Source organism: Streptomyces rubellomurinus, from assembly GCF_000961885.1.
GTDB lineage: Bacteria > Actinomycetota > Actinomycetes > Streptomycetales > Streptomycetaceae > Kitasatospora > Kitasatospora rubellomurina.
The window spans coordinates 56,566-113,119 of sequence record NZ_JZKH01000011.1 but is presented as its reverse complement, the minus strand read 5'-3'; the positions used below and the strand labels follow the sequence as shown (position 1 = coordinate 113,119).

Below are 56,554 nucleotides of genomic sequence, written 5' to 3'. Positions count from 1 at the left end.
TGGGGCACGGCGCGCCGGTGCTGCGCGGTCGGGCGGACGCCCCGCTGTCGGTCACTCCGCTGCTGCTCGGCGTGCTGGCGGTGGTGCGGCTGTACCGGGCGGGCGCGGGCCTGGAACGGCGGCGCGGGCTGCGCTCCCGGTGGGGCGGCCCGGTGGCGCTGTGGTCGGGGTACTGCGCGGTGGCGGTCGCGGTGGCGGTGCACTGCGCGGGGGCCGGGCTGTTCCGCAGCCGGGTGCTGCTGGACGTGCTGGTGGTGGCCGTGGTCGCCGGGCTGGCGACGGCCGCCGGCGTCCGGGCGGTGGGTCCGCCGCTGGTGGACGGCCGCCCGGCCCGCTCGCTGCTCGACCGCCTGCCGTCGCCGTGCCGGCCGTCCGGCGGTGCGGCGGCGGTGCGGGGCGCGGCGCTGGCGGCCGGGGCGGGGCTGGTGGCGGCGGGCGGGGTGTTGGTGGCGGGGGCGGCGGTGTCGGCCGCGGTGGCCGGGGGCGGCCGCGGGGCGGCGGTGCTCGGTGCCGGGCCGGCCGCGGTGGCGGGGCTGCTGCTGCTCGCCGTGGTGCTGCTGCCGAACGCGGTGCTGTGGGGCGCGGCGTACGCGCTGGGGCCGGGGTTCGCGGTGGGCGTGGGGACGGCGGTGTGGCCGGGGGGCGCGGTGCTGGGCCCGCTGCCGGAGTTCCCGCTGTTCGCCCTGCTGCCGGCCGAGGGCGCGGGCGGCTGGCGGTGGGCGGCGCTGCTGCTGCCGGTGCTGGCCGGGGTGGTGCCGGCCGTCCTGCTCGGCCGGGCGGCGGCGGCCGGCGGTGGCACCCCCGCCCCGGCCCCCGTCGATCCCGCCGCCGATCCCGCGACCGACCCAGCGGCCGACCACCCCGGCCCCTGGCCGTCCGCCGCGACGGCGGTGGCGGCCCTTGCGGCGGCGCTGCTGACCGGGGCGGGCGCGGCGGCGCTGGGCTGGCTCTCCGGCGGCGCGCTGGCGGCGGAGCGGATGGCCCGGCTGGGGCCGGTGCCGTGGTGGACGGGCCTGGCGGCGGCCGGCTGGGTCGCGCTGGTGGCCGTCCCGGGCGCGCTGCTGGTCCGGTACCGGGCTCTGGCGGCGGCGCCCGGCGGACACTGGCGCTCGGCGCTCACCGGTCGCGCGCGCCGGAGCGCGCTGATGGTGCGCGCCCGCGCGTACGCCGCCGTGCTGCGCCTGGCCGGCGGCTGAGCGACCCCCTCGGGCGCCCCCGCGTCTCCGCTGCCCCGGTGTCGTGCCTACTCGGCGTCGCCGGTGAAGTCCACGTACCACTGCGGCGCGTAGCGGTCGCAGTTCTCGGCGCCGACCGAGGTCAGCGAGTCCTGCACGCAGGTGACGTAGTCGTGGTAGTAGACCCCGAGGCCGATCACCGAGGTCGCGACCAGGACGGTCATCGCGCCGGTGAGGATGCCGGCCAGCGCGGCCGGGGTGAGCGGGTTGGGCACCGGAGCCCCGGGCACCGTCCCGGCGGGTGCCCCGGCGGTGGCCCCGGCACCCGTCGCGGCCGGCTTGGGTGCGCGCAGCGCGCTGACGCCCCACACGATCCCCAGCACCCCGACGAGCAGCGCGATCCAGTGGAAGCCCGCGAACAGGCTGACCAGCGCGAGCGGCCCGGCGAGCGCGGCGTTGCGCGCCCGGCGGTGGGCCGGGTCGGTGGGGTCGAGCCGCGGCGGCTGCGGGGCCGGCGGCCGCTGGCCGGTGCGGCCGTCGCCGAGGCCGGCGCCCCACGGCGGCGGGGACGGCGGGCGCTCGCCGTCCCCCTGGCCGCCGCCGTCCGGGCCCTCGCCGGGCCAGGGTCCGCGCGGCTGCCACGGCTGGTCCGGGGCGTCCGGCGGCGGCGGTGCGAAGGGGTTGCGCTCGCCGGTGTCGTCACCGCTGCTCATGGTTCGGCCATTCCTTCTCGGTCGGTGGCTCGGGCGGAGGTCTCGCTCCAGCGCCCCCTATGATCCCGCAGCCGTTCGTCGGCCCACCGGCGGCCTGCCCAGCAGTCCTGCGGGCCACCCGGTGCGGCCGTCCGCAACTCCCGTACGGAGTGCGCGGGGAGGTCGTGGGGAGATCCCGGTCTCAACTACGCGCGTAGCGCCGCCCGGAGGGTTCGGAGGCCGTCCGACCAGCCGTTATCGTGGTGACGGTCAGCAGCTCGGACAGGTTTCCCCGGGGCCCGCGTCGCGGCGGGTTCTCCTGGTGTTCCCCTTCGCTCGACCTGCCGTTCGTAGTGGCCCCACCGCCGGTGGACGTACCAGCGGACGGCGCCCGACCTACGGAGAATCGCGCAGTGGCCGCCGCCCCCGCTCAGCTCTTCCCGCCCCGCACGCCCGGACCGGCCCGACTGGTGGTGCTGGTCTCCGGCTCCGGCACCAACCTGCAGGCGCTGCTCGACGCCGTCGCCGATCCGGCCTACGGCGCCGAGATCCTCGCCGTGGGCGCCGACCGGGACGGCATCGCCGGCCTGGAGCGCGCCGAGAAGGCGGGTCTGCCGACCTTCGTCCACCGGGTGAAGGACTTCCCGGACCGGGCCGACTGGGACGGCGCGCTGACCGCCTCCGTCGCCGCGTACCAGCCGGACCTGGTGGTCACGGCCGGCTTCATGAAGATCCTCGGCCCCGCGTTCGTCGCGGCCTTCGCCGGCCGGATCGTCAACACCCACCCCGCACTGCTGCCCGCCTTCCCCGGCGCCCACGGCGTCACCGACGCGCTCGCGTACGGCGTGAAGGTCACCGGCTGCACCGTCCACCTGGTCGACGCCGGGGTGGACACCGGGCCGATCATCGCGCAGGGCGTCGTCGAGGTCGTCGACGCCGACCACGCCGATGGCGGCGAAGCGCTGCACGAGCGCATCAAGACTGTCGAGCGCAAGCTGCTCGTCGACGTCGTGGGCCGGCTGGCCCGCGAAGGTCACCGCATCGAGGACCGAAAGGTATGGATTCCGGCATGAGCGCCGCCTCCACCACGCCCCCTGTCTCCGAGAACGTCCGGCCGATCCGCCGCGCCCTGATCAGCGTGTACGACAAGACCGGTCTGGAGGAGCTGGCCCAGGGCCTGCACGCCGCCGGGGTCGCCATCGTCTCCACCGGCTCCACCGCCGGCCGGATCGCCGCCGCCGGCGTCCCGGTGACCGAGGTCTCCGAGCTGACCGGCTTCCCGGAGTGCCTGGACGGGCGCGTGAAGACGCTGCACCCCCGCGTGCACGCCGGCGTGCTCGCCGACCTCCGGCTGGAGTCGCACCGCGCGCAGCTGGCCGAGCTGGGCGTCGAGCCCTTCGACCTGGTGGTGGTGAACCTCTACCCGTTCAAGGCCACCGTCGCCTCCGGCGCCACCCCGGACGAGTGCGTCGAGCAGATCGACATCGGCGGCCCGAGCATGGTCCGCGCCGCCGCCAAGAACCACCCCTCGGTGGCCGTGGTGGTCGACCCGGCCCGCTACGAGGACGTGCTGACGGCCGTGCGCGAGGGCGGGTTCGACCTGGCCACCCGCAAGCGTCTGGCCGGTGCCGCGTTCGCCCACACCGCCGCCTACGACGTGGCCGTCGCCTCCTGGTTCGAGGCCGGCTACGCGCCGAGCGACGAGCGATTCCCGGAGTTCCTGGGCTCGACCTGGGAGCGCCAGAACGTGCTGCGCTACGGCGAGAACCCGCACCAGGGCGCCGCGCTGTACAGCGACACTGGGCTGATCAGCGGCTTCGCCGCGGGCAGCGGCCTGGCCGGCGCGCAGCAGCTGCACGGCAAGGAGATGTCGTACAACAACTACGTCGACACCGACGCCGCCCGCCGCGCCGCCTACGACCACGCCGAGCCGGCCGTCGCGATCATCAAGCACGCCAACCCGTGCGGCATCGGGACCGGCGCCGACGTCGCCGAGGCGCACCGCAAGGCGCACGAGTGCGACCCGGTCTCCGCGTACGGCGGCGTCATCGCGGTGAACCGCCCGGTCACCGTCGAGCTGGCCGAGCAGATCGCCCCGATCTTCACCGAGGTCGTGGTGGCCCCCGGTTACGAGGACGGCGCCCTGGAGGTGCTGACCCGCAAGAAGAACCTGCGCGTGCTGCTCGCCCCCGAGGCCCCGGCCAACCGCCAGGAGGTGCGCCCGATCTCCGGCGGCGTGCTGCTGCAGGACGCCGACCGGGTGCACGCCGAGGGCGACGACCCGGCGAACTGGACCCTGGCCACCGGCGAGGCGCTGTCCGCGGCCGAGCTGGCCGAGCTGGCCTTCGCCTGGCGGGCCTGCCGGGCCGTCAAGTCCAACGCGATCCTGCTGGCCAAGGACGGCGCCTCGGTCGGCGTCGGCATGGGCCAGGTCAACCGGGTCGACTCCTGCAAGCTCGCGGTCGAGCGGGCCGGCGAGCGGGCCAAGGGCTCGTACGCGGCCTCGGACGCCTTCTTCCCGTTCCCGGACGGCCCGGAGATCCTGATCGCCGCCGGCGTGAAGGCGATCGTCCAGCCCGGCGGTTCGATCCGTGACGAGGAGGTCGTCGAGGCGGCCGCCAAGGCCGGCGTGACGATGTACTTCACCGGCGCGCGGCACTTCTTCCACTGATGAGGTGACGGCACGGCAGAGCGGCCCGGTCCCCTCCGAGGAGGGAGCCGGGCCGCTCTGCCGTGCCGCTACGGGCCGTCAGTAGCGCGGCCGGTCGAACCAGGCCACGCCGTCCCGGGTGCTCATCGAGACGATCCAGGTGACGCAGATCGCGATCCACAGCCCGGCGAAGACCTGGAAGAACACGGCGGCCTCGTCGAGCTCGCTGCGCTCGACGATCGAGAAGACCATGATGCCCGCGCCGAGCAGCAGGGCGATCGAGCCGTACACCAGGGTGGTGATCCGGGTGGCCGGGCCGCCGCGGCCGAGCTTCACCCCGAGCGTCATGGAGAGCACCGAGGCGAGCAGGAAGACGATCCCGAGGACGAGCGCGATGCTCGACGCCATGTTGTTGATGATCGCGACGTCGCTGGTCTCGCTGTGCCTGTTGGCGTTGCTCTTGGCGCCCAGGGCGCCGAGCAGGAAGAGCGCCGTCAGGAGGATCTGCGAGCTGCCCACGATGAACAGCAGCACCCGGGTGGTGATCACCATGCCCGGCATGGACATCTTCGGCGCGGCCGGCGGGAAGGCGTAGCCCGGCGCGGCCTGCGGGTAGCCGTACCCCGCCGGCGCCGCCTGCTGCGGGTAGCCGTACCCGGCCGGCTGCGCCTGCGGAGGCTGCTGCGGGTACCCGTAGCCCGGGGCCTCCTGCGGCGGGCCGTACGGGTTGTTCGGGGTGGGCGGGTAACTCATGGATGCCTCCGGGCAGTTGCGGGGACGCGGGGACAGGACGGCGGAGGTCCCGGGTGCGGCCCGGCGGCGGTGACGGGCGGCGGCCGCGGTTCAGTGGTTCAGCGGCGAGGTGAGCGGGTGGCGGGCCCGGTCGTCGGCAGGCGCACGGCGGACGGGCCGGCGCCCCGGCGATCGCGCTGCGCGGTGTGCTGTGGTCGGCTCACTTCTTCCCCCGGGTACGCCCCGCCGCGGAGTCCGGCGGCCCGTCAAGGGGCCGGTCGCGGCAGGGAATGCCCGCTTATCGTCATCCGGACGGTACGGCCGTGTCCAGCCGGTTCGCCGGGCCCGGCCGAGACTGTGGCGCAACCGCAACGTGGTCCGGACCGGACAGGTGCCGGGTGGCCTGCGCGATCCGGGAGAATGGGGTCATGACTGCCCAGATTCTCGATGGCAAGGCCACCGCTGCCGCGATCAAGTCCGAACTCGCCGTCCGCGTGGCGGCCCTCAAGGCGAAGGGCGTCACGCCCGGCCTCGGCACCGTCCTGGTCGGCGACGACCCGGGCAGCCGCTGGTACGTCAACGGGAAGCACAAGGACTGCGCGGAGATCGGCCTCGCCTCGATCCAGCGCGAACTGCCCGCCACCGCCACCCAGGAGGACGTCGAGAACGTCGTCCGCGAGCTCAACGCCGACCCGGCCTGCACCGGCTACATCGTCCAGCTGCCGCTGCCCAAGGGCCTGGACCAGAACCCGGTGCTGGAGCTGATGGACCCGGACAAGGACGCGGACGGCCTGCACCCGACCTCGCTCGGCCGGCTCGCCCTGGGCATCGAGGGCCCGCTGCCCTGCACCCCGCTCGGCATCGTCGAGCTGCTGCGCCGCCACGACGTCGAGATCGACGGCGCCGAGGTGGTCGTGGTCGGCCGCGGCATCACCGTCGGCCGCTCGATCGGCCTGCTGCTGACCCGCCGCAGCGAGAACGCCACCGTCACCCTGTGCCACACCGGCACCCGGGACCTCTCCGCCCACCTGCGCAAGGCCGACATCATCGTGGCCGCCGCCGGCGTTCCGCACCTGGTCAAGCCGGAGGACGTCAAGCCGGGCGCGGCGGTGCTCGACGTGGGCGTCAGCCGCAGCGAGGGCAAGATCGTCGGCGACGTCCACCCGGGCGTGGCCGAGGTGGCCGGCTGGATCTCCCCGAACCCGGGCGGCGTGGGCCCGATGACCCGCGCGATGCTGCTCAACAACATCGTCGAGGCGGCCGAGCGCCGCGCCGGCGTCTGACACCACCACGAGGGACGGCGACCATGACGGAACCGCGGCCGGCGCGGACCCGGCGCAGGCCGGTCAAGACCACCGGCACCCTGCCGCCCGAGGGCTCGCGCGCGGCCCTCGGCGGCGAGCACGCCCTGCCGGTGCGGCAGTGGCCGATAACGCTGGTCCTCTCGGTGGTCGGGGCCGGTCTCGCGGTCACCTGGTTCGCCGACTTCAAGGACGGCTTCAAGTACGGGCTGCTGATCCTCGGCTGCGGCGTGCTGCTGGGGGCCGTGCTGCGCCTGGTGCTGCCCGAGGTCGGCATGCTGGCGGTGCGCAGCCGGTTCACCGACGTGATCGTGCTGACCTTCCTGGGCGCCTCGATCGTGCTGCTGACCCTGGTCGCGCAGCCGAATCCGTGGCTGGAGTTCCCGCTGCTCGACAACATCGGCCAGCTCATCGGCAGGCCCAAGCACTGATCCGCAGGCCCGTGACGGCCCCCGCCTAGGAACCACTGGGCGGGGGTCGGCTTTTTTCTGTGACGTATCAGCCACGCCCGGACACCAGGCGTACGCTTCCCTTTGCGATAACCTGACGCCGGTTTCTCGACGTCGAGAGATCATCCTGGCTCCAGCGCCGGTGTGCCTGGGGCGCCTGGCGATTTGCTGGAGAAGGTAGAAATGACTCGCACCCCCGTCAACGTCACCATCACCGGCGCGGCCGGCCAGATCGGCTACGCGCTGCTCTTCCGCATCGCCTCGGGCCACCTGCTCGGTGCCGACGTGCCGGTGAACCTGCGCCTCCTGGAGATCCCGCAGGGCCTCAAGGCCGCCGAGGGCACCGCCATGGAGCTCGTCGACTGCGCCTTCCCGCTGCTGCGCGACATCACCATCACCGACAACCCGAACCAGGCCTTCGACGGCGCCAACGTCGCCCTGCTGGTCGGCGCCCGCCCGCGCACCGCCGGCATGGAGCGCGGCGACCTGCTGCAGGCCAACGGCGGCATCTTCGGCCCGCAGGGCAAGGCCATCAACGACAACGCCGCGGACGACATCAAGGTCCTGGTCGTCGGCAACCCGGCCAACACCAACGCCCTGATCGCCCAGCGCAACGCCCCGGACGTCCCGGCCGAGCGCTTCACCGCGATGACCCGCCTGGACCACAACCGCGCGGTCGGCCAGCTCTCCGCCAAGACCGGCGCCCTGGTCTCCGACGTCAAGCGCGTCACCATCTGGGGCAACCACTCCGCGACCCAGTACCCGGACATCTTCCACGCCGAGGTCGCCGGCAAGCCGGCCTTCGAGGCCGTGGGCAGCGACCAGGCCTGGCTGGAGAACGACTTCATCCCGACCGTCGCCAAGCGCGGCGCCGCCATCATCGAGGCCCGCGGCGCCTCCTCGGCCGCCTCGGCCGCCAACGCCGCCCTCGACCACGTGTACACCTGGGTCAACGGCACCGCCGAGGGCGACTGGACCTCGATGGGTGTCGTCTCGGACGGCTCCTACGGCGTCCCGGCCGGCCTGATCTCCTCCTTCCCGGTCACCACCAAGGACGGCAAGTTCGAGATCGTCCAGGGCCTGGAGATCTCCGACTTCTCGCGCGCCCGCATCGACGCCTCGGTCAACGAGCTGGTCGAGGAGCGCGACGCGGTCCAGGAGCTGGGCCTCATCTGAGCCCCCCGCGACCGGACGACGGCCCGCCGCCCCACCGAGGGGCGGCGGGCCGTCGCCGTCGGGCGGCCGCCCCGCACCGGCCGTCCTACACTGGCCCGCTGTGAACGAAACCCTCGGGGACGCCGCGCTCGTCCTCGTCTTCATCCTGCTGGGCGGACTGTTCAACGTCGCCGAGATCTCGCTGATCTCGCTGCGCGAGGGCCAGATCCGGACGCTGGAGGCGCGCGGCACCCGGCGCTCGGCCCGGGCCGCGCACCTGGCCGCCGACCCCAACCGCTTCCTGGCCGCCGTGCAGGTCGGGGTGACCTGCATGGGCTTCCTGTCCGCGGCCTTCGGCGCCGACACCCTGTCCGGCAAGGTCGCGCCGCTGTTCGTCCGGGCCGGGCTCGCCGAGGGCGTCGCGGACGCCCTCGCGCTGGTCGGCCTGACCCTGGTGATCAGCTACGTCTCGCTGGTGCTCGGCGAGCTCACCCCGAAGCGGATCGGCCTGCAGCGCGCCGAGTCCATCGCGGTGGCCGCGGCGCCGGTGGTGGACGTGATGTCGGTGGTGCTGCGCCCGGTGATCTGGCTGCTCGGCCACTCCACCAACCTGATGGTGCGCCTGCTCGGCGGCGACCCGGCCGCCGGCCGCGGCTCGATGAGCTCCGAGGAGCTCCGCGGCCTGGTCGCCGCCAACACCGAACTGGGCAGCGACGAGCGGGCGTTGATCGCGGACGTGTTCTCCGCCGGGGAGCGCCAGCTGCGCGAGGTGATGGTCCCGCGCACCGAGGTGACCTTCCTGGACGCCGAGCGCCCGCTGGCCGCCGTCCGGCAGCAGGCCGAGACCTCGCCGCACTCGCGCTACCCGGTGGTCGAGGGCAGCGCCGACGCGGTGGTCGGCTTCGTCCACGTCCGCGACCTGTACGGCGCGCGCGGCGAGCAGGCCGTCAAGGTCCGGGACCTGGCCCGCCCGGTGAAGCTGCTGCCCGGCACCAAGCTGGTGCTGGAGGCGATGGGCGAGATGCGCCGCGAGGGCCACCACCTGGCCATCGTGGTGGACGAGTACGGCGGCACCGCCGGCATCGTCACGCTGGAGGACCTGGTCGAGGAGGTGATCGGCGAGATCCGGGACGAGTACGACCGCCCGGAGACCGCCACCACCCGCCGGCTGGCCGGCGGCGGCGTGGAGCTGGACGGCCTGCTCAACCTCGCCGACTTCGCCGAGGAGACCGGCGTCAGCCTGCCCGAGGGCCCGTACGAGACGGTGGCCGGCTGCCTGGTCGCCTCGCTCGGCCGGCTGCCCCGGCAGGGCGACCAGGTGCGGATCACCACCGAGGGGGACGCCGGGGTGCTGCTGACGGTCGCGAAGCTGGAGGGGCGTCGGATCGCCCGGGTCGGGGTGAGTGCGGTCACACTGGCCGAGGCGGCGGGGCCGGAGGTTTCCTGACCGCGCGGGAGAACTGGAACAATGGCCCGCATGGTCAACGCAGCGGTCGTCACTGGTCCGGTCAAGGACCGTCCCCGGGTGCTCTCCGGCATCCAGCCCACCTCCGGCTCGTTCCACCTCGGCAACTACCTGGGCGCGGTGCGCCAGTGGGTCGACCTGCAGAAGGACAACGACGCCTTCTACATGGTCGTCGACCTGCACGCCATCACGGTGCCGCAGGACCCGGCGACGCTGCGCGAGAACACCCGGATCTCCGCCGCCCAGCTGCTCGGCGCGGGCCTCGACCCGGAGCACTGCACGCTGTTCGTCCAGTCGCACGTGCCCGAGCACGCGCAGCTCGCCTGGGTGATGAACTGCCTCACCGGCTTCGGCGAGGCCTCCCGGATGACCCAGTTCAAGGACAAGTCCTCCCGGTACGGCGCCGAGAGCACCACGGTCGGCCTGTTCACCTACCCGATCCTGCAGATCGCCGACATCCTGCTGTACCAGGCGGACGCCGTCCCGGTCGGCGAGGACCAGCGCCAGCACGTGGAGATCACCCGCGACATCGCGGAGCGCTTCAACACCCGCTACACCCCGACCTTCACCGTGCCGAAGCCGTACATCCTCAAGGAGACGGCGAAGATCATGGATCTCCAGGACCCGGGGATCAAGATGAGCAAGTCGGCCTCCTCGGCCAAGGGCCTGGTCAGCCTGCTGGACGAGGCGAAGGCCAGCGCCAAGAAGATCAAGAGCGCCGTCACCGACACCGGCACCGTGGTCTCCTACGACGAGGAGCAGAAGCCGGGCGTCTCCAACCTGCTGCGCATCCACTCCGCGCTCAGCGGCCGGTCGGTGGAGCAGCTGGTCGAGCACTTCGAGGGCAAGATGTACGGCGCCCTGAAGACCGAGCTGGCCGAGCTGTTCACCGAGTGGGTCACCCCCTTCCAGGAGCGCACCCGCACCTTCCTGGACGACCCGGCCGAGCTGGACCGGGTGCTGGCGATCGGCGCCGAGAAGGCCCGCGCGGTGGCCTCCGAGACGCTGGCGACGGTCTACGACCGGATCGGCTTCCTCCCGGCCGCCAAGCGGTGACTCCCCTCACACAGCTGCCCGATGGTGAGGGCAGTGACTCGCCCTTCGCCTCCGAGCGCTCGGACCCGGTGCCGACGTTCGTCGCTCCGGCGCTCCCTCCTTCGTCGGTCGCTGGTCGCTCCTCGCTTTCGGCACCGGCGCGCTCTTCGGCTCAGGGCGGTGAGCTCGTCACCATCGGCGTGTCCGTGAGCGTCCCGGACCCGTACGGCGCGCAGATCCAGGACGCCCGGGCCGGGCACGGCGATCCGCAGGCCCGGTCGATACCGACCCACGTCACCCTGCTGCCGCCGACCGAGGTGCCGGCCGAGGCCCTGCCGAAGATCGAGGAGCACCTGGCGCAGGTGGCGGCCGCGCACCGGCCGTTCCGGATGCTGCTGTGCGGCGGCGGCACCTTCCGCCCGGTCTCCCCGGTGGTGTTCGTCCGGGTCGAGGAGGGCGCGCAGGAGTGCCGGCTGCTGGAGGCGGACGTCCGCTCCGGCCCGCTGGCCCGCGAGCTGGCGTTCCCGTACCACCCGCACGTGACGGTCGCGCACGGCCTGCCGGACGACGTGCTGGACCAGGCGTACGAGCAGGCGCGCGGCTACCGGGCGGCCTTCCCGGTGCCCGGCTTCTCGCTCTCCCGGTTCGACGCGGACGAGGTCTGGCGGCCCTGGCGGGACTACCCGTTCGGGTGAGCCCGAGCGGGGGTCCCGCCCGGGCCGCCTCGTGAACTACCGCTCCTGGCGGCCGAGTTCGAGCATCCGGTCGACCACCCGGGCGGAGGCCCCGCCGTCGTCCAGCGCGCAGTGCTCGGCCCGGAAGCGGCGGTAGCGCTCGGCGTACCCCGGTGGCAGCGCCGCGCCGCTGTCGGCGAGTTCGCGCAGCGCGCCGAGCAGTTCGGCCGAGGTCGGCACCAGCGGGCCGGGGGCGTTCGGCTCGAAGTCGAAGGAGAAGCCGCGCAGGGTGTCGCGGTAGTGCTCCAGGTCGTAGGTGAAGAAGTACATCGGGCGGCCGGTGATCGCGAAGTCGAACATGATCGACGAGTAGTCCGTCACCAGGACGTCCGCGACCAGCAGCAGCTCCTGCGGGTCGGGGTAGTCCCCGCAGTCGTACAGGAAGCCGTCGCCGGCCGAGGGCAGCGGGTCGCGCACGTGCGCGTGCGGGCGGATCAGCAGCACGTGGTCCTCGCCGAGCAGGCGCCGGGCGTGCTCCACGTCCAGCTTCAGGTCGAGCCGGAAGCCGTCGCCGTCGCCGCGCTGCTGGTCCTCCCGCCAGGTCGGCGCGTACAGCACGATCCGCTTGCCGTCCGGGATGCCGAGCTTGCGGCGGACGGCCGCGATGGTGGCCTGGTCGGCCCGGGCGAGCACGTCGCCGCGGGGGTAGCCGGACTCCAGCACCTCGCCGCCGTAGTGGAAGGCGCGCTGGAGCAGGGGGGTGGCGAAGGGGCTGGGGGAGAGCAGCAGGCTCCAGTGCGGGGTCTCCCGGTCGAGCGCCTCCAGGTAGCCGTGGTCGGCCAGCCAGGGGTTGTCGACGTCGTGGGCGATCCGCTTCAGCAGCGAGCCGTGCCAGGTCTGCACGACGACCTGGCCGGGGCGGCGCTCCAGGAAGTCCGGGAAGTGGGTGTTGCCGACCAGGTACCGGCAGGTGGCCAGCGCGCGGTACCACTCCGGGCTCCATATCCGCACCGGGGTGACCCCGGGCGGCAGCTCGGCCTGGGCGTCGTCGACCACCCACAGGTGCTCCAACGGCTCGCCGCGGCGGGCGAGTTCGGCGTGCACCGCGCGCGGTGAGTCGGCGTAGCCGCGGCCGCCGAACACGTCGTACAGCACCGCCTCGCGGACGGGCTCGCGGCGGGCCGCCGGGTAGTGCTCGGTGCGCTGCCGGTGCTGGTTCCAGGCGCTGCGCTCGGCGGCGTCGAGCACCGGGGTGGAGTCCACCAGCAGGGTGTCGTGCCAGCGGCGCTGCAGCACGATCCGCTTGCCGCCCGCGGTGGTGGTGGCGGGCAGCGCGGACAGCGCGGCGGGGGCGGCGAGCAGCGGCCGGGCGGGGCCGCGGCGGTCGGCCGGTTCCAGCGAGGCGTCCCAGACGCCCTTGCGCAGCGGCAGCGCGACGCCGTCCGCGCCGGTGCGGGTGGCGGGTACCCGGGCCAGGAAGCGGCCGTCGCCGGAGGTCTCGATCGGGGTGCGGACCTCGCAGGCCTGCGAGCCGTGCCGCAGCACGAGCTCCAGCCGGTCGGCGGCCGCGCCCGGGCAGTGGCCGGCGAGTTCGAAGCCGCCGGCCCGGGGGGTGATCCGGTCGACGTAGCCGGCCGCGGGCTGGACGCACACCTGGAGCCGGCCGTCCGCGAGGTGCTTGAGGTAGAGCACGCGGTCGGGGGCGTCGGGCAGCGGGTGCTGGCCGGCCACCGGGCCGCCGCGCTCGTCCAGGCAGAGCTGTTCGGTACTGCCGTCCGGGCGCGCCAGTTCGACGTCCCAGTGCTCCAGTTCGCCGGTGCCGCGGCCGTCCTCGGTGAACGGCCGGTACGGCAGGTGGACGGCGAAGGTGTTGCCGGTGCGGGTGACCGGGTGCTCGACCACGGCCTCGCTCTGCCGGTGCCGCAGTCGCAGCACGGTGCCGGCCGGGCAGGCCTCGGCGGTGCCGCTCAGGTCGAGGCCGTCGCCGGCCGGGGCGGCGTGGTCGAGCCGGGCGTTCGGGCGCTCCAGCCGCAGGCCCAGCCGGCCGTCCTCGAAGTACGGCTGCAGGCGGACGTCGCGGTCCACCCAGCGGGCCGGCGGGTACTCGCCGGAGCCGCACCAGTGCGGGGCGAGCGCGCCGTACTGGCGGCGCAGCCGGGTGGGGCGGGGGCGGGTGAAGAGGGTGGTCTCGATCCGCCAGTCGCCGAGCAGCCAGTGGCCTTCGTGGCGCAGTCGGGCGGGCTCGACGACGGCGGTGAAGCCGGACCAGTCGTGGTTGAACTCGGGCTGGGCGCTGTCGTCGGTGACCTCGGGCATCCGGCGGGGTCTGGAGCGCAGGTGCACGGGCGGGCGCTCGTCGTCCTCGTGGCGCAGGGTCAGCCAGGTCCAGGCCGAGCCGGGGCGGCCGGTGTCCTGGTGCTGCGGGCGGGCGAAGCCGGTGAGCTCCAGGCCGCGGGCGTGCCAGCGGGCGCGCAGCAGGCCGAAGGCGACGTCCTCGTCGACGGCGGGCCGGTCGGTGCTCACACGGGGGGAGGCGTGCGGGAGGACGAACCGTGTGAGCACAGGCATGTCGGGAAGACCCTTCGAGCAAACAGGATTCCCGGGCGTGGCGGTGAACCGGGAGCGCCGCCGATCCGTTCGTGTCCGGTCCGGGGCCGACTTCACATCCCATACCGGGGCGATGCCCGGGGTCAACCGTACGGATCTGCGAATTTCCTCAGAAATTCGTCCGGCGCGGCCGGTCCGAGCGACGTGTTCGCGCCGCTCCGAGGGAATAGCACACGTAAAGGACGGAAGTCCGTGCGGGAATTCCTCTTCGGGCATTTCGGCACGGGCGCCGGGGGTGTCCGACACGCCCGTGTCGGACACCCCCGGCGACGGCGGCTACTCCTTGCGGAGCATCGCGTCGACCACCCGGGCCGAGGCCTTGCCGTCGTCCAGGTCGCAGTAGGCCTCGCGGAACGCGGCCGCCTTGTCGGCGTACTCGGCCGCGACCTGCTCCACCCGGCCCAGCGCCGAGACCAGTTCCTCGGAGGTGGCCAGCAGCGGGCCGGGCGCCTCGGCCTCGAAGTCCAGGCTGAACCCGCGCAGGTTGTCGCGGTAGTGCTCCAGGTCGTAGGTGAAGAACAGCATCGGCTTGCCGGTCGACGCGAAGTCGAACACGGAGGCCGAGTAGTCGGTCACCAGGACGTCGGCGATCAGCAGCAGCTCGGCCATGTCGGGGTAGCTGCCGACGTCCCACACGTAGCCGTTGCCGGCGTCCGGGATCTGGCCGCACATCAGGGGGTGCCGGCGCACCAGCAGCACCTGGTCGTCGCCGAGCGCGGCCCGGGCCGCCGCGAGGTCGAGCCGCAGGTCGATCTGGTAGCCGCCGTTCGGCCGCCGCCGGTCCTCGCGCCAGGTCGGCGCGTAGAGCACGACCTTCTTGCCCTCGGGCAGGCCGAGCCGCTCGCGGACCTGCTCGGCGGTCTTCTCCCGGTCGGCCGCGAACAGCAGGTCGTTGCGCGGCGAACCGCTCTCCAGGATCTCGCCCTGGTAGTCGAAGGCGCGCCGCAGCACCGGGGCCGACCAGCTGCTGCCAGCCACCAGCAGGTTCCAGTTCGGGACTTCCCGGGCCAGCGTCTTCAGGTAGTTCGAGTCGGTGAACCAGACCTTCTCGAAGTCGAAGCCGACCTGCTTCAGCGGGCTGCCCTGCCAGGTCTGCACGACCACCTGGCCGGGGCGGCGGACGAAGAAGTCGGGCAGGTGGGTGCTGGTCACGACGTACTTGGCGGTGGCCAGCGCCTCGAACCACTCCGGGCTGTACAGCCGGACGGCGCGGGCCGTGCTCGGCAGGTCCGCCTGCATGTCGTCGGAGCCCCACAGGTGCTCCAGCGGCAGGCCGCGGCGGACCAGCTCCTCGTGGATCGCCCGCGGCGAGTCGCCGTACTGGCTGCCGCCGGCCACGTTGTACAGCACGGCGTCGCGCACCGGCTTGCGCCGGGCGGCCGGGTAGTCGACGGACCGCTGCTGGCGCTGGCGGTAGCCGGAGCGCTCCTCGGGCAGCAGCGCCGCGTGCGACTCCAACGACAGCCCGTCGTAGTGGCGGCGCTCCAGCACGATCCGCTTGCCGCGCGACTCCACCTCCAGCGGCAGCACGCCGAAGCAGTCCGGGCTGATCAGCGCGGCGGAGACCGGCAGGTCCTCGATCGGCGCGCCGACCGGGCGGAAGAAGACGTTCCAGGTGCCGTGGGCGAGCGGCACCTGCCCGGCGAAGGAGGCGGTCGGCACGGTCGGCAGCGCGGTGCGGAACCGGCCGTCCGCGATCTCCACCGGGTAGACGTGCTCCTCCTCGCGCCAGTGGTGGCGGACCACCAGCTCCCAGCGGTGCGCGCCGGGCAGCGGGAACGAGCCGCTGAGCAGGAAGCCGTCCGCGCCGCGGGAGGCGATCTCGTCCACCACCGGCTGCAGCACCTGGTCGGAGAACTGCAGGTAGCCGCCGGGGGAGGGCTTGGCGTAGAGCACCCGGCGCCGGTCGGCCGGGGCGTCCGGGTTCAGCGGCAGGTGCAGCTGCTCGGGCGCGTTGCGCTCGTCCCAGGCCACCGGGACGGTGCTGCCGTCCGCCAGCAGCAGCACGGTGTCCCAGCGGTCGCGGCTGCGCGCGGCGGCCACCGGGTCCAGCTCGGCCCAGGCCTCGCGGACGGCGGTCAGCTCGGCCACCGGGAAGGAGGTGGCGAACGGCTGCAGCGTGCCGACCGGCGCGCCCAGCTCCAGCGGGAAGGACACCGAGCGGTCCGACTCGACGTGGGTCATCCGCAGCCGGGCCCCGGCGAAGCTCGGGCCGGAGCGGGCCGCGCCGGAGACCTCGACCCGGTCGCCGTGGCCGGTCAAGCCGGTCACCCGGGCCTTGACGGTCTCCACCCGGAGGTAGACGAAGTTGTCGCGGACCCACGGCACGATCCGCACGTCCGGCTCGACCCAGGACGACGGGATGTACTGCGCGGTGTCGCTCCAGCCGGCCGAGATCCGGCCCTTGTAGACGCCGCCCTTGCCCGCGCCGGCCACCAGGACGCGCCAGTTGCCGTCCTTCCACTGCCCGCGGTTGCGCAGCTTCCGCGGGTCGACGGAGACGGTGAAGCCCGACCAGTCGCAGCTGTACAGGTCGTGGTTGCAGCTGGCGGTGGCCTCGGGGCTGTACGTGGTCTTCATCGGCACCGCGACGACGCGGCGGCCCTTGGCCTCGCGCAGCACCAGGGTGCGGACCATGTCGTGCTTGCCGGCCGCGCCCAGCTGCTCCGGGAACGCGTGCCCGGCCAGCTGCAGCTTCCCGCCGACCCAGCCGCTGCTGTAGAGCCGGCTGCGCATGACCAGCGAGTTGTCGAGCTTGAGCACCCCGGCCGGCACGCTCTTGCGCCCGCCGCGCAGGAACGGGTAGTCGGCGTACGGGCGCAGCACGCCGCGCGCCTGGACGCCGCCGCCGCTCTCGCCCTCGTACTTGATCTGCTCGACCAGCTCGTCGATCCGGCCCTGCAGGGTCAGGTGGTACTTGAGCCGCAGCGGCGCGCGCAGCTTGCGGACCAGGTCCGGGCCGATCGAGCGGAGCAGCCGGCTGACGTGCTGCTGGTAGGCGGCGCGGTACTCCTGGTCGCCGTCCACGACGGACCAGAAGAACATCGGGATCTCCTCGACGAGGGTGTTCTCGTCGTAGGAGCGCAGGTACTCGGCGAAGCGCGGCTCGGTCCGCTTCTTCAGCCAGCCGCGGACCAGCTCGACCGAGGCGACCCGGTCGACCAGACCCTTCGGGTTGGTGCGCATCTGCGTGATCGACATCTCGCCGACCTCGCGCTCGCGCCAGTGGTAGATCGGCTCGGCGAGCACGTCGACGCTGGCCGCCAGGTAGTGGTGCGGGACGCTGACCGGCGCGTCCTCGTACAGGATGCCCTCGGGGTAGAGCAGGCCGGCCGCGTCGAAGAACGAGCGGCGGTACACCTTGTTCCACGCGGTGCGGTCGGTGACCAGCGCCGGGATCTCGGTGATGTGGGTCTTGAGCCTGGTCTCCTTGAACGGCTTCACGTGCCCGCCGGACTGGTAGTAGCCCACCGCGCGGAACCGCAGCACGTTGCCGGTGCAGAAGTCCGAGCCGGTCTCGTCCAGCGTGTTGATCATCAGCTCGTACGCGCTCGGCGGCATCGAGTCGTCGCTGTCGACGAAGCACAGGAACTCGGAGTCCGGGTCGATGTGCCGGATGCCGGTGTTGCGGGCCGCGCCGAGGCCCTTGTTCACCTGCCGGACCAGCCGGAACCGCGGGTCCTGGACCGCGTACGCCTCGGCGAGGGCCGCGCTGCCGTCCTTCGAACCGTCGTCGACCATGACGCACTCGAAGTCCGTGAAGGTCTGGGCGGCGATCGAGTCGAGGCACTCGACGAGGTACCGCTCGACGTTGTAGATCGGGACGACGATGGAGAGGCGGGGAGCCATCGGCTACGCAGGCCTTTCTCGGGAGGAGCGTGGCCACCCGGGGGGACGGGCCTGGCGCCACTTTGATTCGGTGCGTACGTGCTCCCCGATCCTACCTCCGGGGTTTCGCGCCCTTCGGGCCCACTACTCTGGGGCCCGTGCCCCGCTTCAGCGTGATCGTTCCCGTGTACCAGGTCCAGGACTACCTCGCCGAGTGCCTCGACTCGGTGCTCGGCCAGGGCGGCCCGGACCTCGAACTCATCGCGGTGGACGACCGCTCCCCGGACGGCTGCGGCGCGATGCTGGACGCGGCGGCCGCCGCCGACCCCCGCGTCACCGTGCTGCACCTGCCGGAGAACGTCGGCCTCGGCCGCGCCCGCAACGCCGGCCTGGAGGTCGCCACCGGCGACTACGTGGTCTTCCTCGACAGCGACGACACGCTCACCCCCGGCCTGCTCGAGGCCGTCGACCGGCGGCTCGCCGCCACCGGCGACCCGGACGTCCTGGTCTACGACTACGCCCGCACCTACGCGGACGGCCGGATCACCCGGGCCGCCTCCGCCCACGTCTTCGGCGCCGCCTCCCCGGACGTCTTCGACCTCGCCGCCCGCCCCGACCTGCTCGACCTGCTCCAGGTCGTCTGGAACAAGGCCTACCGCCGCGACTTCGTCACCGGGCAGCGGCTGGTCTTCCCGGCCGGCTACTACGAGGACACCCCCTGGACGTACCCGGCGCTGCTTGCCGCCGAGCGGATCACCCTGCTCGACGAGGTCGGCGTGCACTACCGCCAGCGCCAGGAGGGCGGCAACATCCTGGCCACCGCCAGCCGCAAGCACTTCGACGTCTTCGCCCAGTACGACCTGGTGTTCGCCTTCCTCGACCGCCGCCCCGACCTCGACCGCTGGCGCCCGGTGGTCTACGGCAAGATGCTGCACCACCTCAACACCGTGGTCGCCAAGCCCGGCCGCGTCCCGGCCGGCGACCGCCGCGAGTACTTCCGCCGCGCCGCCGCGCACTGCGCCCGGCTGCGCCCGGCCGGCTACCGCCCGCCCGCCGGCGTGGACGGCATCCGCCTCGAACTGCTCAGCCGCGGCCGCTACGGCGCCTACCAGGCCGTCCGCGCCCTCGCCAAGGCCCGTCGCCTGGTGCGTGGCTGACGGCCGTTCGGGGGAGCGACCGGTATAACCGGTCGGGTGGAATTCCTGACCCGACTCCCGGTCCTCGGCCCGCTCGTCGCCCGGGTGCTGCGCAGCCGCCCGTACCGGGTGTACGAGTACTTCACCGCCGCCCGCGGCAACCGGCTGGCCGGGGCCGTCACCTTCTTCGGCTTCCTCGCCCTGTTCCCGCTGCTCACGGTCGGCCTGGCGATCGCCGTCGCGACGCTCAGCGACAGCCGGGTCGCCGACCTGCAGCACCGCATCTCGGACCAGCTGCCGGGCATCTCGGACGCGCTCGACCTGCCCTCGCTGGTGGCCAACGCGGGCGCCGTCGGGCTGGTCGGCGGGGCGCTGCTGCTGCTCTCCGGCCTCGGCTGGGTGGACACCATGCGCAGCTCGATCCGGGACATCTGGCAGCTGCCCGACGAGGACGGCAACCCGATCCTCGCCAAGGCCTGGGACTGCGTGGTGCTGGCCGGCCTCGGCCTGGTCTCGCTGGCGTCGATGGGCGCCTCGACGGTCGGCACCACGCTGGCCGGGCGGGTCGCCGACGAGATCGGCCTGCACAACGGCTACCTGCTCACCGGCATCGGCCTGGTCATAGCGGCCGCCTGCGACACGCTGCTGTTCGCCTACCTGCTGGGGCCCTTCCCCGGGATCACCGGCCAGCACCGCCGGGACCTGCTGCACGGCGCGCTGATCGGCGCGGTCGGCTTCGAGCTGCTGAAGCTGCTGCTGGCCTCCTACCTCGGCTCGGTCGCCGGGCGGAGCCTGTACGGCGCCTTCGCCACGCCGGTGGCGCTGCTGCTGTGGATCAACTTCGTCAGCCGGCTGCTGATGTACTGCGTGGCCTGGACGGCGACCGCCGACCCGGAGGCCGCCCGGGAGCGCACCCGCGCGCACGGCCGGGCCCTGCTGGCGGCGGCCGACGAGTCCGAGGCGGCGGCCCGGGCCCGGGTCTGAGCCCCGGACCCGTCGGCGACCAGGGGCTCAGTCGGTCCGCGCCGCCCGGCGCCGCCGCAGCACCAGCACGCCGTACCCGGCCGCGCCGCCCGCCGCCGCGACGGCCAGCCAGCCGCCGACGCCCGGGCCGTCGCCGCCCCCGCCCGCCGGGGCCGTCGCGGCGGCCGGCCGGGTGCTGGGGGAGGGGTGCGGAGGCGGCGCGGGCACGCCGTCGGCGCCGCCGGCCTGGCCGGTGGGCGCGGCGCCCGGCGGCAGCTCGTCGACCAGCTTGCCGACCGGCCGGACCTTGTCCGCCGCGGCGAAGCCCCAGTCCAGCAGCGCGGCCGTCTCGTCGTACACCTTCTGGTAGCTGGCCGGGTGCATCACCGTCACCAGCAGGGTGCGGCCGCCGCGCTCGGCGGCGCCGACGAAGGTCGAGCCGGCGTTCGTGGTGGTGCCGTTCTTGACCCCGATCAGGCCGGGGTACTTGCCCAGCAGCCGGTCGGTGTTGGCGATCCCGAAGCTGCCGCGCTGGCCGGTGTTCTTGTCGACGGCGCCGGGGAACTGCGCGTCCCGGGTCGCGCAGTACGCCCGGAAGTCGGGGTTGCGCAGGCCGGAGCGGGCGAACAGCGACAGGTCGTAGGCCGAGGACAGCTGGCCGTCCATGTCGTAGCCGTCCGGGGAGATCACCTTGGTGTCCCTCGCCTGCAGGGCGTCCGCGCGGGCCTGCATCTCGGCGACGGTCTGCGGGACGCCGCCGTTCATGTGCGCCAGGACGTGCACGGCGTCGTTGCCGGAGCTCAGGAACACCCCGCGCCACAGGTCCTCGACCCGGTACTCCAGGTTCTCCTTGATGCCGACCAGGCTGCTGCCGGCGCCGAGCCCGGTGATCTCCTCGTCGGCGACCTTGTGCACGGTGTTGCGGTCGAACTTGGGCAGCACGGTGTCGGCGAAGAGGATCTTCAGGGTGCTGGCCGGGGGCAGCCTGAGATGCGGGTTGTAGGCCGCGAGCACGTCCCCCGTGGTCGCGTCCGAGACTATCCAGGACTGCCCGGTGAGGTCGGCCGGCAGCGCCGGGGCGCCCGCCAGCGGGTCGACCTGGGCCCCGGGCCGGCCGAGCCGGTCGCCGCCGACCACGGCGGCCGGCGGGGGCGGCTCGTGCGGGGCCGCGACGGCCGCCGGAGCGGTGAGCAGGACCGGGAGGGCCGCGGTGACCGCGGCGCACAGGTGCGCGAATGACTGACGGCGTGTTGACACCCGCAGACCGTACCCAGTCGGGGCCCCCGCCGTCCGCCCCCCGGGGCCGGTCCTCCGCAGGAGGGGCCCGCCGTACGCCGATCGGAGCCCCCCGCATACTGGGGACGCACACCCCCTTCACACACCCCCCGCCGAGGACCGCCCCATGAAGCTCAGCCGCCGCGCCTCCTGGTTCCTGACCGCCTTCGGGGTCTGGTCGATGATCATCTGGACCACCTTCGTCAAGAACCTCTGGAAGGACTCCGGCGGCCAGGCCTTCACCAACGGCGACCACTCCCAGCCCACCGCCTTCTTCTGGATCCACCTCCTCCTCGCCGTCACCTCCTTCCTCCTCGGCATCGCCGTCGGCACCCTGGGCCTGCGCGGCCTCCGCGCCACCCGCCGCACCCCGGCCACCGACTGAGAATCACCGTTGCCGCTGTCGGGCCCTCCTGGCAGGATCCTCACCGCTCTCACGCGCGTACTGGACGCGCTGATCACAAGGGGTGGGGAATCTCCATGACACTTTCGCGTGCCCGCGGACTCGGTGCGGTCACCGTGGTCGCGATCGCCGCCGGGCTGCTCACCGCGCCCGCGGCCTCGGCCGTTCCGGGAACGGCTGTCACCGACCCGAAGGCGCTGCCCGCCCCGGGCTTCGCCGCCACGGGCCTGCACACCGACGCCTGCGACGACTCCACCGCCCCCGGCTGGCTGGGCGTCGCCAACCCCGTCCTGGCGGTCGCCGCCACCTCCCCGCAGGTGCGCTTCAAGCTCTGGGACGACTCGACCCCGGCGCACGACAAGATCGTCGACAGCACCGCCGACGTGACCGCCGGCGCCGCGAAGCTCGCCACCAGCGCTCTCGCGGACGGCCACAGCTACACCTGGCAGGCCTGGCCCGAGTACTCCCCGGGCAGCGGCAAGCCCGCTCCGGCCTGCCACTTCAAGGTCGACCTCACCGCGCCCGCACTGTCCGTCTCCTCGACCGACTTCCCGGCGAGCGGCTCCGGCGCCACGCCCGCCAAGTACGCGGGCGAGAACGGCGTCTTCACCCTCACCGGCACCGATGCCGCCTCCGGGGTGGCCTGCTACCAGTACACGCTGAACGGCACGCTCGGCGTCGGCTGGGACTGCGGGTCCGGACACACCGTCAAGGCGGGCGCGGACGGCACCGCCCAGCTCACCCTCAAGCCCAAGGACTGGGGCACCAACGTCCTGACCGTGCAGGCCATGGACAACGCCGGCAACGTCGGCCAGCCGGCCACGTACACCTTCTACGCGCCCTGGGACTCGCGCCCCAAGCCGGCCGTCGCGGGCGATGTGGACGGCGACGGCGTGCCGGACATCCTCGTGCCGGACGCCCAGGGCAACCTGCAGGTCATCAGCGCCAACGCGTCCGACACCACCCCGAGCTCGACCGTCCCGGCCGTGCTCGCGCCGCTGCACGCCGGCTGGCAGGACGACCAGGTGGTGCACCGCGGCTGGGCTCCGGTCCACGCCCCCGGGGACGACCTGCTGGTGCACCCCAAGGGCAACCCGCGCGCCCTGTACGCCTACGCCAACGGGCACCAGGGCGACTTCGGCAACGGGTACCCCACCCTGATCGACAAGCCGTCCCAGTGCGCAGACGCCGGCGGAACGTGGATCGACTGCCCCCAGGGCTACGCGGCGGACTGGTCAGCGTCCACCCAGCTGGTCGCCCTCGGCAACGACGAGCCGCACGAATGGCCGTTCCTGGTCTCCGTCGAGAACGGTGACCTCTGGCTGTACTCGGCGGCCCTGCGGGACTACGGCCTCGCCCAGCAGCTCACCACCGGCGGGGCCTGGGCCGGCTACGACCTGATCGCCCCCGGCAAGGACGCCTCCGGCGCGTTCCAGCTGTGGGCGCGCGAGCGGGCCACCGGCGCGCTGCACGCCTACCGGATCCCGAAGGCAGTCGGCGGCCCGTTCGACTTCTCCGCCCTCGCCGACCCCTCGGCGAACGTGGTCGCCACCGGCTTCACCACCGCCGCCTACCCGACCCTGGGCAGCTCGGGCGACGGTGACGGGGACGGCAAGCCCGACCTGTGGGCCGTCACCGCCAACCGCCACCTGGTGACCTTCAGCGGCTGGACCGCCCCGAAGGACCTCGGCGCCCTGCACTGAGCCCGGTACGAACGAGGCCCCGCCCGATCGGTGATCGGGCGGGGCCTCGGTGCGTCAGGCGGGGGTCAGAAGCGGCGGGTGACCAGGGCCCGCTTCACTTCCTGGATCGCCTTGGTGACCTCGATGCCGCGCGGGCAGGCCTCGGAGCAGTTGAAGGTGGTGCGGCAGCGCCACACGCCCTCGCGGTCGTTGAGGATCTCCAGGCGCTGCTCGGCGCCCTCGTCGCGCGAGTCGAAGATGAAGCGGTGCGCGTTGACGATGGCGGCCGGGCCGAAGTACTGGCCGTCGTTCCAGAACACCGGGCAGGACGACGTGCACGCGGCGCACAGGATGCACTTGGTGGTGTCGTCGAAGCGCTCGCGGTCCTCGGCGGACTGCAGGCGCTCGCGCGTCGGGTCGTTCCCCTTGGTGATGAGGAACGGCATGACGTCCTTGTACGCCTGGAAGAACGGGTCCATGTCCACGACCAGGTCCTTGAGGACCGTCAGGCCCTTGATGGCCTCGATCGTGATCGGCTTCTCCGGGTTGACGTCCTTGATCAGGGTCTTGCACGCCAGCCGGTTGCGGCCGTTGATCCGCATCGCGTCGGAGCCGCAGATGCCGTGCGCGCAGGAACGGCGGTAGGTGAGGGTGCCGTCCTGCTCCCACTTGATCTTGTTGAGCGCGTCCAGGACGCGCTCCTTCGGGTCCATGACCAGCTGGTAGTCGACCCACACCGGCTCCGGGTGCTCCTCCGGGTTGAACCGGCGGATCCGGAAGGTGACGGTGATCAGCTGGGTGCCACCGGCCTCGACCGCGTCCAGAGCGGCCGAGTGCTCCACAGTCGGAGTGCTCATCAGTACTTACGCTCCATCGGCTGGTAGCGGGTCGTGACGACCGGCTTGTAGTCGAGGCGGATGGAGGTGCTGCCGTCGGCGGCGACCTCCTGGTACGCCATGGTGTGCTGCATGAACTTCACGTCGTCACGGGTCGGGAAGTCCTCGCGGTAGTGACCGCCGCGGGACTCCTCGCGGGCCAGCGCGGAGACGGCCAGCACCTCGGCCAGGTCGAGCAGGTTGCCCAGCTCGACGGCCTCCAGCAGGTCCGTGTTGTAGCGGAAGCCCTTGTCCTGGATGGAGACGTTCTTGTAGCGCTCCTTCAGCGCGGCGATGTCCTCGACCGCCTGCTTCAGGGTGGCGCCGGTGCGGTACACCATGGCGTTGGCGTCCATGGTCTCCTGCAGCTCCTTGCGGATCTGCCCCACGGACTCGGTGCCGGTGGACTCGCGCAGGCCGTCGACCAGCGCCTGCACCTTCTCCTCCGGGTTCTCCGGCAGCTCGACGAACTCGTTCGCGTTGGCGAAGTCGGCGGCGGCGATGCCCGCGCGACGGCCGAACACGTTGATGTCGAGCAGCGAGTTGGTGCCCAGGCGGTTGGCGCCGTGCACGGACACGCAGGCGACCTCGCCGGCCGCGTACAGGCCCGGGACGACGTCCGTGTTGTTGCGCAGGACCTCACCCTCGACGTTGGTCGGGATGCCGCCCATGGCGTAGTGCGCGGTGGGCTGGATCGGGATCGGGTCCGTGTAGGGCTCGATGCCGAGGTAGGTGCGCGCGAACTCGGTGATGTCCGGGAGCTTGGCGTCCAGCTGCTCCGGCGGCAGGTGGGTGAGGTCCAGGTAGACGTGGTCGCCGTCCGGACCGCAGCCGCGGCCTTCGCGGATCTCGGTGTAGATCGCGCGGGAGCAGACGTCACGGGACGCGAGGTCCTTCATGACGGGGGCGTAGCGCTCCATGAAGCGCTCGCCGTCCTTGTTGCGCAGGATGCCGCCCTCGCCGCGGGCGCCCTCGGTGAGGAGGATGCCCATGCGCCAGATGCCGGTCGGGTGGAACTGGAAGAACTCCATGTCCTCCAGCGGCAGGCCGCGGCGGTAGACCAGGGCCTGGCCGTCACCGGTGAGGGTGTGGGCGTTGGAGGAGACCTTGAAGAACTTGCCGGTGCCGCCGGAGGCGAACACGACGGACTTGGCCTGGAAGACGTGGATCTCGCCGGTGGCCAGCTCGTAGGCGACGACGCCGGCCGTCTTGCCCTCGTTGAGCAGCAGGTCGAGGACGTAGAACTCGTTGAAGAACTCGACGCCGTGCTTGACGCAGTTCTGGAACAGCGTCTGGAGGATCATGTGGCCGGTGCGGTCGGCCGCGTAGCACGAGCGGCGGACCGGGGCCTCGCCGTGGTTGCGGGAGTGGCCGCCGAAGCGGCGCTGGTCGATCCGGCCCTGCTCGGTGCGGGAGAAGGGCAGGCCCATCTTCTCCAGGTCGAGGACGGCGTCGATGGCCTCCTTGCACATGATCTCGGCGGCGTCCTGGTCGACCAGGTAGTCACCACCCTTGACCGTGTCGAAGGTGTGCCACTCCCAGTTGTCCTCCTCGACGTTGGCGAGGGCGGCGCACATGCCGCCCTGGGCCGCGCCGGTGTGGGACCGGGTGGGGTAGAGCTTGGTCAGGACGGCGGTGCGGCTGCGCTGCGTGGACTCGATGGCCGCGCGCATGCCGGCGCCGCCGGCGCCGACGATGACGGTGTCGTACTGGTGAATCTGCATGGGGGGTTAACTCGCCTCTGGCCTCTGCCGATGGTCGATGGTGCTCGCGGCTCAGATGTTGGGGTCGAAGGTGAAGATCACCAGGGTGCCGAGCAGCACGGTGAAGACCGTGGCGGTACCCATGAGCCCCTTGAGCCAGAGCCGGGTCGAGTCCTTCTCGGCGTAGTCGTTGATGACCTGACGCATGCCGTTGGCGCCGTGCAGCATGGCGAGCCAGAGCATCAGGAGGTCCCAGCCCTGCCAGAACGGGGAGGCCCAGCGGCCGGCCACGAAGGCGAAGCCGATCTTGGACACGCCGCCGTCGAGCACCAGCATGATGATCAGGTGGCCGAGGATCAGCGCGGTCAGGACGACACCGGACAGGCGCATGAAGAGCCAGGCCAGCATCTCGAAGTTGGTGCGGGTGCGGCGCGGGGTCTTCGCGGTGCGCTTGCGCGGCGGCTCGATGACGAACGCGTCGGCCGGGTTGCCGGTGCCGAGGCCCTTGCCGGTGTGCGCCTGCTTGGAGGGGACGACGAGCGCGTCGGAGATTTCCGTGGACATGTGGCTCACTCCCCGAACCAAGAGATCAGCGTGTGCTGCAGGATCGGGTAGAAGGCGCCGGCCATCAGGACGACCCAGACCCCGACGACGGTCCAGAGCATCTGCTTCTGGTACTTCGGGCCCTTCGACCAGAAGTCCACGGCGACGACGCGCAGGCCGTTGAGGGCGTGGAACAGGATGGCGGCGGTGAGGCCGTACTCCAGCAAGTTCACGAGGGGAGTCTTGTACGTCTTGATGACGGTGTCGTAGGACTCCGGCGACACTCGCACCAGGGCGGTGTCCAGGACGTGGGCGAACAGGAAGAAGAAGATGAGGACGCCGGTGACTCGATGAGCCACCCAGCTCCACATGCCTTCCCGGCCGCGGTACAGCGTTCCAGCCGGCACGGAAAAACCCTCCGGAAGCGATTGGGGGCTCGGCCGGCTTCGGTGTCGGTCAGCCCGGCCGGGTACGGTCCACCGGCCGCGAGCATCCTATCGGCGCGTTCTCGCCACCCGCCTCCGGGGGCCTCCGGTGTGATCAAACCGCCACTTCTGGCCTAGTCGGGCGGGAACCATCCCCGGATTCGCGACGCAGGGTGACCGTTCGGGTGCGCTACGGTGGCCGCCCGCCAGCCGCCGACACCCTGCCGAGGCCCCCGTGCCACTGCGCCGCGTCCGACCGTCCGCCGTCGTCCTGCTCCTGTTCCCGCTGCTCAGCTGCGGCTGCGCCACGGTCGGCGGCTCCCCGTCCGCGGACCGCGCCGCGCCGGGCCGGGAACTGTCCGCGTCCGAACTGAGGGCGGCCGCGGTGGCCGATAACGATCTGGGGCCCGGGTACGCGGTGACGGTCATGACGGCCGGGCACGGCGACACCGGGGCGGGCGCCGGGCGGGAGGCCGCGGACGTCCCGGCCTGTCAGCCGCTGCTGGACGTGGTGGCCCCGGGCGCCTCGGTCGGCACCGCCCCCGGGACGGCCTCGACCTCGCCGGGCGTGGACCGCCCGTACGCGGAGACGGACCTGAGCGTGGCCCGGGCGGCCGACCCCAAGGGCGGGGTGTACGGCGGGCTGATCGGGTACCGGGCGGGGCGGGCGGCCGTGCTGCAGGGGGAGCTGGAGCAGCTGTTCGGCCCGTGCGCGTCCTTCGGTTCGGCGGCTCCGGCGCCGCCCGCCGAGAAGCCGGGGAAGAAGGCGCCGATCCGCACCCGGCACCGGCTGAACCGGGAGGACACGCCCACGCCGGAGGGAGCGGACGCGGCGATCGGATTCACCCTCACGAATGAATCGGGCGGTGCGGTGCTCACCCAGCGCGCCGTCCTGGCCCGGGTCGGGACGGCGCTGGCGGTGTTCACCACCTTCGGCGTGGCCGCGGAGCCGGCCGCCGTGCCGGACGAGCGGATCGTCCGGCAGCAGGTGGCCAAGCTCCGCGCCGCGCAAGCGGCGAAGGGCTGACGCGGCGAAGGGCCGGGGCGGGGAAGGGTCGGCGCCGGGAAGCGCCGGCGCGGCGAACGGCTAGCGCGCCCCGGCCTCCGAGTGGGTGGCGACCAGGTGCTCCAGCCGGGTGAGCGCGATCCGGCGCAGTTCGTCCGCCGAGATCAGCCGCTCCTCGTCCGGGTCGTTGGCGAGCCGGGTGCGGATCGACGAGAGCACGGCGTCGAGCATCTCCTCCGGCTCGACGCCGTCCAGGCAGACCACGAAGACGTGGCCGAACCGCGCCTCGTACGCGGCGTGCGCCGCCCGCAGCGCGGTGTGCGCGGCCTGGCTGCCGGGCGCCCGCATGCCGAGCAGGGGCTGCGGCATCCAGCTCTCGTCGGCGAGCGCCTCGGCCAGGTCGGCCGGGCGCAGGTCGTAGGAGGCCTCGCTGGCGGCGGCGAGCAGGGACTCTATGTCGGGGTACGGCCGGTGCGCGGTGAGCCGCAGGGCCCAGCGGTGGCTGCCGCAGCAGGCCAGCAGGGCCTCCTCGGCCGCGCCGGCGTCGGCTTCGTTGAAGCGGTGCAGCCCGAGGAGGGTCGGCTCGGACGTGGGATCGAGCCGCTGTGACGGGATCTCGCTGGGCAGCGGGTCCTCCTCGTGAGGGCGGGAAGGTACCGGTGGTGTGGGGTGGTGGGACAGCTGAAGTATGGGGGGCCGCGGGCGGCGGTCGACGCCGGTCGGGCAGCTCCTCCAAGGTAGTTGAGCGGTCATCAGTTGGGGAGGGCGCGCGCCGAATTCATCCGGACGAGCTATCAAGTCGTGACGTTGACACCGTTTCGTCAGCGCCCTCCCCGTTGTCGCCCGCTACTCGCAGCGGGTCCCCGCGGCCGGCACCGTGCCCTCGGTGAGGTAGGCCGCCATGGCCTTGTCGATGCAGGCGTTGCCCTTGCCGAAGGCGCCGTGGCCCTCGCCGACCCGGGTGAGCAGGGTGGCGTTGGCGAAGCCCTTGGCCAGCGCCTCGGCCGAGGCGTACGGGGTGGCCGGGTCGCCGGTGCTGCCGACCACCAGGATCGGCGCGGAGCCCTCGGCCCGGATGGTGTGCGGCTTCTCCTGGGTCTTGAACGGCCAGTGGGCGCAGCCCGGCTCGGTGTAGTCGTCCACCGTGACGCCCTTGGACAGCAGCGGCGCCTGGGCGAGCAGCCGGTCGACGGCGGCCTTGGCGTGCTCGGGGGTGGGCGCGGGGCGGGCGGCGTCGGCGCAGGAGATCGCGGTGTGGGCCTCGTCCAGCGGGCTGTAGTGGCCCTGCTCGTCGCGGCCGTTGTAGTCGTCGGCGAAGGCCATCAGGAAGTCGCCCTTGTCGCGGACCATCGCCCAGCCGAGGGAGGCCCGCAGGTACTTCCAGGAGGTCTTCTCGTCGCCGTACAGCATCGAGATGACGCCGGTCCACGCCTGGTCGCGGCCGAGCTTGCGGCCGTCCTTGACGGTCAGCGGGTGGTCGTGCAGGCCGTCCAGGAAGTCGGCGGCCTTCTTGGCGGCCTGGTCCTTGTCCTTGCCGAGCGGGCACTCGTCGGCGTGGTTCTCCACGCAGTCGGCGGCGAAGCGCTCGAAGGACTTCTCGAAGCCGACCTGCTGGTCGACGCCGTGGTCCAGGGTGTCCTCGGCCGGGTCGACGGCACCGTCGAGGATCAGCCGGCCGGTGTTCTTCGGGAACTCCTCGGCGTAGAGGGCGCCGAGGTAGGTGCCGTAGGAGATGCCGAGGTAGTTGAGCTTCTTGTCGCCGACGACGGCGCGCAGCACGTCCAGGTCGCGGGCGGTGTTGCGGGTGCCGACGAAGGGCAGCAGCTTGCCGGACTTGGCCTGGCAGGCGGCGGCGTGGTCGGTGCTCTGCTTGACCCGGGCGGCCTTGCGCTCGGCCGGGTCGACCGGCTCGTCCTCCTGGTTGAGGGCGTCGTGCTGCTGGTCGTCGTAGCAGACGACCGGCGCGCTGGCGCCGGTGCCGCGCGGGTCGAAGCCGATCACGTCGAAGCGGTCGTGCAGGGTGCCCTCGAAGTCCTTGGCGCCGAACTCGACCATCTCGACGCCGGAGGCGCCGGGGCCGCCGGGGTTGACCATCAGCGAGCCGACCCGCTGGTCCGGCTTGGCGGCCGGGTGCTTGATCAGGGCGAGGTCGATGGCGTCGGCGGCCGGGTGGGCGTAGTCCAGCGGGACGTGCAGCTTGCCGCACTTCATGCCGGTGGTGTCGACCTTGGCCTTCTCGGCCTTGGGGTCGGCCGGGCAGTCCGCCCAGACGATCTGCTGGCCGTAGAAGGGCTTGAGGGCCGGGTCGGCCTCGCCGGTGGGCGTCGCGGTCGGCGTCGGGGTGGCCGTGGGGCTCGCGGCGCCGGTGGCCGCGGGGGCGGCGGCCTTGTCCTGGGACGACGCGTGGTCGTCGGTGCACGCGGTGGCGAGGAGGAGCGTGCCCGCCGCCACGGCGGTCAGCAGGACGCGTGGGCGGGCGGCCCGAAAGGTTTTCATCGCACGTGTGTACCACTGGTGGGTGACGTGTTCGATCATGACCCCCCGGGCCGCCCGGCTCGGCCCGGCTCAGCCTGGCCCAGGCCGGCTCAGCCGCGGTGGACCTTGTGGTTGGCGGCCTGCGCCCGGGGCCGGACCACCAGCAGGTCGATGTTGACGTGCGCCGGCCGGGTGACCGCCCAGGCGACGGTGTCCGCGACGTCCTCCGAGGTCAGCGGCTCGGCCACACCCGCGTACACGGCCGCGGCCTTGTCCTCGTCGCCCCGGAACCGGGTGATCGCGAAGCCCTCGGACTTCACCATGCCGGGGGCGATCTCGATCACCCGGATCGGCTCCCCGCACAGCTCCAGCCGCAGCGTCGCCGCGATGGTGTGCGCGGCGTGCTTGGCGGCGACGTACCCGCCGCCGCCCTCGTACGCGGCCAGCGCGGCGGTGGAGGAGAGCACCAGCACCGTGCCGTCGCCGGTCGCGCGCAGGGCGGGCAGCAGCGCCTGCGTCACGTGCAGCACGCCGAGCACGTTCACCTCGTACATGGCCCGCCAGTCGGCCGGGTCGCCGTGCTCGACCGTCTCGGCGCCGATCGCCCCGCCGGCGTTGTTCACCAGCACGTCGACCCGGCCCACCTCGGCCGCGAAGGCGTCCACGGCGGCGCGGTCGGTCACGTCCAGCGTGTGGGCCCGCCCCCCGATCTCCTTGGCCAGCGCCTCGATCCGGTCCGTGCGGCGCGCGGTCAGCACCACCTCGAAGCCTTCGGCGGCCAGCCGGCGGGCGGTCGCCGCGCCGATTCCACTGCTGGCACCGGTGACCACGGCCACCTTCTGCTCGGTCATCGCCACTCCCTGGGGCTCGTCGGTCGTTCACCCGATCATCTCAACCGCGTCTGCGCCCGCGCCGCCCGGTGGCGTTCTACATTGCGAGGACCGCCCCCCCGTGCCGTCCTCGCTGGAGGAACCCATGGCAGTCGAACCGCGCCGCGCCGAGTCGGGCTTCGAGATCGCGCCGGTGTACGGCCCCGAGGCGTCGGCCGGCCGCGATCCGGCCGAGCGGCTGGGCCGGCCGGGGGAGTACCCGTACACCCGGGGCGTCCACCCGACCATGTACACCGGACGCCCGTGGACGATGCGCCAGTACGCGGGCTTCGGCACCGCCGCCGAGTCCAACGCCCGCTACCGGCAGCTGATCGCGGGCGGCGGCACCGGGCTCTCGGTGGCCTTCGACCTGCCCACCCAGATGGGCTACGACTCGGACGCGCCGGTGGCCGCCGGGGAGGTCGGCAAGGTGGGCGTGGCCGTGGACAGCGTCGAGGACATGGCGGTGCTGTTCGACGGCATCCCGCTCGGCGGCGTCTCCACCTCGATGACCATCAACGCGCCCGCCGCGCTGCTCCTGCTGCTCTACCAGCTGGTCGGCGAGGCCCAGGGGGTCGCGCCCGCGGCGCTCACCGGCACGGTGCAGAACGACGTGCTGAAGGAGTACATCGCCCGCGGGACGTACATCTTCCCGCCGAAGCCCTCGCTGCGGCTGGTCGCGGACGTGTTCAAGTACTGCCGGGCCGAGATCCCGCGCTGGAACACCATCTCCATCTCCGGCTACCACATGGCCGAGGCCGGGGCCGATCCCGCGCAGGAGATCGCCTTCACCCTGGCCAACGCCGTCGCCTACGTCCGCACCGCGCTGGCCGCCGGGATGGCGGTGGACGACTTCGCCCCCCGGCTCTCCTTCTTCTTCGTGGCCCGCACCACCCTGCTGGAGGAGGTGGCCAAGTTCCGGGCCGCCCGCCGGATCTGGGCCAGGATCATGCGCGAGGAGTTCGGCGCGCGGGACCCGCGCTCGCAGAAGCTGCGCTTCCACACCCAGACCGCCGGGGTGCAGCTCACCGCCCAGCAGCCCGAGGTGAACCTGGCCCGGGTCACCGTGCAGGCGCTCGCCGCGGTGTTCGGCGGCACCCAGTCGCTGCACACCAACAGCTTCGACGAGGCGATCGCGCTGCCCACCGAGAAGGCGGCCCGGCTCGCCCTGCGCACCCAGCAGGTGCTCGCCCACGAGACCGACGTGACCGCCACCGTCGACCCGTTCGCCGGCTCCTACGCCGTCGAGTCGATGACGGACGCCGTGGAGGAGGCCGCGCTGGCGCTGATGGCCCGGGTCGAGGAGCGCGGCGGCGCGGTGGCCGCGATCCAGCAGGGCTTCCAGAAGGCCGAGATCGAGCGCACCGCCTACCGGATCCAGCAGGAGACCGACGCGGGGACGCGGACGGTGGTCGGCGTCAACCGCTACCGGCTGGACGCCGAGGAGCCCTACCGGCCGCTGCGGGTGGACCCGGCGATCGAGCGGCTGCAGGCCGAACGGCTGGCCCGGCTGCGGGCGGAGCGCTCCCGGGCCGCCGTCACCCGGGGGCTGGACGCGCTGCGCCGCACCGCGGCGGGGCCGGAGAACGTGCTGCCCCCGATGAAGGAGGCGCTGGCCGCCCGGGCCACCGTCGGCGAGGTCTGCGACGCGCTGCGCGAGGTGTGGGGCACGTACGCTCCGGTGGACCGCTTCTGAGTTGATGCGCCTGAGGGGGTTGGTGCGCCTGAGTCACCGTCAATCACCCGAGAACGTCAAGAGCGGGGCGTCCGTGACCACCGGCCCGGGTGATCGTTGCACAGGGCAGGCAACCCGGAAAGGCGGCTGAAACGAGATGTCATACCCACCTGTCCGGCCGGTATGCGCCCATCCGGGGAAGAATTTTCCGGAAGTCGGGCCAAATCCCCCCGACAGGCCTACGCTTGGGGAGATGAACCGTCCTGAGCCCGCTCAGTCGGGCGCCACTCTCGCCGTCGCACGCCCCGCCGCCGACCTGCGCGCCCGAGTAGGCGCGCTGGAGCCGGAACTGATCGCCTTCCGCCGTGATCTGCACCGGCACCCGGAGCTGGGGCGCCAGGAGTTCCGCACCACCGGGCTGCTCCGCGACCGGCTGGTGGCCGCGGGCCTGACCCCCCGGGTGCTGCCCGGCGGCACCGGCCTGCTGGTCGACATCGTCCCGCCCGGCACCGCCCCCGGCACCGAACTGCTGGCCTTCCGGGCCGACATCGACGCGCTGCCCATCGACGACGCCAAGACCGACGTCCCGTACCGCTCCACCGTCCCCGGCCGGGCCCACGCCTGCGGCCACGACGTGCACACCTCCGTCGTCCTCGGCACCGGCCTGGTGCTGGCCGAGGCCGCCCGCACCGGCGAACTGCGCCGGCCCGTCCGACTGGTGTTCCAGCCGGCCGAGGAGGTCATGCCGGGCGGCGCGCTGGACGTGATCAAGGCCGGCGGGATGGACGGCGTGGGCCGGATCTTCGCGGTGCACTGCGACCCGAAGGTGGAGGTCGGCCGGATCGCCCTGCGGGTCGGCGCGATCACCTCGGCCTGCGACCGCCTGGTGCTGCACCTGGACGGCCCCGGCGGGCACACCGCCCGCCCGCACCTGACCACCGACCTGGTGACCGCGGTCGCCCGGATGGCCGCGGACCTGCCGGGCGCGCTGGCCCGCCGGATGGACCCGCGCTGGGGCGTCAGCCTGGTCTTCGGCCGGATCGCCGCTGGCTCCGCGCCCAACGTCATCCCGCAGCACGCCGAACTGGAGGGCACCGTCCGCTGCCTGGAGCTGGACGGCTGGCGCGAGGCGCCGGACCTGCTGCACGAGCTGATCGCCAAGCTCGCCGAGACCTACCGGGCCAAGTGGACGCTGGACTACCACCGCGGGGTGCCGCCGGTGGTGAACGAGGCGGTCTCCGTCACCCGCCTGGACGAGGTGATGCACGATCGTTTCGGGCGCGGCGGCGCCCAGGTGGTGGAGGGCACCGAACAGAGCCTGGGCGGCGAGGACTTCTCCTGGTACCTGGAGCACGCCCCGGGCGCGCTGGCCCGGCTGGGCGTCCGCGCCCCCGGCGACACCGCCGTCCGGGACCTGCACCAGGGGCGGTTCGACGTGGACGAACGGGCGATCGGCATCGGGGTCGAACTCTTCGCGGCGCTGGCCCTGGAGGACGACCGGAACTGATCATCCTTCGATCGTTCTCCGATCGTTCTCCACGGATGTGTGACCGACACGTGGTCGGGACGTCGAGATCCGGGGTCCGGTCCGGTTCCGTAAACTGGGCCGGACCAGTCTCGGATCACCGTCCGCGCACGGGGAAAGAGCCTCGGGTCGGCCTTCAGACCACGGTTTGATAACAACCCGAATGCTCTGGCAGCCCGTAACACAACCGTGTTCTACGCGCGTTACGGTGGCGTCCGACCACGCTAAACGGGTGCGTGTGAGAAGGAGAAACTCCCTTGCGCCGTTCAATGAAGCTCGCCGCGGTTGTGCTCTCGGGTTCCCTGGGCATGGCCTCGCTCGCCGCTTGCGGCGCAAAGAGCAATGACAACTCCAGCTCCTCGGGCTCGGCCGCCGCCTCCGGTGGCGCCGGCGGTCTCAAGGTCGGTATGGCCTACGACATCGGCGGCCGTGGTGACCAGTCCTTCAACGACTCCGCCGCGCGCGGCCTGGACAAGGCCAAGGCCGACCTGGGCGTCCAGGTCACCGAGGCCGAGGCCAAGCAGGGCGAGGCCGAGGCCGACAAGGAGACCCGCCTCAAGAACCTGGTCGACGGCGGCTACAAGACGATCGTCGCGGTCGGCTTCGTCTACCAGCAGGCGGTCAACAAGGTCGCGAAGGACAACCCGGACGTCAAGTTCGCGATCATCGACTCGAACGACAAGGACCAGCCGTCCAACGTCACCTCGCTGCTCTTCGCCGAGCAGGAGGGTTCGTACCTGGCCGGTGTCGCCGCGGCGAACAAGTCGAAGGCCCACCACATCGGCTTCATCGGTGGTGTGCAGTCCGAGCTGATCAAGAAGTTCGAGGCCGGTTACAAGGCGGGCGCCAAGTCCGTCGACCCGAACATCGTGATCGAGACCACCTACCTCACCACCCCGCCGGACTTCACCGGCTTCGCCTCGCCCGACAAGGGCAAGGAAGCCGCGCAGGGCCAGCTCGACAAGGGTGCGGACGTCATCTACTCCGCCGCCGGCTCCTCCGGCAACGGCGCCATCGAGGCCGTCGCCAACGCGAAGAAGCTCGCCATCGGTGTCGACTCCGACCAGGCCAGCCAGCCGGCCCTGGCGAAGTACAAGGACGCCATCCTGACCTCGATGGTCAAGAACGTCGACAACGCGGTGTACTCGTACATCCAGTCGGTCAAGCAGGGCCAGAGCCCGACCGGCATCAAGCTGTTCGACCTCAAGGCCGACGGTGTCTCGCTCGCCACCACCGGTGGCAAGATCGACGACATCCAGGACAAGCTGAAGGCCGCCGCCGACGCCATCAAGAGCGGCGCCACCACCATCCCGACCGCCCCGGCCCAGTAAGGCCCGCGCGTCTCGGACGTCACAGCGCCTGCCGCCTGCCCGGCAGCGCGATGATCGACACAGTTCACGGGAGGGGCCCGGCAGGGTGCGCTCAACGCGTACCCCCGGGCCCCGTTCCGTCTCCCCCCGTTTCCCCCCTTGGCCCTCCGAGCGCAACGACGCGCCTCCAGACCACCAGGAGATCGCCATCACCGCATCAGACCCCGTCCCCCTGCGCAAGGACGGCACCCCCAGCGCGGGGACGGCGACAGCGGCCGTCGAACTGCGCGGCATCACCAAGCGCTTCCCCGGCGTCGTGGCCAACCACGACATCAACCTCACCGTCCGCACCGGCACCGTGCACGCCCTGATGGGCGAGAACGGCGCCGGCAAGTCGACGCTGATGAAGATCCTCTACGGCATGCAGAAGCCGGACGAGGGCACCATCGCGATCAACGGCGAGCAGTGCGAGTTCAACACCCCCGGCGACGCCATCGCCCGCGGCATCGGCATGGTGCACCAGCACTTCATGCTCGCCGACAACCTCACGGTGCTGGAGAACGTCGTCCTCGGCGGCGAGAAGCTGTACGGCATCGGCGCCAGGGCGAAGGCGAAGATCAAGGAGATCTCGGACCAGTACGGCCTGGGCGTGCGCCCGGACGCCCTGGTCGAGGACCTCGGCGTCGCCGACCGCCAGCGCGTCGAGATCCTCAAGGTGCTGTACCGCGGCGCCAAGATCCTGATCCTCGACGAGCCCACGGCCGTCCTCGTCCCGCAGGAGGTCGACGCGCTGTTCGACAACCTGCGCGAGCTCAAGTCCGAGGGCGTCACCGTCATCTTCATCTCGCACAAGCTGCACGAGGTGCTGGCGGTCGCCGACGCGATCAGCGTCATCCGCCGCGGCACCACGGTCGGCGACGCCGACCCGAAGGCCGTCACCGCCCGCCAGCTCGCCGAGCTGATGGTCGGCGCCGAGCTGCCCTCCCCGGAGAGCCGCGAGTCGACCGTCACCGAGACCGAGATGCTCACGGTCGAGGGCCTGCGGATCGCCAAGACCGACGCCGAGGGCATCGAGCGCGTCGTCCTCGACGACATCTCGCTGCGCATCCGCAAGGGCGAGATCCTGGGCATCGCCGGCGTCGAGGGCAACGGCCAGGCCGAGCTCGTCGAGGCCATCATGGGCATGCTGCCGCTGGACGGCGGCGCCGTCACCCTGGACGGCAAGGACCTCTCCGGCACCCAGACCCGGGCCCGCCGCGAGGCCGGCATCGGCTACATCCCCGAGGACCGCCACCGGCACGGCCTGCTGCTGGAGGCCCCGCTCTGGGAGAACCGCATCCTCGGCCACGTCACCGAGGAGCCCAACTCCAAGGGCATCCTGCTCGACCCGACCGCGGCCCGGGCGGACACCTGGCGGATCGTCGAGGAGTACGACGTCCGCACCCCCGGCATCGAGGTCACCGCGGCCTCGCTCTCCGGCGGCAACCAGCAGAAGCTGATCATCGGCCGCGAGATGAGCCACCAGCCCAAGCTGCTGATCGCGGCCCACCCGACCCGCGGCGTGGACGTCGGCGCGCAGGCGCAGATCTGGGAGCACATCCGGGTCGCCCAGCGGGCCGGCCTGGCCGTGCTGCTGATCTCGGCCGACCTGGACGAGCTGATCGGCCTCTCCGACACCATCCGGGTCATCTACCGCGGCCGCCTGGTCGCCGACGCCGACCCGGCCACCGTCACCGCCGAGGACCTCGGCACCGCGATGACCGGTGCCGCGAGCGGCCACCTGGAGTCCGAGCCGGAGGCCGTCGAGCAGTTCCACGAGACCCTCGTGGAGGGCACCGAGGCCGCGGGCGACGGCCCGTCCGACGCCGCGCCGTCCGACGCCAACCCGTCCGACACCGCCGACGACCCGAAGGCGGGGGAGTAACCACATGACCAGTCCCAACCCCCCGGCGGCCGCCAAGCCGAGCCTGGCGCAGCGGATCAGCGGTGAGCGGATCGTGCTCGCCCTGGCGGCGCCGGTGCTCGCGATCCTGCTCTCGGTCGCGATCTGCTCCGTGCTGCTGGCCACCTCGGGCAAGAACCCGTTCGACGCGTGGAACGTGATGATCACGTTCGTCAGTGGGTCGGACCACCAGGTGCTGATCCTCAACCGGACCACCACCTACTACCTGGCCGCCGCGGCCGCCGCGTTCGGGTTCCGGATGAACCTGTTCAACATCGGCGTCGAGGGCCAGTACAAGGTCGCGGCGCTGTTCGCGGCCTTCGTCGGCACCCAGGTCGACCTGCCGTCCTTCCTCCAGATCCCGCTGCTGCTGATCACCGCCATGCTGGTCGGTGGCCTGTACGCGAGTATCGCCGGTCTGCTGAAGGTCTACCGCGGCGTCAGCGAGGTCATCTCGACCATCATGCTGAACTCGATCGCGACCGCGATCGTCGGTGTGCTGCTCGTCCCGGGCATCTTCGCGCCCAAGGTCAGCGGCACCAGCAACTCGATCCAGACCAGCCCGGTCTCGGAGTCCAGCCACTTCTTCTCGTTCACTACGAACGGTGGCCAGCTCTGGGGCTTCCTGGTGATCGCCATCGCGGTCGGCGTGATCTTCCAGCTCACGCTGACCCGCACCCGCTTCGGCTTCGACCTGCGCGCCACCGGCCGCTCGGAGACCGCCGCGACCGCCTCCGGCGTGAACGTCAAGAAGATGATCGTCATCTCGATGGTGGTCTCCGGTGCGATCGCCGGTCTGATCGGCCTGCCCGAGCTGCTGCAGAACTCGTTCTACTACGGCCAGACCTTCCAGCAGAACCTGGGCTTCCTGGGCATCTCGATCGCCCTGCTCGGCCGGAACAGCCCGATCGGCATCGCCTTCGCGGCGCTGCTGTTCGCCTTCCTGGACGCGGCCGGCTCGGTCCTGCCGCTGCCCGCGAACGGCGAGTTCCCGTTCGAGATCGTCGACGTCATGAAGGGCACCATCGTCATCTGCGTCGTCGTCGCCTACGAGCTGGTGCGTCGCTACGGCCTGGTGCGCCAGCAGAAGCGGGTCGGCGCCCAGCTCGCCGCCCAGGCCGCCGCGGCCACTGAGACCAAGGAGGTCTCCGCGTGAGCACCGCCACCGCCGCCCGCCCGAAGGCGCCGGGCGCGCCCGCGAAGAAGCGCAAGCTGTCCTGGCCGGTCGTCCTGCTCCTGATCGCGGGCGCCCTGGTCCTGTTCGCCGCCGTGGGCATGGCCACCGGCAACCACTCGCTGACCTCCTCCGGGCAGGTCACCGCCGCGCTCGGCGCCGCCGTGCCGATCGGCATGGCCGGTCTGGGCGGTCTCTGGTCCGAGCGGGCCGGCGTGGTCAACATCGGCCTCGAAGGCATGATGGTCGCCGGCACCTTCTGCGGTGCCTGGGCGGGCTACCTGGTCAACCCGTGGGTCGGCCTGCTGGCCGGCATGGCCGGCGGCGCGGCCGGCGGCCTGCTGCACGCGATCGTCACCGTCACCTTCGGCGTGGACCACATCGTCTCCGGCGTCGGCATCAACCTGCTGATCCCCGGCATCTGCGCGTACGTCAACCGGATCTACTACAAGGACTACGTCGCCTTCGGCGCCGGGCAGAACCAGTCCCCGCCGGCCGATCCGCTGCCGTACATCACCGTCCCCGGGCTGTCATCCGGCCTGAAGGACATCGAGGCCCACCACTGGTTCTTCGTCTCGGACGTGGCCGGCGTGCTCGGCGGCCTGGTCACCAACCTCTCGGTGGTCGTGGTGCTGGCGGCCGTGCTGCTCGTGGCCAGCTACTTCGCGCTCTGGCGCACGGTGTTCGGCCTGCGGCTGCGCTCCTGCGGTGAGAACCCGACCGCGGCCGAGTCGCTGGGCGTCAACGTCTACAAGTACAAGTACATCGCGGTCATCGCCTCCGGCGCCTTCGCCGGCCTCGGCGGTGCGTACCTCTCGCTGGTCGCCGCGCACTTCTACAAGGACGGCCAGACGGTCGGCCGAGGCTTCATCGGCCTCGCCGCGATGATCTTCGGCAACTGGATGCCCGGCGGCCTCGCCATGGGCGCCGGTCTGTTCGGCTTCACCGACAGCCTCCAGCTGCGCGACCCGGACTCGGTGCACGGGCTGATCCTGATCGTCGGCATCGCGATGGCCCTGCTCGCGCTCTGGCAGCTGTACCGCCGCAAGTACACCGCGACGGCGATCACCGCCGTGGCCGCGGTCGGCCTGATCTGCTGGTACGCCTTCACCGACCAGGTGCAGCGCCCGCTGATCGTCGCGACGCCGTACGTGATCACCCTGGTGGTGCTCGCGCTGGCCTCGCAGCGACTGCGGATGCCGAAGGCCGACGGCCAGATCTACCGCAAGGGCCAGGGCAAGTGACCGCCCGGGCGGCCGCCGCGGTCGACTGGGAGCGGCTGCGCGAGGCGGCGCGCGAGGCGATGGGCCACGCGTACGCCCCGTACAGCAAGTTCCCGGTCGGCGCGGCGGCGCTGGTCGACGACGGCCGGCTGGTCAGCGGCTGCAACGTCGAGAACGCCTCGTACGGGCTCGGGCTGTGCGCCGAGTGCGGGCTGGTGTCCGCGCTGCACGCCTCCGGCGGCGGCCGGCTGGTCGCCTTCACCTGCGTCGACGGCGCGGGCGACCTGCTGATGCCCTGCGGGCGCTGCCGCCAGCTGCTCTACGAGCACGGCGGGCCCGAGCTGCTGGTCGACCTGGCCTCCGGCGTGAAGCCGATGCGCGAGGTCCTGCCCGACGCGTTCGGGCCGGAGCGGCTGTAAGGGCCCATCGGGTGACTCGGGCCGGGCGCGCCGATCCACCCGATGGGCCCTAGCCTCTGTTTCTGTTACGCGCGTAGAGTGTCGCGAGTGGGCCGGTACCCGGTCATCTCGCGGCACTCTTCGCATTTGATGCCTTTCTGAACCCCTCTTGGAGCACGCATGGACGCCATCTCCGTCATCCGGACCAAGCGCGACCGCGGCGAGCTGAGCGACGCTCAGATCGACTGGGTCATCGACGCCTACACCCGCGGCGAGGTCGCCGACGAGCAGATGTCCGCGCTGGCCATGGCGATCCTGCTGAACGGCATGAACCCGCGCGAGATCAGCCGCTGGACGAACGCGATGATCCGCTCCGGCGTCCGCATGGACTTCTCCTCGCTGCCGCTGCCCACCAGCGACAAGCACTCCACCGGCGGCGTCGGCGACAAGATCACCCTCCCGCTCGCCCCGCTCGTCGCCGCCTGCGGCGCCGCCGTCCCGCAGCTCTCCGGCCGCGGTCTCGGCCACACCGGTGGCACCCTCGACAAGCTGGAGTCCATCCCCGGCTGGCGCGCCCTGCTCTCCAACGAGGAGATGATGGACGTGCTGCGCGGCGCGGGCGCCGTCATCTGCGCGGCCGGCGACGGCCTCGCGCCCGCCGACAAGAAGCTGTACGCCCTGCGCGACGTCACCGGCACCGTCGAGGCGATCCCGCTGATCGCCTCCTCGATCATGTCCAAGAAGATCGCCGAGGGCACCGGCGCGCTCGTCCTGGACGTCAAGGTCGGCTCCGGCGCCTTCATGAAGAACCTCGACGACGCCCGCGAGCTCGCCCGCACCATGGTCGGCCTCGGCACCACCGCCGGCGTCAACACCGTCGCCCTGCTCACCGACATGTCCACCCCGCTCGGCCTCACCGCGGGCAACGCGCTGGAGGTCCGCGAGTCCGTCGAGGTGCTGGCCGGCGGCGGCCCCGCCGACGTCGTCGAGCTCACCCTCGCGCTCGCCCGCGAGATGCTCGCCGCGGCCGGTGTGCACGGCAAGGACCCGGCCGACGCGCTGCGCGACGGCTCCGCGATGGACCACTGGCGCCGCATGATCGCCGCCCAGGGCGGCGACGTCGACGCCCCGCTGCCCGTCGCCCGCGAGCAGCACGTCATCCCCGCGCCCGCCTCCGGTGTGCTCACCAGGCTGGACGCCTACGCCGTCGGCGTCTGTGCCTGGCGCCTCGGCGCCGGCCGCGCCCGCAAGGAGGACCCGGTCCAGGCCGGCGCCGGCGTCGAGATGCACGCCAAGCCCGGTGACACCGTGGTGGCCGGCCAGCCCCTGCTGACCCTGCACACCGACACCCCGGAGCGCTACGACTACGCCATCGCGGCCCTGGAGGGCGGCATCGAGGTCGCCCCGGCCGGCACGGCGTTCACCCCGAACCCGATCGTGCTCGACCGCATCGCCTGACGGTCGTCGTGAAACGAGCCGCCCGCCGGTACCCCACCGGCGGGCGGCTCGGCGTTTTCACCGGTCCTGTGACTCATACGCCAGCACGGCGCTTGATCTCCCACAGGTCCAGGCCGGCCTCGTCGGCGAGCGACCGAAGGAAGGCCTCCCCGTCCTGGAGCACCTTGCCGCGCTCGCCTGCAGCGATCGCTTCATCGACGTCCTGTTCGTGCCAGGCGCCCGACTCAGGCATAGGTCTGCAGGACGCTGGTGTCGAGCGTCCACGGGCCGATCATGATGGTGTCGCCGAAGGCGAACTTCTCGCGTGACGCGTAGCCGGGCTCCGAGTGCGCGATGCCGGTGCCCGTCCGGGGGTCGATGATCAGATAGAGCGGGATGCCCATGGCGGCGTAGTCGCGGACCTTGTCCTGGTAGTCGTTCTCCGGGTTGGACTTCGAGACGATCTCGACCACCAGCAGGACCTCGTGCGGCAGGAGGGCGGCGTCCTCCTCCTCGAGCGACTTCTCGGCGAACACCATGAGGTCCGGGCGCCGGAGCCTCCCCAGGCCGGCGTCCTCCAGGTCGGCGCCCGGGTGCGCGATGTGGCCGGGGTGGGTGGTCGGCAGTTGGGCGTTGAGCTGTCGGGCGATCCTGACGACGGCCAATTCGTGCCGCTTGACCGGGGACATCATCATGACGATCTCGCCGTCGGCGATCTCGACCTTCCCTATCCCCGGCACCTGCGGCAGCTGATCCGCGATCTGACGCAACCGGGCGTACACAGCAGGATCGACGCTCATGGTCCGGAGTGTATCGGCGGCGGCTGTCAAGCGTCCGCGACCGCCCGCCTCGCCGTGTGGGCCTGGTGGGTGGCGTAGAGGGTGACGGCGGCGGCGAGGGTCGTGGCGGTGAGGCCGACGGTGGCGGAGCCGGGCCAGCCGGTGGCGTGGTAGGCGTCGGCGCCGAGGGTGCCGCCGAGGCTGTTGCCCAGGTAGTAGGCGATCAGGTAGAGGGCGGAGGCCTGGGCGCGGCCCTCGGTGGCGGTGCGGCCGACCGCGGCCGAGGCGGTGGCGTGGCCGGCGAAGAAGCCGGCGGTGATCAGGACCAGGCCGAGCAGGGCGCAGAGCAGGTCGTCGGCGAGGGAGAGCAGCAGGCCGGCGGTGGTGACACCGATGGCGACGTAGAGGGCGCCGCGGCGGCCGAGGCGGGCGGAGAGCCGGCCGGCCGCGGCGGAGGTGCCGGTGCCGACGAGGTAGACCACGAAGATCGAGGCGGCGACCGTCTCCGGCAGGTGGAAGGGGGCGGCGATCAGCCGGTAGCCGGCGGTGTTGTAGACCGCGCCGAAGACGGCCATGAAGAGCAGGCCGAGCGCGTACAGCCGCACCAGCAGCGGGTTGCGCAGGTGCCGGCCGACCGTACGGGCGAGCGCTCGGGCGTCCACCGGGGCCGGGGTGAAGTGCCGGGCGGCGGGGATCAGCAGCCGGAAGGCGAGGGCGGCGAGCAGGGCGAGGGCGGCGGAGGCGGCGAGGCCCCAGCGCCAGCCGAGGGCGGCGGCCGTCCAGCCGGAGAGGAGCCGGCCGCCCATCCCGCCGATGCTGTTGCCGGCCACGTACAGGCCCATCGCGGAGGCGAGGGCGCCGGGGTGGATCTCCTCGGCGAGGTAGGCCATGGCGGTGGCCGGCAGGCCGGCGAGGGCGGCGCCCTGCAGGGCGCGCAGCGCGACGAGGGTGGTGAGGTCGGGCGCGAAGGGCAGGGCGAGGGCGAGGGCGGAGGCGGCGAGGGTGGAGGCGGTCATCACCGCGGTGCGGCCGTACCGGTCGGACAGCGCGCTGGCGGGGAGCAGTCCGAGGGCGAGTCCGAGGGTGGCCGCGGAGGCCGTCCAGCTGGCCTGGCCGGGGGTGAGGTCGAGGTCGGCGGAGAGGACGGGCAGCAGGCCCTGGGTGGAGTAGAGCAGGACGAAGGTGGCGATCCCGGCGGCGAACAGGGCGAGGTTGGCGCGGCGGAAGGCGGGCCGGCCGGGGCGGAGGCGGTCGTCGTGCGGGACGGGGGCGGCGGAGGCATCCGGGGCGGTCACGGATGCCCTGGTATCGGCGGGCTGCATGGCCTCGACGGTAGGACCGTGGCGGTTGATGCGTCCAATGCATCAAGCGGCGATGATCGATGCACTGGCGCATGAGGCGAGGTGGTGGCGGGGATGGCGGCGGAAGCGGTGGACGGCACGGAGCCGCGGGGCCGGGTGGCCGAGTTGGGGCCGGGTGAGCCGGCGCTGCTGCTGGCGCCCCGGCTGGCCCAGTTCGCGGCGGTGGCGCGGCTGGAGCACGTGACGCGGGCGGCGGCGCTGCTCGGGGTGCCGCAGCCGACGCTGTCGCGCGCGGTGGCCCGGCTGGAGGAGGAGCTGGGGGTGGACCTGCTGGCCCGTCAGGGCCGGACGGTCCGGCTGACCAGGGCCGGCCGGCTGCTGCTGGCCTCGGTGGAGCGGGCGCTGGCGGAGGTGGAGCGGGGTGCCGAGGCGGCCCGGGCGGAGGCGGATCCGGCGGCCGGGCGGGTGGCGTTCGGCTTCCTGCACACGATGGGGCCGGACGCGGTGCCGGCGCTGCTGCGCGGCTTCCGGGCGGAGCATCCGCAGGTGCGGTTCCAGCTGGTGCAGGACTACGGCGCGGCGATGCTGGAGCGGCTGCGGGCGGGCGAGTTGGACCTCTGCCTGGTCTCGCCGCTGCCGGACGACCCGGCGTTCACCGGCCGCCCGCTGGACGAGCAGCGGCTGCACCTGGTCGTCCCGGCGGACCACCGGCTGGCGGGCCGGCGGCGGATCCGGCTGGCGGAGGTGGCCGAGGAGCCGTTCGTCGGGCTGGAGCAGGGGTACGGGCTGCGGGTGATCTCGGACGACTTCTGCGCGCAGGCCGGGTTCGTGCCCCGGCTGGCGTTCGAGGGGGAGGAGGCCGAGACGCTGCGCGGGCTGGTGGCGGCCGGGCTGGGGGTGGCGCTGCTGCCGCCGGCGCTGGTGCCCCGGCCGGGGGTGGTGGAGCTGGAGGTGACGGCGCCGCGGGCGCGGCGGGCGATCGGGCTGGCCTGGGCGGCGGGCCGGCCGCTGACGCCGCCGGTGGCGGCGTTCCGGGACTTCGTGCTGTCCCGGCGGGGCCGGCTGCTGGAGCACGACTGATCCGGAGGAGCCGCCGGAGAACCTTTGGCGGATCGTATGGACCGACCGGTGGAATTCGGGGTGGAGTTTGGACCATCCGGCGGTGCGGCCGGTGGTGGGTCTACGCGCGTAGGGGCTATATTTCCGCAATGGAGAAGCAGATCCCCGTCACCACCGCGGGCACCGGCCCGCGCATCCCCACCCCCGAGCAGATCCGCCGCGCGCCCAAGGTCCTGCTGCACGACCACCTGGACGGCGGGCTGCGCCCGGAGACCGTCGTCGAGCTGGCCGCCGCCACCGGCTACGAAGGCCTGCCGACCACCGACGTCAAGGAACTCGGCGAGTGGTTCCGCGAGGCCGCCGACTCCGGCTCGCTGGTCCGCTACCTGGAGACCTTCGCGCACACCTGCGCCGTCATGCAGACCCGCGAGGCCCTGATCAAGGTCGCCGCCGACTGCGCCGAGGACCTGGCCGCGGACGGCGTCGTGTACGCCGAGGTCCGGTACGCCCCCGAGCAGCACCTGGAGGGCGGCCTGACCCTGGACGAGGTCGTCGAGGCCGTCCAGGAGGGCTTCCGGCTCGGCGAGGCCAACGCCCGCGCGGCCGGCAACCGGATCCGCATCGGCACCCTGATCACCGCGATGCGGCACGCCGCCCGTTCGCAGGAGATCGCCGAGCTGGCCAACCGCCACCGGGACGCGGGCGTCGTCGGCTTCGACATCGCGGGCGCCGAGGCCGGCTACCCCCCCACCCGCCACCAGGCCGCCTTCGACTACCTCAAGGGCGAGAACAACCACTTCACCATCCACGCGGGCGAGGCCTTCGGCCTGCCGTCGATCTGGGAGGCCCTGCAGTGCTGCGGCGCCGACCGGCTCGGCCACGGCGTGCGGATCGTCGACGACATCACGGTCAACGAGGACGGCGGCGTCGAGCTCGGCCGGCTGGCCGCGTACGTGCGCGACAAGCGCATCCCGCTGGAGATGTGCCCCACCTCCAACCTGCAGACGGCGGCGGCCACTTCGTACGCCGAGCACCCCATCGGTCTGCTCAGCCGGCTGAAGTTCCGGGTCACCGTGAACACCGACAACCGGCTGATGAGCGGCACCAGCATGAGCCAGGAGTTCGGGCACCTGGTGGAGGCCTTCGGCTACACGCTGGGGGACATGGAGTGGTTCACGGTGAACGCGATGAAGTCGGCGTTCCTGCCGTTCGACGAGCGGCTGGCGATGATCAACGACGTGATCAAGCCGGGCTACGCCGAGCTCAAGGCGGAGTGGCTGTTCAGTGCGGGCACCGGCGGCAACTGAGCCGTTTCGTTCACGCCCTCGGTCGGGTGAACGCCCTTTCTTCACAAGAAAGTTGGCGTTCATCTGACTAATCGCTCGGGTGAGTGAACGCCCTTTGGTCCCGGCGCGAACCTCTCACTACGGTGTGCCAGTCATGCCGAAGACGGCGGTGGCGGCGGTCCTTCCCGACCGCCGGCCCCGCCCGACGCCGGCCACCGACGAGGACCCAAGGGGACGAACCATGAAGCAGGCTCTCAAGGCCGCCGGTACCGCGGCGCTCGGCATCGCCATCGCGGCGGTCGGCACCGGGGTGGCCTCCGCGGCCGACGGCCAGGCGGCCGGCGGTCTCGGGCTGCCCACCGGCGCCGTGACGAACCCCGCGGTGACCGGCGCCGTCACCGACACCGCCAGCAAGCTGCCCGGGGGCGACAAGGTCACCGGCGCGCTGGGCACCCTTGCCCCGACCGCGGGCCACGCCGCGGCCGCCCCGGCTCCGGCCGGTGCCCCGGCCGCCGCCCCGGCCGCGCCGGTCGCCGGCGTCACCCAGACGCGCGGCGCCGTCCCGACCATCCCGGGTGTCGACAAGACCCCGATCGGCGGGCTCACCGGCGCCCTGCCGCTGCCGGGCCTGACCGGCTGATCCGAGCCGCCGGCGCGACGACGGGCCGCTCACCCCGGTGACCCCGGGGCGGGCGGCCCGTCGTCGTGCGTCCCCCGCCGGTGCTCACGGCTCCTGGGGGAGCAGCACCCACAGCGCGAGGTAGACCAGGCACTGCGGGCCGGGCAGCAGACAGGACAGCAGGAAGATCAGCCGGACGGTCCACGGGGTGAGGCCGAAGCGCTCGCCGATCCCGGCGCAGACTCCGGCGATGACGCGGTTGTGACGGGGACGGGCGAGACGTGCGCTCATGACGGCTCCCTGGAGTGGTGGCCCGGTCGGCCGGTCCGGCGGGCGTGATTCCATCCTCGGTGCGGACGGGCCCGGATTCCTCCGCCCGCCAGCCGATTCCTCCCCCCGGCCGGTCACCGAGGAGAGGGACTCCATTCTCGGGGTCCGCCTCAGGGTCCACCCCGAGGGCGGAGGTCCCGTGGCGGCGGGGCGAAAGGCCCCGGCCGCGGCCGGGCCGCGGGCGCGGGAACCCCGTGCCGAAATGGTCGGACCGGCTGGATATGATTTCGCGCGTCGCCGATGTCGGGGGGCTGAACCGGCGGCGCCTATCTCGGGCTCAAAAGCCCCCTCACGTCTGCGATTTCGCACCTTTCTCGGGCCCCGCCCGTAATCTCCCGTGAGGTTCCATTGCGCAACCAGCACCGCAGATTCCTCGCCGTCGCCGCCGCTGCCACGCTGGTCTCCGGCGTCGCCCTGGCGTCGGCCCCGGCCGCCCTCGCGGCCGGCCCGGCCACCCCGGCCCCGGGGCCCACCGCGCCCGGCCCGCAGGGCCAGGCCTCGCCGGTCCTGGCCACCACGAGCGGCTTCCCCACCACGGTCAAGGTGGGCAGCGCGGTCGAGTTCACGACGACCCTGCGGAACACCGCCGACCACCAGGTGGACGTGACGACCGGCTTCACCGTCTCGTCCTCCACCCTCAAGCAGGGGCAGCTCAAGCTGGAGTTCCAGCGGCCCGGCGGCACGCAGTGGCAGGACGCCAAGGTGAACGGCGCGTCCACCGGCGGCGTCTGGGAGCTGGACCGGTTCGCCACCCAGCTGAACCTGGCGGCCGGGGCCGAGGCCACCTACCGGCTGCGGCTGACCTTCGCCGCCGACGCCACCCCCGGCCCGGCCTCCGCGGCGCTCGAAGCGGTGGTCACGGACCCGACCCTGCCCCCGGGGCAGGCCCCCACCCAGGCCTGGGGCGGCACGCCGAACTTCACCGTCGAGGGCGACGGCCCGACCCCCGCGCCGTCCCCGGTCGGGCTGCCGGACGTGACGGTCGAGGACGTACCGGCCGCCTTCACCGCCGGCGGCGAGGCGAAGGCGTTCAAGGTGGTCTACAGCAACCGCACCGGTACGGACCTCCGGGTCGTTCCGGCGATCGTGTTCCAGGGCGAGGGCATGCTCCGCGCGGACATGGTCAGGATCGAGTACCAGACCCAGGCGGGCGCCTGGATCGCCGGCACGCCGGAGTGGCACGACCTCCCCGGAACGCAGCTGGGCGTGCAGCTGCTGAGCGGCTGGAAGGACGGCGACGTCATCGCGCTGCCGAACGGTGAGACCCGTACGGTCAACCTCCGGCTCGCCTGGACCAAGGACGCGCCGGCGGCGGCCGAGTCGGTCTTCGCCAACGGCTACAGCCTGGGCGGCCCGGGCCGGCCCGAGCGGGGCACCTCCAGCTCCCCGGTCGGCTTCCGGATCGAGGCCGCCGGCGCGACCGGCACCCCGACCCCCTCGGCCACCAGCGCGGCGCCGGCCCCCGCGGTCACCGCCGAGGCGCCGTCCGCGCCGGCCACCACGGCCGCGCCGGCCCCGGTCGCCGTCACCACCGTGGTGGCCGCCGCGGCCCCGGCCGTCGCCGACACCCGGCTGGCCTCCACCGGCGGCGGCTCCTCGGCCGCCCCGATGGCGATCACCGGCGCGACCGCGATCGCCCTCGGCCTGGGCATCCTGGTCGTGGCCCGCCGCCGCAAGGGCGCGCCGGGCGCCGGGAACTGACCCGGGCTCCCGAACACGGCGGAAGGCCCGCCCGGCACCACGGTGAGGTGGTGCCGGGCGGGCCTTCCGGTGTCCGTACGGGCGCGGCTCAGGCGACCGGCGGCTGCGGCTGGCCGGGCTGGGCCGGCGGCACGGGCTGCGCGTAGGGGTTGTCCGCGACCGGCTGCGGCGGGACGTTCGGGTTGAACGGCGCCTGCGGGGCGGTGGGGTTGTACGGCGCCTGCGGGGCGTTCGGGTTGAACGGCGCCATCCGCTGGGCCGTCTCCTTCTCCTTGGCCTTGGCGTTGCCGCGCTCCACGATGGCCTTCACCATGTAGACGATCAGCAGGACCGGCAGGACGAACAGCTTGTAGTAGAGGGTGTAGGTGCCGCCCTCGAAGACGTACGCCATGTAGTAGGCGTAGTACAGGAGCCCGATGCCCGCCGCGATGGCGAGGATGCGCGGGAGGAACTTCACGCCGAAGGCGAATGCCCCGAGGCCCAGCAGGAGGATTCCGCTGGCGGCGAGTGCCACGACGTACCAGGAGAACAGCGGTTCGGCGCTGAAGTCGAGATTGTTCAAGGGGGGCTTCCTGTGACAGGAGTGAAAAAACGGCAGCACCGTTCGGGGACGAGAGCGCACAGTACTGGAGGTGGCTGACATTCGTCGTCGCCTTTTCATCACGGTGTCGTTTCGCTCTGCCGGAACGGCCATTGACGAGGTGGGAAATGGTCGACTATGAGGTGCTGCGGGTCTTTTGCGGACCTGACGGCCGCTACGGGAACGCGCTCGGCGTCGTGCGCGCGGGGGCCGCGCTGCCGCGGCGCGCGGACCGCCAGGCGATGGCGCGTGAACTCGGCTTCAGCGAGACGGTGTTCGTCGACGACCCGGCCGCCGGCGCGATCGACATCTACACCCCCGCGGTGCGCCTGCCCTTCGCCGGCCACCCCTGCGTGGGCGCGGCCTGGCTGCTCGGCGTGGACCGGCTGGTCACCGAGGCCGGGGTGGTGGGCGTCCGGCGCGCGGACGGGCTGACGCTGATCGAGGCCCGGCCGGAGTGGGCGCCGGGGCGGACGCTGCGCCGGTACGGGTCGGTGGCGGAGGTGGAGGCGCTGGAGGTGCCGCCGCCGGGGGAGTGGGTCTACGCCTGGGCCTGGCAGGACGAGGCGGCCGGGACGGTCCGGGCGCGGGCCTTCCCGGGGCGGGGCGACGGGATCGACGAGGACGAGGCGACCGGCGCGGCCGCCCTGGTGCTGACCGCGCACCTCGGCCGGGCGCTGACGATCACCCAGGGCCGGGGATCGCGGCTGCTGACCGGGCCGCGCCCGGGCGGACTGATCGAGGTCGGCGGCCGGGTGGTGCCCGCCGCCCAGGACGCGGGCTGGGACGCGGGCTAGGACGCGGGCGGCGTCGCGCCGGCCGCGACGGTCGCCACCGGGGCGACGGCCACCGGGGAGACGACGGCGGGAGCGACCACCGTCATCGGCGGGCCGGCCAGCACGGCCGTCCGGTCCGTCCGCGCGGGCCGCGCCGCCCGGGCTCCCGGCCGCCGTTCCCGCAGCAGCCGCCGCAGGCCGGGCACCAGCGCGAGGTGGGTGACGGCGACGCCGATCACCGCGAGCAGGATGTGGTCGACGTTGAGCACGTGCCCGGGCGTCCAGGAGGAGAGGAACTCCAGGCCGGTCGCCAGCAGGGCGGAGACGCCGGTGGTGCGCAGGAAGGACGGCAGCCAGGGCGCCCGCACCCGCCCGCCGGCCAGCGGGAGCAGGACACCGAGCGGGGCCAGCAGCAGCAGCTCGCCGACCACCTGCCAGCCCGTGGAGGACCGGAGCGAGGCCAGCGGCGTCAGGTTGGCGTCGTACACCCAGGCCACCGGGAGGGGCCGGAGGACGACCAGCCAGAGCACCACCGTCAGATGGCAGACCAGCCCCGCCAGCCCGGTCCGGCGGAGGGATCGGTGGACGACCGCCGCCGGCCTGGTCTCGGTCCGTGCGCCGGAACGCTCCTCGCGGTTCCTGGTGCCATCTCGCTGCACGGGGGGAACGACGCGAGCCGGCGGCGCGGTGGTTCCACGCCGGGCGCGAACATTCCGGAACGCGCCCCGGGTGTCTTCGTAGGACGTCAAGAGAGGACCTAGCGGCAGCCCGCGGTCGGCAGCGCGCTGAACACGTTGTCCGGCGGCGGGCTGCCCGGCGGCACCGGTGTGGGCGACGGGCTCGGCGTGCCCTTGGCGGCCCCGCGGGCCGGGGTGGCGGCCGGCGCCGGGCCGGTCGGGGTGGCCAGCGCGGGCGGCACGTGCGGGGTGGTCGGGCAGGCCGTGCGGCTGGCCGGGGCGCCGGCGTCGACCGGCACGGCGGTCGGCCGGATGCCGCAGCCGGAGGCCAGCGCGAGCAGCAGCAGGACGCCCGCGGCGCGGCGCGCGGTGGTGCGGTCGGGGGAGGTCACGTGGCGTCCTTGGGCTCGTCGGCGTCGCGGGGCGAGCCGTCTGCGGATCCGGCCGGGGAGCCGTCCGCGGGCGGCGCGGTCGGCGGGGCCGGCGGCCGGTTCACCGGCAGGGTGAGGGTGAACACCGCGCCGGTCTCCCCGTTCGCCGCCGTGATCGTCCCCCCGTGGATCTGCGCGTTGGCCATCGCGATCGACAGCCCCAGGCCGCTGCCCTCCGAGCGGGCCCGCCCCCGGTCGGCCTTGTAGAAGCGGTCGAAGACGTGCGGCAGCACGTCCTCCGGGATGCCGGGGCCGCTGTCCGAGACCTCGACCACGACCGTGTCCGCGCTCTGCCGGACCTTCACCCGCACCGGCGAGCCGCCGTGCTTGAGCGCGTTGCCGATCAGGTTGGCGAAGACCACGTCCAGGCGGCGCGGGTCGACGACGGCCAGGATGCCGCGCGGGGCGTCCAGTTCGACCGCGTCGTACCAGGCCCGGCCGTCGATGCAGGACATGATCAGGTCGGAGATGTCCATCTCGTCGGCGACCAGCTTGGCGGTGCCGGCGTCGAAGCGGGTCACCTCCATCAGGTTCTCCACCAGGTCGGACAGCCGCCGGGTCTCGCTGACCACGAGCCGGACGGCCGGCTCGATCATCGGGTCCAGCGACTCGGCCTCGTCCTCCAGGATGTCGGTGACGGCGGTCATCGCGGTCAGCGGGGTGCGCAGCTCGTGCGACATGTCGGCGACGAACCGCCGGCTCTGCGCCTCGCGTGCGCTCAGCTCCTCGACGCGGTCGTGCAGCGCCTCCGCGGTCCGGTTGAACGTCCGGGCCAGGTCGGCGAGTTCGTCGGCGCCGTCGACTTCGAGCCGGGTGTCCAGCTGCCCCTCGCCGAGCTTGCGGGCGGCGTCGCCGAGGCGCTTGACCGGCCGCAGCACGGTGGCCGAGGCCGCCTGGGCGAGCAGGGCCGAGCCGATCAGCGCGAGCAGGGTGGCGATGGACAGCGACCAGCCCAGGGTGTTGAGGTCCGCCCGCTCGTTCTCCAGCGACTTGAACATGTACGCGGTCGGGCCGTTCGACACCACCTTGGTGCCGCCGATCAGGTACGGCCGGCCCTCCAGGTTCTGCCGCTGCCAGTACAGGTGGTACCGGTACGGGTTGGTCTCGGTGATCTCGCGCGGCTTGGCGACGGTGGACTGCAGCGGGGCCGGGACGTCGGCCAGCGTGAAGTGCGTCGGGTCGGAGGAGGCCGAGCAGCCCGGGTCGTCCGGGGAGACCACCACCACGTCGTAACTCAGCCCGGAGCTGGCCACGTTGGTGGCGAGCTGGGTGAGGTCGCCGCAACTCGGCCGCAGCGGGAGGTCGGAGACGTTGCGGCTGAGCGAGACCCGGAAGTCGTTCAGCGCCGTGTCCTGGGCGCGCTTGAGCACCGCGTCGCGGTTCAGCCAGTACGCGATGCCGGAGGCCGAGACGGCGGCGAGCAGGGCGACCGCCGCGAACACCGCGATCAGGCGCACCCGCAGCGAGCGCAGCTGGCGCCACGAAACGGCCGGGATGCGCCGGGCTGTCGTCTGATGGTCAGTCACAGGAGCCTGTCGTCGTACGGGAGTTCAGGAAGCGGGCGGCCGGGCCGGGCCGGGCCGCGGGCGGTCGGCCCGGTGGCCGGTCAGCCCGTGGGCGGGTCCAGCCGGTAGCCCACGCCGCGCACGGTGCGGATCAGCGTCGGCGCGGACGGCACGTCCTCGACCTTGGCCCGTAGCCGCTGCACGCAGGCGTCCACCAGCCGGGAGTCGCCGAGGTAGTCGTGCTCCCAGACCAGCCGCAGCAGCTGCTGGCGGGAGAGCGCCTGCCCGGGCCGGCGGCTCAGCTCCAGCAGCAGCCGCAGCTCGGTCGGGGTGAGCTGGAGGTCCTGCCCGTCCTTGGTGACGGTCATCGCCGCGCGGTCGATGACCACGCTGCCGTACGCGGAGGAGTCCGAGCTCTCCCGCTCGCCGCGGCGCAGCACGGCCCGGATCCGCGCGTCCAGGACGCGCGGCTGCACGGGCTTCACCACGTAGTCGTCCGCGCCGGACTCCAGGCCGACCACCACGTCGATGTCGTCGGAGCGCGCGGTCAGCAGGATGATCGGCAGCTGGTCGGTGCGGCGGATCCGGCGGCACACCTCGAAGCCGTCGATTCCGGGCAGCATCACGTCCAGCACGATCAGGTCGGGCCGCTGCTCCTTGAAGAGCCTCAGACCGTCCTCGCCGGAGGCGGCGGTGGCCACGCGGTGGCCCTGGCGGGTGAGGGCGAGTTCGAGGCCGGTCCGGATGGCGTCGTCGTCCTCGATCAGTAGGAGGAAAGGCACGGCCCCATTTTGGCCCACCCGCAGCGCCGAATCACCCCCCGGACCGGTCACCGCCCGTACGGGAACCGGAACGACGGCTACCGGCGTCCGGTACGGAGGGAGGCGGAGCAGGACCTTCGGCCCGCCCCTGTGACACCCCTGTGACAGTCGGCGGACAGCGCCATCACAACCGCCGGGCAGGATTTTCCATGTCGCCGCAGGACAGCGGGCCGGAAAACCGGCCGGCCGGAGGGCGGCAACCGGAACCGCTCGAACCGAACCAAGGGGGCGCACGATGACCGCCATGCTTCAGACCCGGACCAACCCGGCTGTCCGCACCGCGCGTCCGTCAGCCGCCCACCGGACCCGGTACGAGATCAGGACCGACGAGAACTCCGGTGCCGTGACCGTACGGGGGTGCGCGCACAGCACCGGGAACACTGTCGCCCGCCGGGTGAGCGGCGGCGGCAGGACGGGGGAGCAGTACGGGATCGGCCGGATGGGGAGTGCGGCCGACTCCGCCACCACCCTCACGCTGCGGGGGATCCTCCCCGTCCGCGTCGAGGGCAAGGACGCCCTGGGGGGCGCTCGGGGGAACGGGGGGAACGGCCTGCGGGCGGTCGGCTCGGGGGAGCCGACCGGTCGCGAGGCCGCCGGTGCGACGCTGCTGCGGCTGAATCCCGCGGCGGCCCGCACCACCGAGGCGGGACAGGGGGACGCGCGGGGGGAGCACCGCGGCGTCGCGGAGGACCACATCACGGAGTTCACCGCGTACGTGCGCGAGCGCCGCGCCTCCCTGTACGCCACGGCGTACCACCTCACCGGTGACCGGTACGAGGCCGAGGACCTGCTGCAGAGCGCGCTCTTCAGCACCTACCGGGCCTGGGGCCGGATCACCGACAAGGCCGCGGTCGGCGGGTACCTGCGCCGCACCATGACCAACCTGCACATCTCCGCCTGGCGGCGCCGCAAGGTCAACGAGTACCCGACCGAGGAGCTGCCGGAGACGGCCGGCGACACCGACGCGATGGGCGGCACCGAGCTGCGCGCCGTGCTCTGGCAGGCGCTGGCGAAGCTGCCGGAGAACCAGCGGACCATGCTGGTGCTGCGGTACTACGAGGGCAAGACGGACCCGGAGATCGCCGACGTGCTGCAGATCAGCGTCGGCACGGTCAAGAGCAGCATCTGGCGCGCGCTGCGCCGACTGCGCGAGGACGAGCACCTGAACAAGTCGGGCGACACCGTCCGGGCGTTCGGCGAGCTGGTCGCGTAGCGCACGAGAACTCCCGTCGGGGGACGGGAAACGGACGGTCACGGTCCGGGGGCAGGACTCGGGGGAGTTGCCCGTGGGGGAGCCGAGGACCGTTCGGCACGGCGGAGGGCCCGGTGCGGGGGAGACGCACCGGGCCCTCCGTCGTGTCGTCGTACGGTGTCGTCGTACGGGGCGTTCGGGAGCGGGTCAGACCGCCGAGAGCTCCCGCCGCGCGGCCACCGCGCGGATCCGCCGCTCCGCCTCCGGCCCGGCGCACGGGGACGAACCGAGCGAGACCTGCCGCCCGACGATCGACCGCTCGGCGCGCATCAGCCGCAGGCCCCGGCGCAGCAGCACCGGCAGCGACTTGCGGCCCTCCCGGACGTCCCGGCGCAGCCGGCGCCAGGCCGTGGTGAGCGCGCCGTTGCGCAGGCACAGCGCGTCGCCGAGCAGGCCCTGTTCGGCGCACTCGGCGACGATCTCGGCGGCGAATATCCCCTCGGCGATGAACGCGCCCGCGCCGTCCAGCTCCAGGGCGCGGGTGGCGATCCGGCCGTTGTCCGGGATCGAGTAGACCGGCACCTCGGCGCGCGCGTGCTCGTGCAGGGCGCGGATGGCGGCCACCGCCTGGTCGCGGTGCCAGGCCAGCGGGGAGTCCCAGTCCACGGCGCCGTCCGGCAGCCGCGGGAGCGTCGGGTCGTCCCCGTCCTTGTAGAAGTCGTCGAGCTGGAGCACCGGCAGTCCGCTGCGCTCGGCGAGCGAGGACTTCCCCGATCCGGACGGGCCGGAGAGCAGGATCACCCGGGCGTGCGCGGCCGGTGCGGGGTTCATGGGGGAGTCACTCACGGGACACCAGTCTGACGCATCCCGGCCGGTTGCCGAAACCGGTGTGCTCACACCTTCTCGGGGACCTCCCCGTCGCGCGGGGCGCCGAGGGCGGCGTGGAGCAGCGGCAGGTAGCGGCTGTCGGCCTGGAGGTAGACGGGGTGGCCGCCGCCGGGCGGCCGGTAGGCGGTGGCGGCCCAGTCCTGGCTGTGCCAGGTGTCCGGCTCGGGCTGCTGGAAGGTGCCGCCGGTGGGCAGGTCGAGCCGGCCGAGCCCGCGGGAGCCGAAGGTCACGGTGGGCAGGCCCGGGGTGATGCCCAGCGTGCCGTTGACGTAGGCGCGCTGCCAGCCCGGCCGGTCGGAGCGGGCCGAGCAGGGCACCCGCACCGGCTTGCCCGCGGCCAGTCGGCGGCCGGTCCGGGCGACGTGCCACCTGCGGAGGAAGCCGTCCGCGAACAGTGCCGCCAGCTCGCCGATCAACTCTCCCACGTGCCCCCCAGTGTCCGTGCCGGTACGGACGATTCTGGTCCGGCCGGGGGCGGCGGGGGATCGCCGAAAGTCGGTGCGCGCGGTGACGAAAGTCGACGGACCCGCACCTGGGGGGGAGAGGTGCGGGTCCGTCCAATGACCGTCCGGGCCCTGGGGGGGAGAGGGCACTGGGGACGGCCAGCTTGTGGAGTTGTTCACCCGGCGGAGAGCCGGAGGGTCAGATCCCCATCGGGTGCCAGACCGTCTTCGTCTCCAGGAACGAGAGTAGCCGGTCCGTACCGGGCGCATTGGTCCAGTCCTGGGCGAACGGGTCCAGCTCCGGACGGACCACCCGCTTCAGGGTATCCGCGGCGGCGGCTTCCAGTGCGGGCGCCGCGCCGGG

52 protein-coding genes (2 of these 52 running past the window's edge) are annotated in these 56,554 nt (G+C 73.0%); 28 read left to right on the top strand and 24 right to left on the bottom strand.

Annotation, left to right across the window (positions count from 1 at the left end; all coding sequences use genetic code 11):
• On the top strand, positions 1-1,196 hold the 3' portion of the coding sequence (locus VM95_RS43610; protein ID WP_052707207.1) for a cell division protein PerM. Its footprint begins 208 nt before the window's first position; only the last 1,196 of its 1,404 coding nucleotides appear in the window; the start codon falls outside the window, past its left edge; it ends in the stop codon at positions 1,194-1,196.
• A gap of 47 nt (positions 1,197-1,243) precedes the next feature.
• On the opposite strand, the gene VM95_RS08330 is transcribed toward VM95_RS43610, so the two are convergent.
• Complete coding sequence (locus VM95_RS08330) at positions 1,244-1,888, bottom strand: hypothetical protein (protein ID WP_052707206.1); 645 nt, start codon at positions 1,886-1,888, stop codon at positions 1,244-1,246.
• Positions 1,889-2,280: 392 nt separating this feature from the next.
• Between VM95_RS08330 and purN the strand changes: the two genes are divergently transcribed.
• Together purN and purH are read left to right on the top strand one after the other, a co-directional pair.
• Complete coding sequence (purN, locus tag VM95_RS08325; protein ID WP_045693534.1) at positions 2,281-2,940, top strand: phosphoribosylglycinamide formyltransferase; 660 nt, start codon at positions 2,281-2,283, stop codon at positions 2,938-2,940.
• The gene (purH, locus tag VM95_RS08320; RefSeq protein ID WP_045693532.1) at positions 2,937-4,538 is read left to right on the top strand and encodes a bifunctional phosphoribosylaminoimidazolecarboxamide formyltransferase/IMP cyclohydrolase; all 1,602 of its coding nucleotides are present in this window, start codon (positions 2,937-2,939) and stop codon (positions 4,536-4,538) included. The genes purN and purH overlap by 4 nt, the downstream gene beginning before the upstream one ends.
• 78 nt (positions 4,539-4,616) lie before the next feature.
• Here purH and VM95_RS43605 read toward each other — a convergent pair whose 3' ends face one another.
• Entirely contained in the window at positions 4,617-5,270 is a 654-nt protein-coding gene (locus tag VM95_RS43605; RefSeq protein WP_045693529.1) for a hypothetical protein, read from the bottom strand.
• A 407-nt stretch (positions 5,271-5,677) separates the two neighbouring features.
• Between VM95_RS43605 and VM95_RS08310 the strand changes: the two genes are divergently transcribed.
• The 6 genes from VM95_RS08310 to VM95_RS08285 all read left to right on the top strand — a co-directional run bounded on the left by VM95_RS08310 (position 5,678) and on the right by VM95_RS08285 (position 11,349).
• Entirely contained in the window at positions 5,678-6,532 is an 855-nt protein-coding gene (locus VM95_RS08310; RefSeq protein WP_045693527.1) for a bifunctional methylenetetrahydrofolate dehydrogenase/methenyltetrahydrofolate cyclohydrolase, read from the top strand.
• 23 nt (positions 6,533-6,555) lie between these two features.
• Complete coding sequence (locus VM95_RS08305; RefSeq protein WP_045693525.1) at positions 6,556-6,981, top strand: DUF3017 domain-containing protein; 426 nt, start codon at positions 6,556-6,558, stop codon at positions 6,979-6,981.
• 201 nt (positions 6,982-7,182) lie between these two features.
• Positions 7,183-8,175 (top strand): malate dehydrogenase, encoded by a 993-nt coding sequence (locus VM95_RS08300; protein WP_045693523.1) that lies wholly within the window; start codon positions 7,183-7,185, stop codon positions 8,173-8,175.
• A 100-nt stretch (positions 8,176-8,275) separates the two neighbouring features.
• Positions 8,276-9,601: a hemolysin family protein gene (locus tag VM95_RS08295; protein ID WP_045693521.1), complete on the top strand. Its 1,326-nt coding sequence runs from the start codon at positions 8,276-8,278 to the stop codon at positions 9,599-9,601.
• Between the two features lie 78 nt (positions 9,602-9,679).
• A complete protein-coding gene (gene trpS / locus VM95_RS08290; protein WP_045693594.1) occupies positions 9,680-10,675 on the top strand; it encodes a tryptophan--tRNA ligase in 996 nt (331 codons plus the stop codon).
• Positions 10,676-10,860: 185 nt separating this feature from the next.
• Positions 10,861-11,349, top strand: a complete 489-nt coding sequence (locus VM95_RS08285) for a 2'-5' RNA ligase family protein (RefSeq protein WP_341845994.1) — start codon at positions 10,861-10,863, stop codon at positions 11,347-11,349.
• Positions 11,350-11,385: 36 nt separating this feature from the next.
• On the opposite strand, the gene VM95_RS08280 is transcribed toward VM95_RS08285, so the two are convergent.
• Positions 11,386-13,896, bottom strand: coding sequence for a CDP-glycerol glycerophosphotransferase family protein (locus tag VM95_RS08280; RefSeq protein ID WP_157882013.1), 2,511 nt, complete (start codon positions 13,894-13,896; stop codon positions 11,386-11,388).
• Between the two features lie 315 nt (positions 13,897-14,211).
• Positions 14,212-17,784 (bottom strand): bifunctional glycosyltransferase/CDP-glycerol:glycerophosphate glycerophosphotransferase, encoded by a 3,573-nt coding sequence (locus VM95_RS08275; RefSeq protein WP_045693516.1) that lies wholly within the window; start codon positions 17,782-17,784, stop codon positions 14,212-14,214.
• A 137-nt stretch (positions 17,785-17,921) separates the two neighbouring features.
• On the opposite strand from VM95_RS08275, the gene VM95_RS08270 reads away from it, so the two are divergent.
• Both VM95_RS08270 and VM95_RS08265 read left to right on the top strand, forming a co-directional pair.
• Positions 17,922-18,920 (top strand): glycosyltransferase family 2 protein, encoded by a 999-nt coding sequence (locus tag VM95_RS08270; RefSeq protein ID WP_107072882.1) that lies wholly within the window; start codon positions 17,922-17,924, stop codon positions 18,918-18,920.
• Between the two features lie 36 nt (positions 18,921-18,956).
• Positions 18,957-19,883 (top strand): YihY/virulence factor BrkB family protein, encoded by a 927-nt coding sequence (locus tag VM95_RS08265; protein ID WP_078859699.1) that lies wholly within the window; start codon positions 18,957-18,959, stop codon positions 19,881-19,883.
• Positions 19,884-19,910: 27 nt separating this feature from the next.
• Here VM95_RS08265 and VM95_RS08260 read toward each other — a convergent pair whose 3' ends face one another.
• Positions 19,911-21,119, bottom strand: coding sequence for a D-alanyl-D-alanine carboxypeptidase family protein (locus tag VM95_RS08260; protein ID WP_078859698.1), 1,209 nt, complete (start codon positions 21,117-21,119; stop codon positions 19,911-19,913).
• A gap of 145 nt (positions 21,120-21,264) precedes the next feature.
• Here VM95_RS08260 and VM95_RS08255 point away from each other — a divergent pair, with 145 nt between their 5' ends.
• Complete coding sequence (locus tag VM95_RS08255; RefSeq protein WP_045693514.1) at positions 21,265-21,522, top strand: SCO4848 family membrane protein; 258 nt, start codon at positions 21,265-21,267, stop codon at positions 21,520-21,522.
• Between the two features lie 95 nt (positions 21,523-21,617).
• Positions 21,618-23,243 (top strand): hypothetical protein, encoded by a 1,626-nt coding sequence (locus VM95_RS08250; protein WP_157882012.1) that lies wholly within the window; start codon positions 21,618-21,620, stop codon positions 23,241-23,243.
• Between the two features lie 65 nt (positions 23,244-23,308).
• Here VM95_RS08250 and VM95_RS08245 read toward each other — a convergent pair whose 3' ends face one another.
• The 4 genes from VM95_RS08245 to sdhC are packed head-to-tail and all read right to left on the bottom strand — an operon-like array spanning position 23,309 to position 26,750.
• Complete coding sequence (locus VM95_RS08245) at positions 23,309-24,079, bottom strand: succinate dehydrogenase iron-sulfur subunit (protein WP_045693510.1); 771 nt, start codon at positions 24,077-24,079, stop codon at positions 23,309-23,311.
• Entirely contained in the window at positions 24,079-25,821 is a 1,743-nt protein-coding gene (gene sdhA, locus VM95_RS08240; RefSeq protein ID WP_045693508.1) for a succinate dehydrogenase flavoprotein subunit, read from the bottom strand. The genes VM95_RS08245 and sdhA overlap by 1 nt, the downstream gene beginning before the upstream one ends.
• 51 nt (positions 25,822-25,872) lie before the next feature.
• The gene (sdhD, locus tag VM95_RS08235) at positions 25,873-26,364 is read right to left on the bottom strand and encodes a succinate dehydrogenase, hydrophobic membrane anchor protein (protein ID WP_045693506.1); all 492 of its coding nucleotides are present in this window, start codon (positions 26,362-26,364) and stop codon (positions 25,873-25,875) included.
• Positions 26,365-26,369: 5 nt separating this feature from the next.
• Positions 26,370-26,750, bottom strand: coding sequence for a succinate dehydrogenase, cytochrome b556 subunit (sdhC, locus tag VM95_RS08230; protein ID WP_078859697.1), 381 nt, complete (start codon positions 26,748-26,750; stop codon positions 26,370-26,372).
• 253 nt (positions 26,751-27,003) lie between these two features.
• Here sdhC and VM95_RS08225 point away from each other — a divergent pair, with 253 nt between their 5' ends.
• Positions 27,004-27,795 carry a hypothetical protein gene (locus VM95_RS08225; RefSeq protein WP_045693502.1) on the top strand — a complete coding sequence of 264 codons (792 nt, stop codon included), beginning with the start codon at positions 27,004-27,006 and terminating at the stop codon, positions 27,793-27,795.
• A 60-nt stretch (positions 27,796-27,855) separates the two neighbouring features.
• Here VM95_RS08225 and VM95_RS08220 read toward each other — a convergent pair whose 3' ends face one another.
• The 3 genes from VM95_RS08220 to VM95_RS08210 form a co-directional block, all read right to left on the bottom strand.
• Positions 27,856-28,527: a 2-oxo-4-hydroxy-4-carboxy-5-ureidoimidazoline decarboxylase gene (locus VM95_RS08220; RefSeq protein WP_425265290.1), complete on the bottom strand. Its 672-nt coding sequence runs from the start codon at positions 28,525-28,527 to the stop codon at positions 27,856-27,858.
• Positions 28,528-28,620: 93 nt separating this feature from the next.
• Complete coding sequence (locus VM95_RS08215) at positions 28,621-30,270, bottom strand: alpha/beta hydrolase (protein WP_045693581.1); 1,650 nt, start codon at positions 30,268-30,270, stop codon at positions 28,621-28,623.
• An 89-nt stretch (positions 30,271-30,359) separates the two neighbouring features.
• Positions 30,360-31,100 carry an SDR family oxidoreductase gene (locus tag VM95_RS08210; RefSeq protein WP_045693500.1) on the bottom strand — a complete coding sequence of 247 codons (741 nt, stop codon included), beginning with the start codon at positions 31,098-31,100 and terminating at the stop codon, positions 30,360-30,362.
• A 124-nt stretch (positions 31,101-31,224) separates the two neighbouring features.
• Between VM95_RS08210 and VM95_RS08205 the strand changes: the two genes are divergently transcribed.
• The 8 genes from VM95_RS08205 (at position 31,225) to VM95_RS08170 (ending at position 41,823) form a co-directional block, all read left to right on the top strand.
• Positions 31,225-32,814 carry an acyl-CoA mutase large subunit family protein gene (locus VM95_RS08205; protein WP_045693498.1) on the top strand — a complete coding sequence of 530 codons (1,590 nt, stop codon included), beginning with the start codon at positions 31,225-31,227 and terminating at the stop codon, positions 32,812-32,814.
• Positions 32,815-33,046: 232 nt separating this feature from the next.
• Positions 33,047-34,300: an amidohydrolase gene (locus VM95_RS08200; protein ID WP_052706130.1), complete on the top strand. Its 1,254-nt coding sequence runs from the start codon at positions 33,047-33,049 to the stop codon at positions 34,298-34,300.
• A 275-nt stretch (positions 34,301-34,575) separates the two neighbouring features.
• Positions 34,576-35,649 (top strand): BMP family lipoprotein, encoded by a 1,074-nt coding sequence (locus tag VM95_RS08195; protein ID WP_045693496.1) that lies wholly within the window; start codon positions 34,576-34,578, stop codon positions 35,647-35,649.
• A 349-nt stretch (positions 35,650-35,998) separates the two neighbouring features.
• On the top strand, positions 35,999-37,552 hold the full coding sequence (locus VM95_RS08190; protein ID WP_045693577.1) for an ABC transporter ATP-binding protein: 1,554 nt from the start codon (positions 35,999-36,001) through the stop codon (positions 37,550-37,552).
• 4 nt (positions 37,553-37,556) lie between these two features.
• Positions 37,557-38,726 carry an ABC transporter permease gene (locus tag VM95_RS08185; protein WP_045693495.1) on the top strand — a complete coding sequence of 390 codons (1,170 nt, stop codon included), beginning with the start codon at positions 37,557-37,559 and terminating at the stop codon, positions 38,724-38,726.
• Entirely contained in the window at positions 38,723-39,988 is a 1,266-nt protein-coding gene (locus tag VM95_RS44190) for an ABC transporter permease (protein ID WP_045693494.1), read from the top strand. The genes VM95_RS08185 and VM95_RS44190 overlap by 4 nt, the downstream gene beginning before the upstream one ends.
• A complete protein-coding gene (locus VM95_RS44185; RefSeq protein WP_045693492.1) occupies positions 39,985-40,386 on the top strand; it encodes a cytidine deaminase in 402 nt (133 codons plus the stop codon). Before VM95_RS44190 ends, VM95_RS44185 begins: the two co-directional genes overlap by 4 nt.
• A 159-nt stretch (positions 40,387-40,545) precedes the next feature.
• A complete protein-coding gene (locus VM95_RS08170) occupies positions 40,546-41,823 on the top strand; it encodes a thymidine phosphorylase (RefSeq protein ID WP_045693490.1) in 1,278 nt (425 codons plus the stop codon).
• Between the two features lie 73 nt (positions 41,824-41,896).
• Here the strand turns inward: VM95_RS08170 and VM95_RS42300 are convergent, their stop codons facing one another.
• The 3 genes from VM95_RS42300 to VM95_RS08160 are packed head-to-tail and all read right to left on the bottom strand — an operon-like array spanning position 41,897 to position 43,903.
• Positions 41,897-42,055 carry a hypothetical protein gene (locus VM95_RS42300; protein WP_157882011.1) on the bottom strand — a complete coding sequence of 53 codons (159 nt, stop codon included), beginning with the start codon at positions 42,053-42,055 and terminating at the stop codon, positions 41,897-41,899.
• The gene (locus VM95_RS08165) at positions 42,048-42,602 is read right to left on the bottom strand and encodes a Uma2 family endonuclease (RefSeq protein WP_045693488.1); all 555 of its coding nucleotides are present in this window, start codon (positions 42,600-42,602) and stop codon (positions 42,048-42,050) included. Before VM95_RS08165 ends, VM95_RS42300 begins: the two co-directional genes overlap by 8 nt.
• A 26-nt stretch (positions 42,603-42,628) precedes the next feature.
• Entirely contained in the window at positions 42,629-43,903 is a 1,275-nt protein-coding gene (locus VM95_RS08160) for an MFS transporter (protein WP_045693486.1), read from the bottom strand.
• Between the two features lie 93 nt (positions 43,904-43,996).
• Here VM95_RS08160 and VM95_RS08155 point away from each other — a divergent pair, with 93 nt between their 5' ends.
• The 3 genes from VM95_RS08155 (at position 43,997) to VM95_RS44180 (ending at position 46,867) form a co-directional block, all read left to right on the top strand.
• Positions 43,997-44,962, top strand: coding sequence for a LysR family transcriptional regulator (locus tag VM95_RS08155; RefSeq protein ID WP_078859696.1), 966 nt, complete (start codon positions 43,997-43,999; stop codon positions 44,960-44,962).
• Between the two features lie 128 nt (positions 44,963-45,090).
• Complete coding sequence (locus tag VM95_RS08150; protein WP_045693484.1) at positions 45,091-46,248, top strand: adenosine deaminase; 1,158 nt, start codon at positions 45,091-45,093, stop codon at positions 46,246-46,248.
• A 220-nt stretch (positions 46,249-46,468) separates the two neighbouring features.
• A complete protein-coding gene (locus VM95_RS44180) occupies positions 46,469-46,867 on the top strand; it encodes a hypothetical protein (RefSeq protein ID WP_045693482.1) in 399 nt (132 codons plus the stop codon).
• 84 nt (positions 46,868-46,951) lie between these two features.
• Here the strand turns inward: VM95_RS44180 and VM95_RS08140 are convergent, their stop codons facing one another.
• Positions 46,952-47,137, bottom strand: coding sequence for a PspC domain-containing protein (locus VM95_RS08140; RefSeq protein WP_045693480.1), 186 nt, complete (start codon positions 47,135-47,137; stop codon positions 46,952-46,954).
• A 387-nt stretch (positions 47,138-47,524) separates the two neighbouring features.
• Between VM95_RS08140 and VM95_RS08135 the strand changes: the two genes are divergently transcribed.
• The gene (locus VM95_RS08135) at positions 47,525-48,877 is read left to right on the top strand and encodes a hypothetical protein (RefSeq protein WP_045693478.1); all 1,353 of its coding nucleotides are present in this window, start codon (positions 47,525-47,527) and stop codon (positions 48,875-48,877) included.
• An 88-nt stretch (positions 48,878-48,965) separates the two neighbouring features.
• On the opposite strand, the gene VM95_RS08130 is transcribed toward VM95_RS08135, so the two are convergent.
• Positions 48,966-49,439 carry a hypothetical protein gene (locus tag VM95_RS08130; RefSeq protein WP_045693476.1) on the bottom strand — a complete coding sequence of 158 codons (474 nt, stop codon included), beginning with the start codon at positions 49,437-49,439 and terminating at the stop codon, positions 48,966-48,968.
• 146 nt (positions 49,440-49,585) lie between these two features.
• Between VM95_RS08130 and VM95_RS08125 the strand changes: the two genes are divergently transcribed.
• Complete coding sequence (locus VM95_RS08125) at positions 49,586-50,254, top strand: PhzF family phenazine biosynthesis protein (RefSeq protein ID WP_045693474.1); 669 nt, start codon at positions 49,586-49,588, stop codon at positions 50,252-50,254.
• On the opposite strand, the gene VM95_RS43175 is transcribed toward VM95_RS08125, so the two are convergent.
• The 4 genes from VM95_RS43175 to VM95_RS08105 form a co-directional block, all read right to left on the bottom strand.
• Entirely contained in the window at positions 50,251-50,892 is a 642-nt protein-coding gene (locus VM95_RS43175) for a VanZ family protein (protein WP_052707203.1), read from the bottom strand. The genes VM95_RS08125 and VM95_RS43175 overlap by 4 nt on opposite strands.
• A gap of 98 nt (positions 50,893-50,990) precedes the next feature.
• On the bottom strand, positions 50,991-51,302 hold the full coding sequence (locus tag VM95_RS43170) for a hypothetical protein (RefSeq protein WP_045693471.1): 312 nt from the start codon (positions 51,300-51,302) through the stop codon (positions 50,991-50,993).
• Entirely contained in the window at positions 51,299-52,867 is a 1,569-nt protein-coding gene (locus VM95_RS08110; protein WP_078859694.1) for a sensor histidine kinase, read from the bottom strand. The genes VM95_RS43170 and VM95_RS08110 overlap by 4 nt, the downstream gene beginning before the upstream one ends.
• An 80-nt stretch (positions 52,868-52,947) precedes the next feature.
• Entirely contained in the window at positions 52,948-53,628 is a 681-nt protein-coding gene (locus VM95_RS08105; protein WP_045693468.1) for a response regulator transcription factor, read from the bottom strand.
• A 478-nt stretch (positions 53,629-54,106) separates the two neighbouring features.
• On the opposite strand from VM95_RS08105, the gene VM95_RS08100 reads away from it, so the two are divergent.
• Complete coding sequence (locus VM95_RS08100; RefSeq protein WP_078859703.1) at positions 54,107-54,880, top strand: SigE family RNA polymerase sigma factor; 774 nt, start codon at positions 54,107-54,109, stop codon at positions 54,878-54,880.
• Positions 54,881-55,066: 186 nt separating this feature from the next.
• Here VM95_RS08100 and VM95_RS08095 read toward each other — a convergent pair whose 3' ends face one another.
• The 3 genes from VM95_RS08095 to VM95_RS08085 all read right to left on the bottom strand — a co-directional run.
• Positions 55,067-55,705: an ATP-binding protein gene (locus VM95_RS08095; protein WP_078859692.1), complete on the bottom strand. Its 639-nt coding sequence runs from the start codon at positions 55,703-55,705 to the stop codon at positions 55,067-55,069.
• A 47-nt stretch (positions 55,706-55,752) separates the two neighbouring features.
• Entirely contained in the window at positions 55,753-56,172 is a 420-nt protein-coding gene (locus VM95_RS08090; RefSeq protein WP_157882010.1) for a hypothetical protein, read from the bottom strand.
• Positions 56,173-56,389: 217 nt separating this feature from the next.
• A protein-coding gene (locus VM95_RS08085; protein ID WP_045693462.1) for an aldehyde dehydrogenase family protein crosses the window boundary here: on the bottom strand, positions 56,390-56,554 show its 3' portion. 741 nt of this gene lie beyond the right edge of the window; the window shows 165 of its 906 coding nt (coding positions 742-906); its start codon lies off the right edge, out of view; the stop codon is at positions 56,390-56,392.

What these genes read in the sequence shown, in the direction of transcription:
- purH (WP_045693532.1), top strand. Translation starts at nt 2,937, where the DNA reads ATGAGCGCCGCCTCCACCACGCCCCCTGTCTCCGAGAACGTCCGGCCG.
- VM95_RS08250 (WP_157882012.1), top strand. Translation starts at nt 21,618, where the DNA reads ATGACACTTTCGCGTGCCCGCGGACTCGGTGCGGTCACCGTGGTCGCG.
- VM95_RS08155 (WP_078859696.1), top strand. Translation starts at nt 43,997, where the DNA reads ATGGCGGCGGAAGCGGTGGACGGCACGGAGCCGCGGGGCCGGGTGGCC.
- VM95_RS08280 (WP_157882013.1), bottom strand. Translation starts at nt 13,896, where the DNA reads ATGCCTGTGCTCACACGGTTCGTCCTCCCGCACGCCTCCCCCCGTGTG.
- VM95_RS08140 (WP_045693480.1), bottom strand. Translation starts at nt 47,137, where the DNA reads ATGAGCGCACGTCTCGCCCGTCCCCGTCACAACCGCGTCATCGCCGGA.
- VM95_RS08245 (WP_045693510.1), bottom strand. Translation starts at nt 24,079, where the DNA reads ATGAGCACTCCGACTGTGGAGCACTCGGCCGCTCTGGACGCGGTCGAG.
- VM95_RS08185 (WP_045693495.1), top strand. Translation starts at nt 37,557, where the DNA reads ATGACCAGTCCCAACCCCCCGGCGGCCGCCAAGCCGAGCCTGGCGCAG.
- VM95_RS08210 (WP_045693500.1), bottom strand. Translation starts at nt 31,100, where the DNA reads ATGACCGAGCAGAAGGTGGCCGTGGTCACCGGTGCCAGCAGTGGAATC.
- VM95_RS43605 (WP_045693529.1), bottom strand. Translation starts at nt 5,270, where the DNA reads ATGAGTTACCCGCCCACCCCGAACAACCCGTACGGCCCGCCGCAGGAG.
- VM95_RS08275 (WP_045693516.1), bottom strand. Translation starts at nt 17,784, where the DNA reads ATGGCTCCCCGCCTCTCCATCGTCGTCCCGATCTACAACGTCGAGCGG.
- VM95_RS08170 (WP_045693490.1), top strand. Translation starts at nt 40,546, where the DNA reads ATGGACGCCATCTCCGTCATCCGGACCAAGCGCGACCGCGGCGAGCTG.
- sdhA (WP_045693508.1), bottom strand. Translation starts at nt 25,821, where the DNA reads ATGCAGATTCACCAGTACGACACCGTCATCGTCGGCGCCGGCGGCGCC.
- VM95_RS08215 (WP_045693581.1), bottom strand. Translation starts at nt 30,270, where the DNA reads ATGAAAACCTTTCGGGCCGCCCGCCCACGCGTCCTGCTGACCGCCGTG.
- VM95_RS08160 (WP_045693486.1), bottom strand. Translation starts at nt 43,903, where the DNA reads ATGCAGCCCGCCGATACCAGGGCATCCGTGACCGCCCCGGATGCCTCC.
- VM95_RS08200 (WP_052706130.1), top strand. Translation starts at nt 33,047, where the DNA reads ATGAACCGTCCTGAGCCCGCTCAGTCGGGCGCCACTCTCGCCGTCGCA.
- VM95_RS08255 (WP_045693514.1), top strand. Translation starts at nt 21,265, where the DNA reads ATGAAGCTCAGCCGCCGCGCCTCCTGGTTCCTGACCGCCTTCGGGGTC.
- VM95_RS08100 (WP_078859703.1), top strand. Translation starts at nt 54,107, where the DNA reads ATGGGGAGTGCGGCCGACTCCGCCACCACCCTCACGCTGCGGGGGATC.
- VM95_RS08220 (WP_425265290.1), bottom strand. Translation starts at nt 28,527, where the DNA reads ATGACCGCTCAACTACCTTGGAGGAGCTGCCCGACCGGCGTCGACCGC.
- VM95_RS44180 (WP_045693482.1), top strand. Translation starts at nt 46,469, where the DNA reads ATGAAGCAGGCTCTCAAGGCCGCCGGTACCGCGGCGCTCGGCATCGCC.
- VM95_RS08190 (WP_045693577.1), top strand. Translation starts at nt 35,999, where the DNA reads ATGGGCGAGAACGGCGCCGGCAAGTCGACGCTGATGAAGATCCTCTAC.
- VM95_RS08165 (WP_045693488.1), bottom strand. Translation starts at nt 42,602, where the DNA reads ATGAGCGTCGATCCTGCTGTGTACGCCCGGTTGCGTCAGATCGCGGAT.
- sdhD (WP_045693506.1), bottom strand. Translation starts at nt 26,364, where the DNA reads ATGTCCACGGAAATCTCCGACGCGCTCGTCGTCCCCTCCAAGCAGGCG.
- VM95_RS08310 (WP_045693527.1), top strand. Translation starts at nt 5,678, where the DNA reads ATGACTGCCCAGATTCTCGATGGCAAGGCCACCGCTGCCGCGATCAAG.
- VM95_RS08150 (WP_045693484.1), top strand. Translation starts at nt 45,091, where the DNA reads ATGGAGAAGCAGATCCCCGTCACCACCGCGGGCACCGGCCCGCGCATC.
- VM95_RS08330 (WP_052707206.1), bottom strand. Translation starts at nt 1,888, where the DNA reads ATGAGCAGCGGTGACGACACCGGCGAGCGCAACCCCTTCGCACCGCCG.
- VM95_RS08205 (WP_045693498.1), top strand. Translation starts at nt 31,225, where the DNA reads ATGGCAGTCGAACCGCGCCGCGCCGAGTCGGGCTTCGAGATCGCGCCG.
- VM95_RS08300 (WP_045693523.1), top strand. Translation starts at nt 7,183, where the DNA reads ATGACTCGCACCCCCGTCAACGTCACCATCACCGGCGCGGCCGGCCAG.
- VM95_RS42300 (WP_157882011.1), bottom strand. Translation starts at nt 42,055, where the DNA reads ATGCCTGAGTCGGGCGCCTGGCACGAACAGGACGTCGATGAAGCGATC.
- VM95_RS08125 (WP_045693474.1), top strand. Translation starts at nt 49,586, where the DNA reads ATGGTCGACTATGAGGTGCTGCGGGTCTTTTGCGGACCTGACGGCCGC.
- VM95_RS08305 (WP_045693525.1), top strand. Translation starts at nt 6,556, where the DNA reads ATGACGGAACCGCGGCCGGCGCGGACCCGGCGCAGGCCGGTCAAGACC.